This window comes from Kitasatospora sp. NPDC004723 (assembly GCF_040609255.1).
GTDB lineage: Bacteria > Actinomycetota > Actinomycetes > Streptomycetales > Streptomycetaceae > Kitasatospora.
The window spans coordinates 57,672-109,534 of the sequence record NZ_JBEXJT010000027.1 but is presented as its reverse complement, the minus strand read 5'-3'; the positions used below and the strand labels follow the sequence as shown (position 1 = coordinate 109,534).

Here is a 51,863-nt window from a genome sequence, read left to right as displayed (position 1 = left end):
GTTTGTGGGGGTTTTCTTTGTCGGGGGGGGGGTGGTTTCGCGGGGGGTGCGCGGCGCCCCCCGGGGGGGGGGGGGGCCCACGGCGCGGGGACACGCCCTACAGCGCGTCGTGGAAGGTCCGGCCGATGACGTCGAGCTGCTGCTCGCGGGTGAGCCGGACGAAGTTGACCGCGTAGCCGCTGACCCGGATGGTCAGCTGCGGGTACTTCTCCGGGTGCGCCATGGCGTCCAGCAGGGTGTCCCGGTTCAGGACGTTGACGTTCATGTGGAAGCCGCCGACCGCGGTGTAGCCGTCCAGCACGCCGACCAGGTTGTCGATCCGCTCCTCGGCCGTGCGGCCGAGCCCGTTCGGGGCGACGGTGTGGGTCAGCGAGATGCCGTCCTCGGCGTCCGCGTACGGGAGCTTGGCGACCGACAGGGCGCTGGCGACGTAGCCGTGGCGGTCGCGGCCGTTCATCGGGTTGGCGCCGGGGGAGAACGGCTCGCCGGCCCGGCGGCCGTCCGGGGTGTTGCCGGTCTTCCTGCCGTACACCACGTTCGAGGTGATGGTGAGCACGGACTGGGTGTGCTCGGCGCCCCGGTAGGTGGGGTGCTTGCGCACCTTGCGCATGAACTCCTCGACCAGGTGCACCGCGATCGAGTCCGCGCGGTCGTCGTTGTTGCCGTACGCCGGGTACTCGCCCTCGATCCGGTAGTCGGTGACCAGCCCGGTCGCGTCGCGCACCGGGGTGACCTTCGCGTACCTGATCGCGGACAGCGAGTCCGCCGCGACCGCGAGGCCGGCGATGCCGCAGGCCATGGTGCGTCGCACGTCCCGGTCGTGCAGCGCCATCTCCAGGCGCTCGTAGGCGTACTTGTCGTGCATGTAGTGGATGACGTTGAGCGCGTGGACGTACGTCCCGGCCAGCCACTCCATCTGCTCGTCGAAGCGCGCCAGCACCTCGTCGTAGTCGAGCACCTCCGAGGTGATCGCGCCGGTGTCGGGGCCGATCTGCTCGCCCGACTTCTCGTCCCGGCCGCCGTTGATCGCGTAGAGCAGCGTCTTGGCGAGGTTGACCCGGGCGCCGAAGAACTGCATCTGCTTGCCGACCGCCATCGCGGAGACGCAGCAGGCGATGGCGGTGTCGTCCCCGAAGCGCGGGCGCATCAGCTCGTCCGACTCGTACTGCACCGAGGAGGTGTCGATCGATACCCGGGCGCAGAACTCCTTGAAGCCGCAGGGCAGTTGTGGCGACCAGAAGACGGTCAGGTTCGGCTCGGGCGCCGGGCCGAGGTTGTACAGCGTCTGCAGGTAGCGGAAGGACGTCCGGGTGACCAGCGTGCGGCCGTCCTCGCCCATGCCGCCGATCGACTCGGTGACCCAGGTCGGGTCGCCGGAGAACAGTTCGTCGTACTCGGGGGTGCGCAGGAAGCGGACGATCCGCAGCTTGATGACGAAGTCGTCGATCAGCTCCTGCGCCGCCTCCTCGGTCAGCAGCCCGGCGCCGAGGTCGCGCTGCAGGTAGACGTCCAGGAAGGTGGAGGTGCGGCCGAGCGACATCGCCGCGCCGTTCTGCTCCTTCACCGCCGCCAGGTAGGCGAAGTACAGCCACTGCACCGCCTCCCGGGCAGTGGCGGCCGGGCCGGAGATGTCGTACCCGTAGGCCGAGGCCATCTCCTTGAGCTCGTGCAGCGCCCTGATCTGCTCGGCGAGTTCCTCGCGTCCGCGGATCACCTCCTCCACCCGCGCCGGGTCGGTGGGCGCGGCGTCCAGCTCGGCCTTCTCGGCGAGCTTCGCGGCGACCAGCCGGTCCACGCCGTAGAGCGCGACCCGGCGGTAGTCGCCGATGATCCGGCCGCGGCCGTAGGCGTCGGGCAGACCGGTGACGACGCCGGCCTTGCGGGCGGCCCGGATCTGCGGGGTGTAGGCGTCGAACACCCCGGCGTTGTGGGTCTTGCGGTACTCGGTGAAGACCTTCTCCAGCCCGGGGTCGACCGGGTAGCCGTAGGTCTTCAGCGCGCCCGCGACCATCCGCCAGCCGCCGTAGGGCATGATCGCGCGCTTGAGCGGGGCGTCGGTCTGCAGGCCGACGATCAGCTCGCGGTCCCGGTCGATCCAGCCGGGCCGGTGCGCGGTGATGGTGGAGGGGATGTCGTACGCGACGTCGTACACGCCCTTGGCGCGCTCCTCGGGGAAGCGCTCGGTGATCCGCCCCCAGACCGCCAGGGTCCGCTCGGTGGGGCCGGCCAGGAAGGCGGCGTCGCCCTCGTACGGGGTGTAGTTGCGCTGGACGAAGTCGCGCACGTCGACGCGGTCCTGCCAGGGGCCGTCCGCGAAGCCGTCCCAGGCTCCGGCCGGGGCGGGGACGGTCCGCGGCTGCGACTGGGTCCGGGTCTGGGTCTGCTGCGAGGTGGTCATCTCGGGGTGTCCCTTCTCAGGCTCTCGGCTGTCCGGCACTCGGTCTTCAGGCCCGGTCGCCGTAGTAGGCCTGGCGCATCATCCGCTGCAGGTCGGCGAGCAGCGGCATCCGGGGGTTGGCGGGGGCGCACTGGTCCTCGTACGCGTTCATCGCCTGCTGCGGCAGGGCCGCCAGGAAGGCCTCCTCGTCGACGCCCGCGTCCTTGAAGCAGCGCGGGATGCCGACCCGGTCGCGCAGCTCCTCCACCGCCGCCGCCAGCGACTCGACGCCCTGCTCCGGGGTCGCGGCCGGCAGGCCCAGCATCCGGGCGATGTCCTGGTAGCGCTCCGGGGCCTGGTAGCTCTGGTACTTGGGCCAGCCGGTCACCTTCGCCGGGGCCGAGCCGTTCCAGCGGATCACGTGCGGCAGCAGCAGCGCGTTGGTCCGCCCGTGGGCGACGTGGAAGGTGGCGCCCAGGGTGTGCGCCATGGCGTGCACGGCGCCCAGGAAGGCCGAGCCGAAGGCCATGCCGGCGATCGTCCCGGCGTTGTGCATCCGCTCCCGGGCCCGCGGGTCGTCCGCGCCGGCGGTGACCGCCCGCTCCAGGTTCTCGAAGATCAGCCGCACGCCCTGCAGGGCCAGGCCGTCGGTGAAGTCGTTGGCGTAGACCGAGACATAGGTCTCGATGCAGTGGGTGAGGGCGTCGAAGCCGGTGTCGGCGGTGACGTCGGCCGGCAGCCGGGTGGTGAGCGCCGGGTCGACGATCGCCACGGTCGGGGTCAGCGCGTAGTCGGCGAGCGGGTACTTCTGGCCGGTGGCGGTGTCGGTGATCACCGCGAACGGGGTGACCTCGCTGCCGGTGCCCGAGGTGGTCGGGATGCACACCAGCTTGGCCTTCTCGCCCAGGTCGGGGAAGGTGAAGGCGCGCTTGCGGATGTCGAAGAACTTCTCCTTGAGGTCCGCGAACTCCACCTCCGGGTGCTCGTACATCAGCCACATCACCTTGGCCGCGTCCATCGGCGAGCCGCCGCCGAGCGCGATGACGGTGTCCGGCTCGAACTCCCGCATCAGCTCCGCGCCGCGGCGCACCGTGTCGATGCTCGGGTTGGGTTCGACGTAGTCGACGACCCGGACCTCGACCGGCTCCCGGCGCCGGTCCAGCACGGCCCGGATCCGCTCCAGGTGGCCGATCGCCACCATGGTGTGGTCGGTGACCACCACGATCCGGCGCGCGTTCGGCATGCTCGCCAGGTACTTGACGGAGTTGCGCTCGAAGAAGATCTTCGGCGGGACCTTGAACCACTGCATGTTGGTGTTCCGCCGCCCGATCCGCTTGATGTTCACCAGGTTCAGGGCCGAGACGTTGCCCGCCACCGAGTTGTGCCCGTAGCTGCCGCAGCCCAGCGTCAGCGAGGGCGTGAACGCGTTGTAGACGTCGCCGATGCCGCCCTGCGAACTGGGCGCGTTCCAGATGATCCGGCAGGCCTTGACCGCGTGCCCGAACTCCTCGGTGAACGCCGCGTCCTCGGTGTGCACCGCGGCCGAGTGCCCGAGCCCGTCGAACTCCACCATGGCGGCGGCCAGTTCGACCCCCTCCCGGCGGGAGGCGGCGGTCAGCACGGCGAGCACCGGGCAGAGCTTCTCCCGGGTCAGCGGCTCGTCCGGGCCGACCCGCTCGCAGTCGGCCAGGATCACCGAGGTGTCGGCCGGCACCTCGAAGCCGGCCGCCGTCGCGATCTCGGCGGCGGTGCGGCCCACCACCTCGGCGTTCAGCTTGGCGCCCGCGCAGGACACCCCGTCACCGACGCCGAACAGGTACCGCTCCAGCAGCGCCTTCTCCTCGGCGCTCGCGTGGTGCGCCTTCAGCTTGCGGAACTCCGCCAGCGCGGCGTCGCGGATCTCCGCGTCCAGGATCACCGCCTGCTCGGAGGCGCAGATCATGCCGTTGTCGAAGGTCTTCGACAGCACGATGTCGTTCACCGCCCGCCGCAGGTCCGCGCTGCGCTCGACGTACGCCGGCACGTTGCCCGCGCCCACGCCCAGCGCGGGCTTGCCGCAGCTGTACGCGGCCCGCACCATGCCGTTGCCGCCGGTGGCGAGGATCGTCGCGACCCCCGGGTGGCGCATCAGCGCGTCGGTCGCCGCCATCGACGGCTCCTCGATCCACTGCACGCAGTGCGCCGGCGCCCCGGCCGCGACCGCCGCGTCGCGGACGATCCGGGCCGCCTCGGCGGAGCAGCGCTGCGCCGCCGGGTGGAAGGAGAAGACGATCGGGTTGCGGGTCTTCAGCGCGAGCAGCGCCTTGAAGATCGTGGTGGAGGTGGGGTTGGTGACCGGGGTGATGCCCGCGACCACGCCGACCGGTTCGGCGATCTCCACGATGCCGTCGATCTCGTCCCGGCGCACCACCCCGACGGTCTTGGTGCGGGCCATCACATGGGTGACGTTCTCGCAGGCGAAGACGTTCTTGACGGCCTTGTCCTCGAACAGGCCCCGGCCGGTCTCCTCCACCGCCAGGGCGGCGAGTCCGGTGTGCCGGGCCAGGGCGGCCAGCGAGGCCTTCTTGACGATGTGGTCGATCTGCTCCTGGGTGAAGGAGGCGTACTCCTCGAGGGCGGAAAGGGCGGCGGCGACCAGCCCGTCGACGCTGACGGGTGGGGCGGGGAGCTCGCTCGTGGGCGACGGCTTCACGTCGTGCTTCGGGCGGGTCGACATGCTGGACTGCCTTTCAGGTCATCGTCCGACATCGGCGCCGTGGGCGCCTTCGATTCCAGGTTCCCTGCGCGGGGTCCGGCGGACATCCGCCCAACGGGACCCCGTTCGGGGTCCGAAGGTCCCTGCGATGGCGGGTGGTTGGTCCCGCCGGGACAGCGGGACTCAGTCGTGCGGGACCACCGCGACCGGGGCGTGCGCGTGGTGCAGCACCGACTGGGCGACCGGACCGAGGTGAGGGCCGGTCAGCGGGTGCTTGGCCGTCCGCCGGCCGAGCACCACCAGGGAGGCGCCGCGGGAGGCCTCCACCAGCGCCCGGCCCGCGCTCCAGGGGCACACCTCGGCCGCCGTCCGGACCTGCGGGTACTTCTCGCGCCGGACGGCCAGCGCGTCCTCCAGCCGCAGCTGCTCGGCGGCGGCCATCGCCTCCCGGATCTCCGCCTGCTCGACCGGGGCCCGGGTCGTGTAGGTGTCGTGGGAGGTGGTCCGGCTCTCCACCGCCCGCAGGCCGACACCGTGGTCGGCGGCGTACCGGAAGGCGAACTCCAGGACGGCGTCGGCCGGCCGGTCGCTCTCCACGCCCACCACGACGTCCCCGGCCGCGTCGCCGTCCAGCCCGTCGTGCCCGTCCGCCTCGCTGCGGACCAGGACGACCGGGCACAGGGAGCGGCCGGCCGTCCGCAGCCCGACCGAGCCGATCAGCAGCCCGGTGAAGCCGCCGAGGCCGCGCGACCCCAGCACCAGCAGTTCGGCCCGCCCGCTCGCGGCGGCGAGGGTGAACGCCGGATGCCCGGGCTGCACCTCGCAGGTGACGTCCAGTTCGGGCAGCTCGGCGGCGACCCTGTCGCAGATGTCGGCCACCCGCCCGGGCAGCGCGGCCCCGCCGCCCAGGTCGCGTTCCAGGGCGTCGGCCTCGGTCCCCGCCACGTGGATCATCCGCAGCGGGAGCCCGAGCCGGCCGGCCTCCCGGGCGGCCCACCCGGCCGCGGCCGCGCTCGGCGCCGAACCGTCGATGCCCACCGTCACGTTGTGCGTCATGTCCGCGACCTCCCCGGTCCTCGGCGGTCCGCGCCACCGGTGTGCGCGGCCCCGTCCGGCCACCAGCGTCCCGCCCGCCGGGTGCCCGGCCCCAGGGCCCGAGCAGCCCCATCCGGCCGCCGAAGGTCCCGGGGCGGGTGCGCCCTTCGGGCCGTCCCACCCGTGGTCACGGGGGCGGGCGACCGACCCGCACGGGCCACCCGGGACCCTCGGGCTGTCCGCACCGGGACCGGTGGCGGCCACGAGGGGGTCCTCCGGCCCTGCCTCCCCGGCGCCCGCCCCCGGAGGATCGGTTCCGTGAACACGGCGACACGGTCGGTGTGTTCACGTCCCGGCTCCTTCAGGAAAGGACGTTCCGATGACCCAGCTCCAGAGCCCGCCCGCCGTCGAGATCACCGTGGCCACCCGTGGCGCCGTCTCGCTGGCCGCGCCCGACTACGCCCGGGCGAAGGTCGAGGCCGTGCTCCGCCGGATCCACGAGCCGGTCCTCGCGGTACGGGTGAAGCTGATCCAGGAGCCGCACCACTCGGTGGTCCGTCCGTCCGTCGCCCAGGCCGTCGTGGACCTGAACGGCCGGCCGGTCCGGGCCCAGGTCGCGGCCGCCACCATGCAGGAGGCCGTCGACCGGCTCCAGGACCGCCTGGGCACCAAGCTCGCCAAGGTGCGCCAGCGCCACCACACCGGCGCCTGGGTCGGCCGCGGCGGCGAGGAGCACAGCCCGCAGCACGTCGAACGGGCGGCCGAGGACCGGCGGATCGTCCGGCACAAGACCTACGGCCTGGCCCGGCAGAGCGCCTGGGCCGCCGTGCTCGACCTGGAGGCGATGGACTACGCCTTCCACCTGTTCACCGACGCCGGGAGCGGCGCCGACAGCGTGGTCTACCGCGACGCCCGCACCGGCACCCACCGGCTCGCCTCGGCCGGCGCGACCGCCGAGCCCGTCCCCGGACTGACGGTCAGCCCGGCCGCCGTACCGGAGCTGACGGCGGACGGGGCGGTGGAGCGGCTCGACCTGTCCGGCCTGCCGTTCGTCTTCTTCACCGACACGGCGACCGGGCGCGGGAACGTCCTCTACCACCGCTACGACGGCCACTACGGGCTGATCACCCCCGTCCGCGACTGAGCGGCCCCCGTCCCGCATCCGACGGCCCGGTCCCACGGACGCGTGGTACCGGGCCGCGGGCGCGTTGTGGGGCGGGTCGGGCCATAGCCGTTGCTTATGGCTCCCTTGGCCATGATCCTCTACCGCGCTCCGCGGCGGGCGGCCTACGGTGGGGGCTGCCCGGCGGCGACCCCGCCCACGCCGGGCGGCAGCCCCACCGTCGCACCCGAAGGCAGAACCACCCCGTGACCAGCACCGGCCCGGCCGCCCCCACCGGCATACCCACCCGCTCCGAGGCGCAGCGCCGCGTCCTCACCGTCCTGGTCACCAGCCAGATCCTCAGCGGCGCCGGCCTGGCCGCCGGCATCACCGTCGGCGCCCTGCTCGCCCAGGACATGCTCGGCTCCACCGACCTCGCCGGGCTGCCCAGCGCGCTGTTCACCGCCGGATCGGCCCTCGCCGCGGTCGCGGTCGGCCGCGTCTCCCAGGCCAGGGGCCGCCGCCCGGGCCTGGCCGCGGGCTACCTGACCGGCGCCGTCGGCAGCGCCGGTGTCATCGCCGCCGCCGCGCTCGACAGCCCCGTCCTGCTGTTCATCGCCCTGTTCGTCTACGGCGCCGGCACGGCCACCAACCTCCAGGCCCGCTACGCGGGCGCCGACCTGGCCGCGCCCGCCCACCGCGCCCGCGCCGTCTCCACCGTCCTGGTCGCCACCACGCTCGGCGGCGTCGTCGGCCCCAACCTCGCCGCCCCCACCGGAACCCTCGCCGGCCACCTCGGCCTCCCCGCCCTCGCCGGACCGTTCCTCCTCGCCGGCGCCGCCTACGCCCTGGCGGCCCTCGTCCTCGCCGGCTGGCTGCGCCCCGACCCGCTGCTGCTCGCCCGTGCGCTGCAGCGCGAGGAGCGCGCGCAAGCATCCGGGGTGGTCGCCGCTTCCGGGCCGGAGCAGGTGCGCCGTCCGGTGCTGCTGCTGGGCGCGCTGACGATGATCCTCACCCAGCTCGTCATGGTCGCGATCATGACGATGACGCCCGTCCACATGCACGACCACGGCCACGGGACCGGCGCCTCCGGCCTCGTCATCGCCGTCCACGTCGGCTCCATGTACCTGCCCTCCCCGCTGACCGGCCGGCTGGTCGACCGGCACGGCCCGACCGCCGTCGCCGCCGCCTCCGGCCTCACCCTGCTCACCGCCGGCCTCTTCGCCGCCGCGGCCCCCGCCGACTCCGTCGGCCTGCTGGCCCTCGCGCTCGCCCTGCTCGGCCTCGGCTGGAACCTCGGCCTGGTCTCCGGGACCGCGATGATCACCGACGCCGCACCGCTGGCCACCCGCGCCAGGACCCAGGGCACGGTGGACGTCGCCATCGCCGTCGCGGGCGCGACCGGCGGCCTGGCCTCCGGCCTCGTGGTCTCCACCGGCGGCTACGCCGTCCTCTCCCTGGCCGGCGGCCTGCTCGCGCTCGCCGTCCTCCCCGCCATCGCCGCCACCGCGAAGAGCAGGTGAGCCCAAGGGCCGTCGTCGAGGCTGTCGCAGGCCCGTGACAGAGTGACGCCATGCTGCCTCCTGCCGGGGCCGTCGACGCGGTGGTGTCGGCGCCCGATTCCTTCGACGTCCCCGTCTTCGTGCGCCGCAGTGCGCCGTTGGAGCCGGTCAAGCGCCCGAAGCCCGTCGTCGTGGCGCAGGTGAAGGAGCCGTGGCCGTCGCCGGGAGCCGTGCCGCCGGACGGCGCCTACCTGGTGACCACGACCTGGCGGGACCTGCTGGACGCGGCGACCACCGTCGGCCGGGACATCGCGCCGTGGCTGGTGGCGGTGCCCCGCCTGGCGCGCCGGGAGATCATGGCGCGGCGCCACCCGCTGGGGGCCTATCTGGCCCGGCAGAAGACGACGTCTCCGGCGCCCGGCGGCGCCGGTACGGAGATCGTGCCCAGCGTGGTCTACACGCACGGCACCGAGGGCTCCATGCGGTCGGCCTTCGGGTACCACGTGGGCATGACGATGGCGGAGTGGGCCTGCCGGAGCCTGATGGGCCTCGGCCCCACGACGCACGCGGAGAGCGCCGCCCCGCCCGGGGCCGCGCCGCAGTGGAGGACCACCAGGAGCCTGCCCGACCTGTTCGGCACGCACCCGTCGTCCGCGGAGCTGTGGCTGGTCGAGGCGAAGGGCGGCAGGTGGCTCCCCGACCGGAGCCGGCGGAAGGGCGCCCGCCAGCTGGACGTCGGCGCCCTGATGACGGCGCCCCACCGGAAGGTCCTCTGCGGCACCAGCCTGGAGAAGCGCCTCTTCATGATGATCGACGTCGAGGACGAGCCGTCCGTCCCTGACGGCCCGCCCACCGGTGGTGCGGCGGCGGACCTCGACGAGGACCTGGTGCAGGACGACGACGAGGCGCTCCTCGGCCTCGCCCAGGCGAGGATGCTGACCTACCTCGCCCTGGTGTCGATACCCCGGGACGGTCTGCGGGCGGTGGCGGTCGGCAGCCCGCAGCCCGGCCCCGCGCGTCGGCGGAGCGGACTGGTCACGCTGCTGGAGGGCGACGAGGGGACGGCGGCCCTGCGTCGGGAGCTGGGCGGCGGTGCCACGGTGGACGCGATCGGGCGGCGCCAGGGGGTGGACATGCTGGTGGGGCGGCTGCCCGGCACCGATCTGATGCTCGGCATGTCCCGCCGCCTCTTCGGGGCCTGCCGGGAGCTCGCCTGGGAGGACCGGCGGCTGGCCTCCGCCGTCGACGACGTACTGCCGACCGTTCGGCAGGCGGCCGGGTGGGGCACGGAGGCGCAGAGCGAGCGCCGGACCCGCGAACGGGCGGAGGCCCTCCAGGAGGGCCGGGACCGGGAGGGGGGAATCCGTCGCGGCGCGGTCCGCCGCGGGTTCTCCCGGGGCCGCGCGGAGTCCTGGGCGCAGCTCGCGGACGTGTCCCCCCGGGTGGTGGTGCCCGCGGCGGAGGGATTCCTGGAGGCGGCGACGCGCGACACCTATCTCGCCGTGGAGGAGCACGCGCTCGATCTGGACCTGGGCTGACGGCGCCTCGGCCGTCCCGGGCAATTTCGGTCGGGTCCTGCGGCCGGTCGCGCGCGGGCGGGCCGGGGATGTGGCAGGCAGGAGGGCGGCGGCCCCACCCCCGCGCTCGTCGCGGGGGCGGAGCGGCCGGCCGCTTCCCGAGCGACCTCCTGCGACCGAACGGAGCCCTGCCATGCGCCGACGCCGTGGCGTCCTGCTGACCGCCGCCCTCCTGGCCCAGCTCGCCGCCGGGCCGTCCCACGCGGTGAGCTCCGTGCCCGGCGTGGGGGAGCCGGACGAGCAGTGCGGGGTGGTGCGCAGCGGCGACACCCCGCTCGGGGGAGCCGAGGTGACGCTCTACCGGGCGGGGGAGGGGGAAGGTGCCGCGCCGACGGTACTGGCCCGGGCCCGGAGCGGGGAGGACGGGCGGTTCGACCTCGACTACCGCCGCCCGGACGACCCGCGCGCCGTGCTCTACGTGCTCGCCGACCTGCCGCGCGCCCGGGAGCGGGGCGCGGACCACGGGCAGGACGGCCCGGTGGTGCTCGCCGCCGCGCTGAGCGGCGCCGAGGCCCCGCCCGAACTCGTCGTCAACGAGCGCACCACCGTCGCCGTCGCCTACGCGCTGGCCCGCTTCACCGGCCCGGCCGGCATCGCCGGCACCGAGCCCGGGCTGGGGAACGCGGCCGGCGTCGCGCACAACCTGGCCGACACCGGGACCGGCGGGATCGCGGCGACGCTCGCCGACCCGCCCAACGGCGACCGGACCTCCACCCTGGCCGCGTTCAACACCCTCGCCAACCTGCTCGCCGCCTGCGTCACCGGCGGCGCCTGCGACCAGCTGTTCGACCTGGCCCGCCGCCCCGGCCGGGAACGGCCCCGCGACACCCTGCGGGCCGCCGTGGACATCGCCCACGACCCCGGCCACAACGCCGCCGCCCTCTACGACCTGGCCGCCACCACCCCGAGCTACCTCCCCGCGCTGTCCGCCGCCCCGGCGGCCTGGACCGTGGCGCTGCGCTACGCGGGCAACGGCCGGGAACTCGACGGCCCCGGCAACCTCGCCTTCGACCGGGAGGGCAACGCCTGGGTCAGCAACAACTACCGCTACGGCGCCGACCCCGCCGTCCCGGTCTGCGGCGGCCGCACGGTGCTCAAGTTCACCCCCACCGGCCGGGACGCACCCGGTGCGCCCTTCCACGGCGGCGGCCTCTACGGCGCCGGCTTCGGCATCACCGTCGACGCCCGGGGCAGCGCCTGGGTCGGCAACTTCGGCTTCCAGGGATCGGGCTGCCCGATCGATCCGGCCCCGCTGGAGCGCAGCGTCTCCCGGTTCGCCCCGGACGGCACCCCGCTGTCGCCGCCCGACGGCTGGCGGCGGGGCGGCATCGTCCAGCCCCAGGGCATGGCCGCCGACTGGGCCGGCACCGTCTGGGTCGCCAACTGCGGCGGCGACAGCGTGACCAGGATCCCGGACGGCGACGCCACGCGCGCCGAGGAGGTTCCCACCCCCGGGCTGCACAAGCCCTTCGGCGCCGCCACCGACCCCGCCGGACGGCTCTGGGTCACCGGCAACGGCAGCGACAGCGTCCAGGTGCTGGCCCCCGACGGCGCCCTGGAGCTGACCGTCACCGGCGGCGGTCTGCGCCGTCCGCTCGCCGTGGCCACCGACAGCCGGGGCAACGCCTGGGTCAGCAACAGCGGCATCCTGCCGGTCCCGTGCGGGGGCAGCACGGCGGACGAGCTGGCCGCCGCCGTGGGCGGCGACAGCGGCCCGCGCCTGGGTGCCTCGGTCACCCTGATCGGGGCCGACGGCACCCCGGCCCCGGAGCCCTTCAGCAACGGCGGGCTGTTCCTGCCGTGGGGCGTCGCCGTCGACGGGGAGGACACGGTCTGGGTGGCGAACTTCGGCGGCCACCGGGTCGCCCGGCTGTGCGGCACCGACCTCACCGCCTGCCCGCCCGGCTTCCGCACCGGCCAGCCGATCTCCCCGCCCGACACGGGCTACCCGAGCGACGGGCTGGAGCGGAACACCGGCCTGCAGATCGATCCCTCGGGCAACGTCTGGCTGGCCAACAACTGGCGCACCGTCCCCGTGCAGAGCAACCCCGGCGGCCATGAGCTCGTCGTCCTGGTGGGGGCCGCCGCCCCCGTCCCGGCCCCGAGGCTCGGCGGGCCCGGACGGTCGTGACCGGACGACCGTGACCGGGTGGGCACCGGTGGGGTGCCGGTCGGTGCCGGTCGGTGCCGGGGCAGGGCCGAACGGCCCACGCCCCGCGCCGTCCGGGCCCGGGCCGGGGATCCTGCCAGGGGGGAGTGCCGGACGGGAGAGCGGAACGAGGAGACCGTGAGCCGAGGAGCCGACCTGTGAACCGCACCCCCGACCTCGAAGCCGTCCGGCGGGCCGACCCCACCGACGTGGCCCGCCGGATCGTCGAGCGCCGCGACGAGCTGTGCATCGACGACCTGACCCTGGCCCACCAGGCGGCGATGTCGCCCGCCTACCTCCGGTACCTGCTGGCGGCGGGCCCGGCCTTCGACCCGGCCGGGTTCGTCCGGATCGCGGCCGCGCTCAGGATGACCTGGGCGGAGCTGCTGGAGGGCCGGTCGGACGCTCCGCCGGGGCAGTCGCAGCCGGTACCGGGGACGCCGCGGCCGCTGCTGCTGCACCTCTCCGAGCCGGAGTGCTGGTTCCTGGTGGGCACCCACGGGGTCGGCCGGGTGGGCCTTCCCGGCTCCCCGGCGCCGACCGTCTACCCGGTGAACTACGCCGTCGACGGCCGGACGATCGTCTACCACACCACGCCGCACGGTTCCGCGGCGGCGGAGGACGGTTCGCCGCTCTCCTTCCAGGTCGACCACATCGACGACCGGCTGAGCGAGGGCTGGAGCGTGCTGATGCTCGGGTCGGCGCACCACGTCGACGACCCCGAGGAGGAGCAGCGGCTGTCCCGGCTGCCCGGCGCGACGCCCTGGGCGGGCGGCGACCGCCCGCTCTGGGTGCGGATCACCCCGGACGAGGTGACCGGCCGCCGCCTCGGCGCCGGCTGACGCCCGACGCCCGACGCCCGAGCCCTCGTGCCGTCGGGAGCACCCGCTGAAGTGGTTCACCCCGGCGCGCTCCGCGACCATGGAAGGGCGGGGTTGCTTCGGCGTGCCGGCGCGGCCCACCCGCCCCGCTGCCCCGGGCGGCGTCGCCGTGTCCGCCGGACCGAGAAGGGAAGGGAGCGAACCGCCATGACCACCACCGTCTCCGCCTACGCCGCGCCCGCCGCCAAGGCCCCACTGGGGCCCGCGACCGTCGAACGCCGCGACGTGCGCGAGTTCGACGTGCGGATCGCCATCACGTTCGTCGGCATCTGCCACTCCGACGTCCACCAGGCGCGCGAGGGCTGGGGCACGGCGCTGTTCCCGATGGTCCCCGGTCACGAGATCACCGGCATCGTCACCGAGACCGGCCCCGGCGTGACGGCCTACCGCCCCGGGGACCGGGTGGGCGTCGGCTGCATGGTCGAAAGCTGCCGGGTCTGCGAGAACTGCCGGGCCGGCCTGGAGCAGTACTGCGCCGAGGGCCCCGTCTGGACGTACAACGCCGTCGGCCGGGACGGGCAGCGCACCTACGGCGGCTATGCGCAGGAGATCGTCGTCGACGAGCACTTCGTCGTGCGCATCCCGGACGCCCTGCCGCTGGAGACGGCCGCGCCGCTGCTGTGCGCGGGCATCACCACCTACTCGCCGCTGCGGCACTGGAACGCCGGGCCGGGCCGGAGGGTCGCCGTTGTCGGCCTCGGCGGGCTCGGCCACGTGGCGGTGCGGATCGGGCACGCGCTCGGCGCCGAGGTCACCGTGCTGTCCCGGTCCCTGCGCAAGAAGGACGACGGCCTGCGGCTCGGCGCCGTCGACTACCGCGCCACCGCGGACCCGGCGACCTTCGAGGAGCTCGCGGGCCGCTTCGACCTCGTCCTGAACACCGTCTCCGCCCCGCTCGACTTCGCCGCCCACCTCGGGCTGCTGCGCACCGACGGAGCTCTGGTCAGCGTCGGCCTTCCCGAGGAGCCGGTGCTCCTCGACCTCCGCGCGCTGAACGGCGGGCGCCGCAGCCTGAGCACCTCCAGCATCGGCGGCATCGCCGAGACGCAGGAGATGCTGGACTTCTGCGCCGCGCACCGGGTGGCGGCCGAGGTCGAGCTGATCGGCGTGGACCGGATCAACGAGGCCTACGACCGGGTCGTCGCCGGCGACGTCCGCTTCCGCTTCGTGATCGACACCGCCACGCTGTGACCCCGCCGTCCCGCCGGTCCGCGGTCGCGGCGGGTGGCCGGGGGAAGAACAGTTGGCGCCCGCCCGTCGGCCGATCGGCGATCCGGGCTGATGGAGGCACCCAACTGGCCTCTTGTGCAATGCAGTTGGCGACGATCGAGGATTGTCCGGCCCGAGGGCGGTGGACATCATGGGCGCACCGCCGGCCGGTCGGGCCGGACGGGTCCACACCGGGAGGGATCCTCGATGCGCTCTTTCGCTGCCCGCGTGGCGACGTGTGCGGTCGCCGCCGTCTGCGTGGCCGGGGCGGTGGCGCCCGCCGCCGTGGCCGACCCGCCGCCGGGTGTCGTGCCGGCCGCCACCGATCTGGTGGGGGTCGGGGCGGTCCTCACCGAAGGGTTCATGAACCAGACCTCCGCCGAGTACAACGCGGCCGCACCGGCAGGGCAGCCGCGGCTCTACGGCTGGGACGCCAAGGGTTCGAGCCCGATCGTGCCCAAGGACGGTGCGACGTCCATCGTCCGGCCCAACGGCTCCGGCTACGGATTCCGCGCACTGGCCGAGTCCACCAGCGCGACGGTGGACTACGCCCGCTCCGCACGCACCCCGCTGCCCGGCGACCCCACGGGGTACAGCTTCCTGCCGTTCGCCAAGGACGCCGTCACCTGGGCAGCCAAGTCCGGCGGCAACGCGCCCAGCAACCTGACGACCGCCCAGCTCAAGGGCATCTACGAGTGCACCATCACGAACTGGGCCCAGATCGGTGGGGTGAACGCCGTCATCAAGCCCTTCCTGCCGCAGCGGGGCGCTGACGTCAGCATCGCCCTCCTGAAGGTGCTGGGAGGAGGTGTGGCGGTGACGCCGGGTCTCTGTGTCAATTTCAGTGACATCCAGTTCGAGAACCGCGGCACCGACCCGTTGCTCGACGACGTCAACGTGGTGATCCCCTACTCGGTCGGCATCTACATCGACCAGGCGTACAAGGGCCACCGCACACCCGAGGTGTCGCCCGGGCCGCTGAGAGTGCGCAGCGTGGACGGGATTCCACCCGTCGTGCTCTCGCCCGGGAGGCAGGTCATCAACCCGTCGCTGCTCACCTCGCCGTACGGCCGGCAGCTGTGGCACATCGTCCGCACCGCCGAGCTCAACGGTTCCGACGCCCACGCCGAGGCACTGGTCGGCGTTTTCGGTCCGAAGGGCTGGATCTGTCTGCGCCCGGCCTCGATCGAGGCCCGCGGCTTCTCGCCGATCCCGGACTGCGGCGTCGCCGTCGACATCTGACGGCCCCGCCCCGCGCCGGCCCGGAGTCCGCATCCGGGCCGGCCACCGAGCGGTACACTGGGGGTACTCCGCGTGACCTTCGGGAGGCCCTGATGAGCGTGACCAACCGGTACCGGGACTCCTGGGAGGGCTTCTGGCGCGCCGCGCCCGCGGAACAGGGGTCGGTGATCTGGGACGCGGACCCGGCCCTCACCGCCGAACGCCACCTCGCGCTGTTCGATCCGTTCCTGGCCGACCCGGCGCTGCCGGTGGTCGACCTGGGCTGCGGCAACGGCACCCAGACCCGCTTCCTCGCGGGCCGCTTCACCCGCGCCGTCGGCGCCGACCTGTCCGCCGCCGCCGTGGAACTCGCCCGGCGCTCGGACCCGGCGGAGCGGGCGGAGTACGTCCAGCTGGACGCCACCGACCGGGCTGCCGTCCGGGAGCTGCACCAACGCCTCGGTGACGCCAACGTGTACCTGCGCGGCGTGATCCACCAGAGTGAGCCGGCCGACCGCGGTCCGGTCGCCGAGGCCGTCGCCGCACTGCTCGGCGCGCACGGCCGGGCCTTCGTGGTCGAGCTGTCCGAGGCGGCCAAGCACGTCCTGGGCGATCTCGCGCGCGACCCGGCGGGCCCGCCGCCGAAGCTGCGCCCGGTGTTCGCCCACGGCCTGGCGCCCGCAGAGGTCGCCGACGCGGCCTTCGGTGACCTGCTCCGCACGGCCGGGCTGAGCGTCCTGGCCTCCGGTGAACTCCCGCTGTCCACCACGGAGTTCACCTCCACCGGTGAGCGGATCGAGCTGCCGGCGCACTGGGCGGCGCTCGCCCCGGACGGCGCCCGGCCGTCCTGAGCGGTCCGGTGAGCGGTGCCCCGTGAACCGGGCGGGGGCTGTGTCGCGTCTCTCCTGATATGACCGTCCTGTTGCCCGCCCCATCGCTCCGCATCCCCGTGCCGCCCGACCGCGCCGCGATAGCCGGCGCCCTCGCCCGGCGGTCCGGGTGAGGGCCCCCGGCCTCGGCGTCCCCGGCGGGCGCACGGGGTCCGCGGCGGTGGCGCTCGCGGTGGTGGCCGCCGTGACGGCGGGCCTGCTCTGGTGGCAGCCGTGGGCCGACGACGGACCGAAGCCCCTGGCGTTCACCACGGCCGCCGGCGGCTCCGCCCGCTTCGGGACCGGCGAGAAGCTGTACCGCTACAAGGTGCGGGCGGAGGACGGGCTCAGGATCAGCCCGGACCGGTTCGCCGCCGAGGTGGACCAGGTCCTCGGCGACGTGCGGCGCGGCTGGTCGGCGGGCGGCACCTGGTCGTTCCAGCGGGTGGCCGCCGACCCGGTGGACTTCACCGTCTACCTGGCCACCCCGGCGTCCACCGACCGGATCTGCGGCCAGTACGGGCTGGACACCGGCGGCTGGGTGAACTGCGCGGCCAACCGCCAGGTCGTCATCAACCTCAAGCGCTGGAACGAGCTTTCGGAGTTCTACGTCGGACAGTCCGAGGAGTACCACGCCCTCGCGGTCAACCACGAGGTCGGGCACATCCTCGGCCAGGGCCACGTCGACTGCCCCGGCGCGGGGGCGCCCGCACCGGTGATGATGCAGCAGATCAAGGGACTGCACGGCTGCGTGCCGAACGGCCGGCCGTACGCCGAGGACGGCACCCTGCTCACCGGTCCGCAGCTCCCGCCGGCCGCGCCCCAGCCGTGACGGCCGCCGTGCCCCGGCCGTGACCGCCGCGGCGGCCCGCCGGGCCGGCTCCCCGCCCGGCGGACCGTCCGCCGCCTCCTACACCCCGGCCCGGTGGGCGGCCTGGGCCGTGCCCTGCGGCAGCTCGGCGTCCAGGGCGCGCAGGATGTCCTCCACGCTCTGCTTGGCGTCGCCGAAGAGCATCCCGCTGTTCTCCCGGAAGAACAGCGGGTTCTGCACCCCCGCGTAGCCGGAGGCCATCGACCGCTTGAACACGACCACCTGCTCCGCCTCCCAGACCCGCAGCACCGGCATGCCCGCGATCGGACTGGCCGGGTCGTCCATCGCGGCCGGGTTGACGGTGTCGTTGGCGCCGATGACGAGGACCACGCCGGTGGCGGCGAAGTCGTCGTTGATCTCGTCCATCTCCAGCACGATGTCGTAGGGCACCTTCGCCTCGGCCAGCAGCACGTTCATGTGGCCGGGCAGCCGCCCGGCGACCGGGTGGACGCCGAACCGCACCTCCACGCCGCGCTCGCGCAGCCGCCGGGTCAGCTCCGCGACCGGGTGCTGCGCCTGGGCGACCGCCATGCCGTAGCCGGGGGTGATCACGACCGACTTGGCCAGCGCCAGCTCCCTGGCCACCTCCTCGGCGCGGACCTCCCGGTGCTCGCCCTGCTCCTCGCCGCCGCCGGACGGGGCCTCGATGCCGAAGCCGCCCGCGATCACCGACAGGAAGGAACGGTTCATCGCCCGGCACATGATGTACGACAGGTAGGCACCCGAGGAGCCGACCAGTGCGCCGGTGACGATCAGCAGGTTGTTGTCGAGCAGGAAACCGGCGGCCGCGGCGGCCCAGCCGGAGTAGCTGTTCAGCATGGAGACGACCACGGGCATGTCGCCGCCGCCGATCGAGGCGACCAGGTGCCAGCCCAGCGCGAGGGCGAGCACCGTCACCGCGATCATCAGGCCGAGGCCCGGGCTGACCGTGAACCAGACCGTCAGCGCCACGAAGCCGGCCAGCGCGCCCAGGTTCAGCGCGTTCTTGCCGGGCAGCGTCAGCGGGCGCGAGGCGATCCGGGCGGACAGCTTGAGGAAGGCGACGATCGAGCCGGTGAAGGTGACCGCGCCGATGAAGATGCCGATGAACACCTCGGCGTGGTGGATGCCCAGCAGGTCGCCGGAGACGGCGCTCTGGGCCGCGCCGTGCGCCTCCACCTCCAGGTAGCTGTTCCAGCCGACCAGCACCGCCGCGAGGCCGACGAAGCTGTGCAGCACCGCGATCAGCTCCGGCATCTGGGTCATCTCGACCTGCCGGGCCCGCCACAGGCCGATCGCGCCGCCCAGCGCCATCGCGATGACGATCAGGGCGACGGCGCCGGCGGTGATGCTCTGCGCCGCCACCACGATGGTGGCGACCAGGGCGAGGGCCATCCCGGCGATGCCGTAGACGACCCCGGCCCGGGAGGTGCGGTGCTGGGAGAGCCCGGCCAGGCTGAGGATGAACAGCAGGGCGGCGACCAGGTCCGCGGCGTGGGCCGCCGTTGTGGTGGTCATCGGGCTCAGCGCCTTTCGGGGGAGGTCGAGAACATGCTCAGCATGCGGCGGGTGACGGCGAAGCCGCCGAAGATGTTGACGCTGGTCAGCAGGATCGCGATGAAGGACAGCACGGTGACCAGCGTGCGCTCGTGCCCGATCTGCAGCAGGGCGCCGATCACCACGATCCCGGAGATCGCGTTGGTCACCGACATCAGCGGGGTGTGCAGGGCGTGGTGCACCTTGCCGATCACGTAGTAGCCGATCACCACGGCGAGAGCGAACACCGTGAAGTTCTCGGCGAGTTGGGCCGGGGCGAAGCCGACCAGCAGGAACATCGCCAGCATTCCGGCGCCGATCAGGCCGAAGCGGGCGGCCGGGGTGAGCCGGGGCCGCTGCGGCTCGGCCGAGGCCCCGGCCGGGCCGGCGGGAACCGCCGCGGGGGAGGGGGCGGCGGAGACGGCGACGGGCGGCGGCGGCCAGGTGACCTCGCCCGCCCGGGCCACCGTCACGGCCCGCTGCACGACGTCCTCGAAGTCCAGCACCAGCCGCCCGTCCTTGCCGGGGGTCAGCAGCTTCAGCAGGTTCGCCAGGTTGGTGCCGAACAGCTGCGAGGCCTGGGCCGGCAGCCGGGAGGCGAGGTCGGTGTAGCCGACGATGGTGACGCCGTTGCCGGTGACCACCGTCCGGCCGGCCACCGTGCCCTCGACGTTGCCGCCCTGGGCGGCGGCCATGTCGACGATGACGCTGCCCGGCTTCATCGCCGCCACGTCCGCCGCCGTGAGCAGCCGCGGCGCCGGCCGGCCGGGGATCAGCGCGGTGGTGACCACGATGTCCACGTCCCGTGCCTGCGCGTGGTACAGCTCGGCCGCCGCGCGGTCGTAGTCGGCCGAGGTCGCCCTGGCGTAGCCGTCGGTGCTCGCCTCCTGGGCGACGTCCACCGCGAGGTACTCGCCGCCGAGTGACCTGACCTGGTCGGCGACCTCGGGCCGCGGGTCGGTCGCCCGGACGACGGCGCCCAGACTGGAGGCGGCGCCGATCGCCGCGAGCCCGGCCACGCCGGCCCCCGCCACCAGCACCTTGGCCGGGGGGACCTTGCCGGCGGCCGTCACCTGGCCGGTGAAGAACCGTCCGAACACATGGGCCGCCTCGATCACCGCCCGGTACCCGGCGATGTTCGCCATCGAGCTGAGCACGTCCATCGACTGGGCGCGCGAGATCCGCGGCACCGCGTCCAGCGCGAGCGCGGTGACCGGGCGTGCCGCCAGCTCCGCCAGCAGCTCGGGCCGCTGCGCCGGGGCGAGCAGGCCGATCAGGGTCGCGCCGTCGCGCAGCCGGGCGAGCTCGGCGGTCGAGGGGGCGTTGACCTTGAGGACGACGTCGGCCGCCCAGGCGTCGCCGGTCTCCGCGCCGGCCTCGGTGTAGGCCTCGTCGGTGAACCCGGAGGCCGTCCCCGCCCCGGACTCGACCACGACCCGGTAGCCGAGGGCCAGGATGCCCCGGACCGTCGACGGTGTCGCGGCGACCCGGGTCTCCCCGGTGGTCGACTCGGCGACCACGCCGACGCGCTGGGGTGGGTGGTGCGTGGAGCCCTGTGCAGTCATCACTCGTGCCTCTCTGATCGGAGGAACCGCCGACGGCGGGATCCGCCTGTTGCGGGGAGTCTCGCGCCCTTGGAGGCAGGAACCTACCCGTCACGCCCCCGTGAGGCGACGGGGCGTGGCCGTGACGGGCTTCACCGGATCAGGTCCGGCAGGTCGGGCGGGTCGGGGAGGTCGTGGAGTGGAATCGGGGCCGCGGGGGCGGAGCCGGGCAGAGCTCAGAATCCCAGGGCGGCGGCCCCGTCGCGCAGCAGGGCGAAGGCGGTGGCGGTCTCGGCGGCGGCGGTCCGGCCGACCTCCTCGGCGTCCTCCCCGGCGGCGAGCCGGGTCCAGACGGCGCGGGCGAGCACCTGGCGGACGGCCACGTACTGGGCGGCGAGCAGGCGGGCGGCCAGGCCGCCGTCCGGGTCCAGGGCCGCGGCGAGCTCCCGGGTGTCGGTGTCGAGGTAGTCCACCAGGTGGGCGGTGAGGCTGGGGGTCTCGTAGACCAGCCGGAGGAAGGCGAGCGCCCCGGGGTTGGAGGTCATCCCGGTGCTGGGGTCGTGGGCCGCCAGCCCCTCCAGGCGGTGGCGTTCCAGCGCGTCCAGCGGGGTGAGCCCGGCGGGCCGGTCCCGCACCACCCGTCCGGCCTCGCCGAGGTGGTCGGCGAAGCGGTGCAGGACCAGCTCCTCCTTGCTGGCGAAGTACCGGAACAGGGTGGGCTTGGAGACCTCGGCGGCGGTGGCGATCTCGGCCACCGAGACCTGGTCGAAGCCCCGGGCGAGGAAGAGGGCGATGGCGGTGTCGGCGAGGGTCTGGCGGGTGCGCTGCTTCTTCAGGGTCCGCAGACCCGCGTCCGTGTCGTGTGCGTCCATGACGGAAGCATAACTCAGGAATATTCGTTACCGGGTTGCTTTCATTACTGAGTTGCAGTTTCATGAGGTGCATCGACAGCCGGAAGGGGCGAGACACATGACGACCGTGGTGATCGCGGGGGCGGGGCCGACCGGACTGACCCTGGCGTGCGGGCTGGCACGCCAGGGCGTGGCGGTCCGGGTGATCGACCGGGCGCCGGAGTTCCCCACCGGCTCGCGCGGTAAGACGGTCAACCCGCGCAGCCTGGAGATCTTCGCCGACCTCGGCCTGGGCGAGCGGCTGGCGGCCGCGGGCCGCACCCACCTGCCGTTCCGCAAGTACTTCGACGGCGAGTTCGTCAACGAGACCGAGCCGTTCGCCGGCGCCGAGCCCACCGCCACCACCCCGTACGCGGCGAGCCTGTGGGTGCCGCAGACCCGGGTGGAGCGGCTGCTGCGCGAGCGGCTGGCCGAGTACGGCGTGCGGGTCGAGCTCGCCACCGAACTGGTGGACCTGCGGCAGGACGGCGCCGGGGTGGAGGTCTCGCTCGCCGACGGCGGGCGGATCGCCGCCGAGTACCTGGTCGCCTGCGACGGCGGGCGCTCCACGGTGCGCAGGCTGCTCGGCATCCCGTTCGTCGGCGACGGCGACCCGGAGCCGGTGATGGTCTGCGGCGACGTGGAGGTGGCGGGGCTGGACCCGGCCGCCTGGCACCAGTGGTTCGGGCCGCGGGGCGCGTTCATGCTCTGCCCGTTCCCCGGCACCCGCCGCTGGCAGCTGCAGGCGAGCCCGGAGACCGACGCCGACGGCCGGCCGGTCGCCCCGTCGCTGGAGAGCTTCCAGCGGCTGGCCGCCCTGCACACCGGGCGCACCGACCTCCGGCTGGCCAACGCCACCTGGCTCTCCACCTGGCGGGTCAACGTCCGGATGGCCGAGCGCTACCGCGAGGGGCGGGTCTTCCTGGCCGGCGACTGCGCGCACGTCCACCCGACGGCGGGCGGGCTCGGCATGAACACCGGGATCCAGGACGCCTGGAACCTCGCCTGGAAGCTCGGGTACGTGCTGCGCGGCCTCGCCGGGCCGGCCCTGCTGGACACCTACCAGGAGGAGCGGCTGCCGATCGCCGCCTGGACGCTCGACGTCACCAGCGCCGGGATGGCGGCCGTCATGGCGGGGGCGGAAACGCCCGGCGTGGGGGTCGAGGCGGGCCGGGTGGGCGACCTCACCGGTCTCGCGCTCGGCTACCGGTGGAGCAGCCTGGCCGCCGACCGCCTCCCCGGCGCCGTCCGGGCCGGGGACCGGGCGCCCGACAGTCCCTGTGCCGGGCCCGGGGGCGGACCGGCCCGCCTCTTCGCGCACTTCGCCGGCGACCACTTCACCCTGCTCGGCCTCGGGCCGGGCGCCCGGCCCGGCCTGGCCGGACTGCCCGCCCAGGTGCGCCCGGTGGCGCTGGACGACCCCGACGGCGCGGTCCGCCGGGCGTACGGGGTCGCCGGCGACGCCCTGGTGCTGGTCCGGCCGGACAACCACATCGCCCTCACCGCCCTGTCGGGCGCCCACGACGCGGTGCTCGGCTACCTGGCGGGGCTCGGCGCCCGGTAGGCGGGCACCGTGCGCCCGAACTGGACTTCCGCGTCCGGCCGGGCCGGGGCACCGGGTTCCTCGGGCCCAAGCGGGCGGCCGTGGCGGCCTGCGACTCCGGTCCGGTCAGGCCGCGGGGGCGGGAGACGGGGCGCTGACGGGACTCAGGGGCGGGGGCGGACGGTCATGCCCGGCCGCCGCCGGTGGACCGTCAGATAGACGACGCCCTCCGGTCCCGCCGACACACCGCGCGCGGCGCCGCGCGGCAGCAGCCGCAGCACGCCCGGCTCCAGCGTGTGCGCGACGCCGCCGCAGCGCAGCGTGCCGCCCCCGGCGATCCCCAGCACCAGCACGTCCAGGTCCGGTTCGACGTGCTCGGCGACGGTCGCCTCCGGTCGCAGCCGCACCACGTTGGCGTCCAGTTGGCGCTCCGCCCCGGTCAGCCGCCACAGCGCCCCGGCCTCGTCGGAGGCGGCCTCGCGCAGCAGTTCGTCCAGGACCACGCCCTCGCCGAGGGTCTCCTTGTCCGTCATGCCGGACATCCTCCCACCGGCTCGGCCCGCCCGCCCCGTGCGGACGGTCCGGGCGGGCCGTTCGCACGGGCTACGGGCCGTCCGCCCTACCGCCCGGCCGCGTCCGGGCCGGTCAGGGCGACGGGAAGGCCGGCCTCGATGCGCTGCAGCAGGCGGCCCCCGTGGACGCCGGGGGCGTCGAAGTTGCGCAGCTCGTCGGGGTCGTCCTCGCCCTCGGTGCGCAGGACCTCGGGCACCAGCACGCTCTCCGGGGCGACCGGCGCCTGCGGGTCGGGCGCGAGGTACGGGGGCGCGAGCACCGGGCCGTGCAGGGTGCCGCCGATGAGGTCGGGGCTGAACTCGGAGGACAGCACGGTGACCTGGGCCCGCAGGTCACCGTTGATCATCACCAGCTTGTCGGTCATGTGGCCGACGAAGGCGCCGACCCGGACGTCCCCCCGGACCAGGAGCTTGGCGTCGCCCTCCAGGTAGACGGCGGCGGCCGTGAGGTCGCCGAGGACGATCAGGGCGGGGCAGCCGTCGTCGGTGTTGATGACCGCGCCGCCGACGGTGAGAGCGCCGTCGACGATGTAGCCGGTGCCGTCCGGCTCGGCGGCGTCGAGGTCGAAGTTCCCCTCCACGGCCAGATCCCCGGCATGGACGTCGTACTCCTCCTCGTACAGGTTCTCGTAGGAGTCCTCGGGCAGCCCGCGCTGCTCGAAGAGTGCGACGGAATCGTCCCAACTGTGCAGTGTGGTCGTGATGTTCATGGACGGAACTGTCCCATGCGCCACTGTCAGCCGCCCCCGCGGGCCGCTGACGGACCGGCCCCGGACACCGCCTGCGGGCGTCCGGGGCGGTCGCGCCGGCGGCGGGTCAGTGCACGATCGTGCCGCAGACGGGGGAGGGAAGGCTCTGGAACCCGTGGCCGCTGATGGCGGCCTGGCCCTGCTGGCAGATCCACCCGCTGGGTCCGAAGACGGCGTGCAGGGCGGTGCCGTGGGCGTTCTGCGCGGTCCACTCGGTCGGGCGGACGACGGCGGACAGCATCCGGCCGAACGGCGTCGCCGTGAAAGCGGGGTTGATGACGTGGGCGGTGGTGACCGGGACGACCCCGTTGATCGCCCGCGGGGTCAGGACGCCGGGCTGGTCGCCGGGGGTGCTGTGGCCGCCGTACGCCTGGCCGACGTAGCGGCCGACGGAGTACGGCACGAGGGCGTCGGGGTTCTGCAGGATCGGGTCGGTGCCCTGGTTCTCGCGGGCCACCACGCTGACGCAGGAGTGGTCGAAGGACAGGTCCTGGACCGCCTGGGCGTAACCGATCTTCTCCAGGAAGAAGCTGGTGGCGTCGAGTCCGGTGCCGTGCACGCCGTAGTAGTCCACCGTGACGTCGCCGCTGACGACCGGCCGGATGAGGGTGTTGGGGAGCGACGGGCTGATCTGGCTCCACCTGGTGGTCTTGCAGGAGTAGATCGCGGTCAGCTGGGCGGGGGTCAGCGTGGTCGGCGCGTTCCCGCCGGCCGGGGCGGCCCAGCTGACGGCGTCCTTGGCCACGGCGACGAAGGTCAGCGGGAGGCCGGTGGGCCCGTCGACCGGGTCGGTGGGCTTCGGCGGGCGGGTGGCGCGGACGAAGTCGACCGTCTCCTTGGTGTTGTAGGTCAGGGCCTTGAGGCCGGTGTCCGTGCTCCACGGCCGGTAGATGGTCGTCGCCCCGTACTTGGTGACGATCACGTTGCTCGTCCCGCTGGAGTCCCAGCTGTGGAGGCGGGAGGAGGTGGTGTCACCGGCGGCGGCGAGGGAGGCGTCGTACTCGCCGGAGAGCTGGGTGAACAGGCCCTCCGTCGCCTGCGCGCCGAGGCCGACGAGGTCCTGGGCGTTGGGGGTGACGGTCGGGTCGGCGGGAGCGGGGGCGGTGGCGGCGAGGACCAGCGCGCTGGCGAGGGCGAGGGCCGAGGCGGCCCGGGCGGCGAAGCGGAGCATGAACTGACCTACTCTCCGGAGGGGGTCCGTCGAATTCCCGGCGGTATCCTCGGGGTCCGGCCCGATGGCCGGAAGCCCCCTCCACCGGGAACCCGGCGGGGTCCGCCGTAGCGCCGCAGGCCACCCCCGCCAGGCCGCCCGCCCGGCCCCGGCCGTTCTTCCGCAGGACGTCCGACGGCCGCCCGCCGGCCACCGCCCGAGGGGCCCCTGGGGGTGGCCGGTGGAAGAACAGCCGACGCCCGCACGAGAGCCGGGGCCGGGCCGAACCGGGACGGACGGTCAGGAGGCGGCGAACTCGACCAGGTCCTTGGTGAACGCGGCCTCGTAGGCGCCGACCAGGCCGTGCGGCGCGCCCGGGTAGACCTTCAGGACGCCCCGGGGGAGCAGCTCGACGGCCTTCTTCGCGGAGGCGGCGATCGGGACGATCTGGTCGTCGTCACCGTGCGCGACCAGCACCGGGACGTCGATCTTCTTGAGGTCCTCGGTGAAGTCGGTCTCCGAGAACGCCGCGATGCAGTCCAGGGCGCCCTTCAGGCCTGCCTGCATGCCCTGCAGCCAGAACTCGCGGCGCTTGCCCTCGGAGGGCTCCGAGCCCGGGCGGTTGAAGCCGTAGAAGGCCTCGCTCAGGTCGTAATAGAACTGCGAGCGGTCGGCGGCGACACCCGCGCGGATGCCGTCGAAGACCGACATCGGGGTGCCCTCGGGGTTGGCGTCGGTGCGCAGCATCAGCGGCGGGACGGCGCCCAGCAGGACGGCCTTGCGCACCCGGGCGCTGCCGTGCCGGCCGAGGTAGCGGGCGACCTCGCCGCCACCGGTGGAGTGGCCGACCAGCACCGCGTCGGTCAGGTCGAGCTGGTCCATCAACTCGGCCAGGTCGTCGGCGTACTGGTCCATGTGGTTGCCGTCCCACGTCTGGGTGGAGCGGCCGTGGCCGCGCCGGTCGTGGGCGACGACCCGGAAGCCGGCCGAGGCGAGGGCCACGGCCTGGCCCTCCCAGGCGTCGGCGTTCAGCGGCCAGCCGTGCGACAGGACGACGGGCCGTCCGCTGCCCCAGTCCTTGTAGAACTTCTGGGAACCGTCGGAGAGGGTGATGAAGGGCATGACGGCCTTTCGGTCGTGCTCGTCGAGCGGGGTCGAGCAGGGGAGATGATCGGCCGGTGCGGGAACCCGGTGTTCCACTCGGCCGGTTCCCAGCATGACCGGCCGGTTTGTCCGGCGGCAGCCTTCCGGGCCTCCTGTGCACCGTCAGTCAAGCGCCGTACGGTCCGGGACGGTTCCGGCGCCCCGGCGGCCCGTCCGGCCCGGTGATCGGGGCGCGCACCGCCTCGGCGACGACGGCCGGCCGCCCCTGCACGGCGCCCCGGCCGACGCCGGGCGGGGTGAGCGGCCGGGCGTCGCGGAAGGCCGCCCCGGCCGGTCCGGCGGCCCGGCAGCACCCCGCTCACCGGGCCGCCCGCGCGGGCCCGGACCGGCCGACGGCCCGCCGATCCCGCAGGGTCTCCCGGACGGCGTCGACCGGGCCCGTCGCGCTGTACTCCGCGCCGGTCTCCGGGCAGGAGGCGCGCAGCGCGGGCGTGCGGGCGGCGGACGTCCGTCCGGCGGGCGAGAGGTTCGTCCCGGGGCGGGTGCGAAGCCCCGGACGGCTTCCTAGGCTGGGGGCATGGGCGACTTCGAGACGTTCGCGGCCCTGCTGGTCCAGCCGGTGTACATGGTCACCGCGCCCGGGCCGCCGCCGGCGGGCTGCCTGGTCGCCTTCGCGGGTCAGTGCTCGATCGACCCGGTGCGGTTCGTGGTGTGGATCCCCAAGGCCGACCGCGCCCACGACGCGGCCCTCGCGGCCGACGCGCTGGGCGTCCACCTGCTGCCGTACGGGCACGGGCCGGCCGCGCTGTTCGGCGGGCGCGACGGCGAGGACACCGACCGGTTCGCGGGCGTCGAGTGGTACCACGGCCCGTACGGCGTGCCGGTGCTGGCCCAGGCGCCCGCGTGGTTCGTCGGGCGGGTGCTGGAGTGCGTCGACTGGGGCGACCACACCGGCCTGCTGCTGGCCCCGGTGGCCGTCGAGGCCCCGTCCGCCGGAGCCGCCGCGGTCCTGTCCCACCGCGACGTCGACGAGGCCGGGGCCGGCCGGCCCGCGGAGGCCCGGGGGAGTGCCGGTGGCCCGGGCCTAGGCCGCGGGCCATGGGCATGATCGGGCGTTACCTCCGGCTCGGCGCCGGGGGTGCTGGCCTGGATCGAGTGACGGCAGGTGCCCCAGGGGAGCGGTGGACGGCGGGCGGCGGGCCGAGTGGCATGTCGGTACATTGAGGACATGACGGACAGGCGTGGGCGGTTCCGGGCTCCGCGTGTCCAGGCAGAGAAGGCCGAGCCGCCTTCGGAAAGGGTCCCCATGCAGCGTGCCCTCAGCCCCGCCGTCCTCGCCGAGCTGCGCCGGCCGAGGCCGTATCCGGCGGTGTCCGTCCTGATGCCCACGCACCGCCGGGAGCCGGACAACGCACAGGACCCGGTCCGGCTGCGCAACCTGCTGGCCGAGGCCAAGGAGCGGGTCCAGGCCGACCCCGAGGTCTCCCGCGCGGACCGGATCGACGTGCTGGAGCAGCTCGACCGGGCCCTCGCCGAGGTGGACCTGGTGCACGCCGAGGACGGCCTGGCGATCCTCGCCGCCCCCGGGGAGCATCAGGTCTGGTCGCTCGGGCGCACCGCGCCCGCCCGGGTGGTGCTGTCGGACACCTTCCTGACCCGCAACCTGGTCGCCTCCCAGGCCGCCGAGCGCCCCTACTGGGTGCTCGCGGTCGCCGCCGACCGGGTGGTGCTGTGGGGCGGCGACGAGGAGCGGGTCACCGAGGACCGGGGCCACGGCTTCCCGCTGGTGCGGGTCTTCGACAACCCCGACCCCGAGCGGCAGGAGCGCATCGGCGACACACCCAGCACCTTCCGCGACGAGGAGACCAAGACCTTCCTGCGGCAGGCCGACACCGAGGTCGGCAAGCTGCTCGCGGCGGACCGCCGCCCGCTCTACGTGACCGGCGAGGCCGCCGCGCTCGCCCTGCTGGACGCCGTCGGCCCGATCGCCAAGGAGGCCACCGAGCAGATCCCGCACGGCGGCCTCGCCCAGGCGGACGCCGAGACGGTCCGCAAGGTGGTCGAGCCCGCCGTGCGCGCGCACGCCGCGCGCGAGACCACCGAGGCGCTCGCCCAGCTCGACGCCGCCCGCGGCCGTCAGACCTTCGCCGCCGGCCTGGACGAGGTCTGGCGGGCCGCCGGTGACGGCCGGCTCGGCCGGCTGGTGGTCGAGGAGAACTTCCGCACCACCGTCCGCGACGACGGCGAGCACCTGGTGCCGGCCGCGGCCGAGGAGTCCGGCGCCCGCGAGGACATCGTCGACGAGGTCGTCGAGCGCACCCTCGACACCGGCGGCCAGGTCAGCTTCGTGCCCGACGGCACGCTGTCCGACGCCGGCCGGATCGCCGCCGTGCTGCGCTACTGACGGCCGTCGGGCCCCGACGGCCCGATGTGACAGATCCTGGTCGTGGTAGCCGTGCCCGGTCCGGCGGCAGGACCGGGGCATGCCCCGACCGCACCACGTCGTGATCGTCGCCTTCCCCGGCATCGAGCTGCTGGACGCCACCGGACCGGCCGAGGTGTTCTCCGTCGCCTCCCGGGTGGGCGGAGCCGACCGGCCCGGCTGCGTCGTACGGATCGCGACGGTCGACGGCGGCCCGGTGACCACCTCCAGCGGCGTGCGTCCGCAGGCGGACCGGGGAGGGGGCCGGGCCTACCGGACGGCAATCCCGACCAGGCAGGTGTCGTCGTCCGTGTCGGCGTTGCTGTAGCGCAGCAGGTGATCCAGGTGCTCCTCCAGGCCGTCGGCGCCACCGGCCGCCCCGCCGTGGCCCGCCCCGCCGTGGCCCGCTCCGCCGCCGGACGAGGCGGCGCGGGCCTGCTCGGCGAGGGCCGTCAGACCCGCCAGCGACGCCTGGAGGGACTCGTCGCGCCGCTCGATCAGCCCGTCGGTGTACATCACGAGCCTGTCGCCCGGCTCCAGGACCAGCTCACCCTCCTGGTACACGGCCCGGTCGACCGCGCCGAGCAGGATGCCGCCCAGCTGCGGGAGCATGGTCGCCCGCTCCCCGCGCAGCAGCACCGGCGGCGGGTGGCCCGCTCGTGCCCAGCGCAGCCGGCGCGACCCGGGCCGGTAGAGGCCGCAGACGGCGGTCGCGGTGACGTTGTCGGTCAGGTGGTGGGTGACGCTGTTCAGCCAGCCCAGCAGCTGGGCCGGCCCGGCCCCGGTGGCGGCCAGGCCGCGCAGCGCGTTGCGCAGCGCGACCATCCCGGTGGCCGCCTCGATGCCGTGGCCGGCGACGTCGCCCACGCAGAGCAGGACGTCCCCCGAGGGCAGCGGCAGGGCGTCGTACCAGTCGCCGCCGACCAGGTGGCCCTTCTCGGCCGGCCGGTAGCGCACGCCGACCCGCAGGTCGGGCAGGTCCAGCGGGCCGCGCGCGGGCGGCATGATCGCGTGCTGCAGCTGGAGGGCCAGGCGGCTGCGCTCGGCGGCCTGCTGCTCGCTCTGGGCGAGCTGGTCGCGGGTGGCGGCGAGCGCGACCTCCGTCCAGTGCTGGGCGGAGATGTCCTGGTAGGCGCCGCGCACCGTGCGCAGCCCGCTGCCGGCCTCGCGCACCGGCTCCGCGACCACCCGGATGTGACGGGTGACGCCGTCGGCGCGCTGCAGCCGGAAGGCGGTGGACGCCGGGCGGTGGTGGTGCAGCAGGGTGCGCAGGAACCGCCCGATGGCCTGCCGGTCGTCCGGGTGGGCGTGCTCGGGCAACTGGTCGAGGGCGATCGGCGGCGCGGTGGAGGGCAGGCCGTGCAGCTCGAACAGGGTGTCGTTCCAGGCGATCCGGCGGGTGTGCAGGTCCTCCTCGAAGCCGCCGATCCGGCCCAGCCGCTGCGCGTGCTGCAGCAGCCGGGCCACCCGGGGGGTGCCGTCGTCCAGGCGCCAGACCACCGCCAGGTGGCTGCCGTGCCGGCTGATGCTCACCTGCGCCCGGGTGACCAGCGGCACCCCGTCGACCAGCGCGGCGAGCCGCAGGTCCGGGGTGCGGAACGGCTCCCCGGTGGCGAACACGTGCTCGACCTTCTCGGCCAGGCCGCCCGGTTCGGCCGCCAGCGGGTACGCCTCCAGCAGCCGGGCGCCGGTGATCGCGGCGGTGGGCCGGCCGGCGAAGTCGACGAAGGCCGGGTTGACGTGCCGGATCACGAACGGAGGCGGTACGTCCTCGCCGTCGGGCGCGACCCGCAGCACCAGGCACGGGTCGAGCAGGCCGTCGGTCAGCCGCCGCAGCTCCTCGAACTGCGCGTCGGCGGCGTCCGGCGGGTGCGGTCCCCGTCCGCCGCCGGACTCCAGGGTGGCGGCGGCCACCTCGGCGAGCGCCTCGAACTGCCGCTGCAGCGGCTGGGACCGCTCCGGCAGCCGCTCGTGCCAGCAGAGCTCCAGGACGCCGATCAGCCGCCCGCCCTTGCCCGCCGGGACGGCCAGCCGGCCGCCGCGGATCTCGTGCTGGCCGATCGAGGGCAGCGAGGCCTCGGCGAGGGTCGGATAGCCGACGGCCGCCCGCTCGTCCAGGGCGCGGCGGGCCGGGGTCGGCACGCCCGGCGGCACGTGGCGCCAGCGGCGGGCCTCCTCCTCGTGGAAGCCGGCGCTGCCGGCCAGCGACAGCGAGAGGTCCGGGTGGGCCGCCCAGACCGCGACGGCCGCCACGCCGAGCGGGCGCAGCGCGTGGTCCAGCATGGCCCGGGCCGCCGCCGCGGCGTCGCCGCCCGCCAGGGCGTCCGCCTCGGTGCTGCGCAGCCGGACCGCCACCGGCTCGTCCGGCTCGTCCGGGGGGACGGCCGCCTCCTCGACGAAGGCGCGCGCGAGTGCCGATATCTGGTCCGCGGCGGCTTGGTTGACCAGGTCGGCGGCGAGCGCCAGGGCCGACACCCCGGCCTGCTCGGCGAGGCTCTCCAGCTGCCCGGCCGCCTCGGTGGGCCCGCAGCGCAGGCGCTCGACCAGTACGCCGACGCCCATCTCGACCACGGCGCGGCCCGCCGAATGGGCCTGTGCCCGGTCCAGCTCCAGCCGCAGCCGCTCCACGGTGCCGGCGAGCCGGCCGACCGCGGTGGCCTCACCGCCGGCCGCCGCGGCTCCCGGCCCGCCGATCGGGGCCGGGCCGGGCCGGGGGCCGACCCGTGGCGCGCCCTCGAACGGTGCGGGAGGGCCCGTGGTCGGGGGGTCCTGCGGCTGCTGCACGGTGATGACTCCTGGGGCTCGGGGCTCGGGGCCGGTGGCCGCGGCGGGCGGGCGTTACCGGGCCAGGTGGTGCTTGATGCGGGCGACCACCTCGGCCGCCTCGACCGGTTTGGTGATGTAGTCGCTGGCGCCCGAGGCCAGGCTCTTCTCCCGGTCGCCGATCATCGCCTTCGCGGTCACGGCGATGATCGGCAGCCCCTCGTGCTCGGGCATCGCGCGGATCGCCGCGGTGGCCGTGTACCCGTCCATCTCCGGCATCATCACGTCCATCAGGATGACGTCGATCCCGGGGTGCGCGGCCAGTGCCTCCAGCGCCGCCCGGCCGTTCTCCGCCTGGAGCACCCGCAGGCCGTGCAGCTCCAGGATGCTGGTGAGCGCGTAGAGGTTGCGGTCGTCGTCGTCGACCACCAGCGCGGTCCGGCCGGCCAGGGCCGGGTCCGCCTCCGGGCTCCAGCCGGGGTCGCGCTCGGTGCCGCGCACCAGCGGCAGCACGCCCCCGGGACGGTCGGCACTCATGTGCAGCGCGACGCGTTCGCGCAGCTCGTCCAGGCTGGACAGGAACTCCAGCGGCCGGCCGGCCTCCCGGTGCACGGCGTGCTCGTCCTCCGCGCCGACGCCCCGGTTGTGGTGCGCCAGCACCGGGACGGCGTGCAGCGCCGGGTCGCGCTCCATCTCCGCCAGGAGGGTCGCCGCGGTGCGGTCGGGCAGGTCGATTTCCAGGACGACGCAGTGGCACGCGGAGGTGGCCAGCGCGGTCGCGGCCTCCTGGGCGCCGACCGCGGTGACGATCTCCACCTGGCGCTGCGCGCCGGCGTAGCGGGCGAGGTCCGCCACGGCGTTCTCCGCCACCAGGGAGAGCAGGCCGTTCGGGCGGCCCTCCACCACGAGCAGACGGCGCGGACCGGCGGCGGCCGGCCGGCCCCCGGGGTCCTGGTCCCCGTCCCCGCGCGGCTCCGGCGCGCCGGACGGCGCCCGGCGCGGCGCGCCGTCGGTGCGGAGGACCGCCCCGGGCCGGGCGGCCGGGAGGTAGAGGGTGAAGGTGCTGCCCCGGCCGAGGGTGCTCTCGACGGTGATCGCGCCGCCCAGCAGGTAGGCGATCTCGCGGCTGATCGACAGGCCGAGACCGGTGCCGCCGTACTTGCGGCTGGTGGTGCCGTCGGCCTGCTGGAAGGCGCCGAAGACGGTCTCCAGGTGCTGGGGCGCGATGCCGATGCCGGTGTCGCCGACCCGGAAGGCGAGCACCGGGCCGCCGTCGCGCCGCACGCCGTCCGGGAGTTCGGCCGCGGCCGCCGGCTCGATCCGCAGCTCGATCCGGCCCTGCTCGGTGAACTTGACCGCGTTGGAGAGCAGGTTGCGCAGCACCTGGCGCAACCGGTAGTCGTCGGTTGCGAGTTCGGCGGGCACGCCGTCGACCGTCTGGACGGCGAAGGCGAGGTTCTTCTGGCCGGTCATCGGGCGGAAGGTGGCCTCGACGTAGTCGAGCAGCGCGCGCAGCGGAACGGCCTCGACGTTGACGTCCATCTTGCCCGCCTCGACCTTGGACAGGTCGAGGATGTCGTTGATCAGCTGGAGCAGGTCGGAGCCGGCCGAGTGGATGATGCCGGCGTACTCGACCTGCTTGGCGGTCAGGTTCCGGGTGGGGTTCTGGGCGAGCAGCTGGGCCAGGATGAGCAGGCTGTTGAGCGGGGTGCGCAGCTCGTGGCTCATGTTGGCGAGGAACTCGGACTTGTACGTCGAGGCGAGCGAGACCTGGTGGGCGCGGTCCTCCAGCTCCTGGCGGGCCTGCTCGATCTGCAGGTTCTTGGCCTCGATGTCGCGGTTCTGTGCGGCGAGCAGCTCGGCCTTCTCCTCCAACTCCGCGTTGGAGGCCTGGAGTTCCTCCTGGCGCGCCTGCAACTCCTGGGACCGGGTCCGGAGTTCGGCGGTGAGCCGCTGGGACTCGCCGAGCAGTTCGTCGGTCCGGGCGTTGGCGATGATGGTGTTGACGTTGACGCCGATGGTCTCCATCAGCTGCTCCAGGAAGTCCCGGTGCACCTGGGTGAACGGCTGGACGGAGGCCAGTTCGATGACGCCGAGGACCTGCTCCTCGACCACGATCGGCAGCACCACCAGGGACAGCGAGCCGGTGCGTCCGAGGCCGGAGGAGGCGGCCAGGTAGTCGGGCGGCAGCGAGTCGACGGTGATGGTGCGCCGGCCGCGCGCGGCCTGGCCGACGAACGACTCGCCCAGCCGGAAGCGGGTCGGGCGCTCGCCGTCGGGGAACGCGTAGGAGCCGACGAGCTGCAGCACCGTCCCCTCCGGGCCCTCCTCGGCGAGGTAGAAGGCACCGCACTGCGCGGTGACCAGCGGGGCGAGCTCGTCCATCACCGATTCGGCGACGACCACGAGGTCGCGCCGGCCCTGCATCAGTGCCGAGAACCGGGCGAGGTTGGTCTTCAGCCAGTCCTGCTCCTCGTTGGCGCGGGTGGTCTCGCGCAGCGACTGCACCATGAAGTTGACGTTGTCCTTGAGGTCGGCGACCTCGCCGGACGCGTCCACGGTGATCGAGCGGGTCAGGTCGCCGGCCGCGACGGCGCTGGTGACCTCGGCGATCGAGCGCACCTGCCGGGTGAGGTTGCCGGCGAGGCGGTTGACGTTCTCGGTCAGCCGCTTCCAGGTGCCGGAGACGCCGTCCACCTGGGCCTGGCCGCCGAGCCGCCCCTCGGAGCCGACCTCGCGGGCGACCCGGGTCACCTCGTCGGCGAAGGAACTGAGCTGGTCGACCATCGTGTTGATGGTCTCCTTCAGTTCGAGGATCTCGCCGCGCGCGTTGACGGTGATCTTCTGCGAGAGGTCGCCGCCGGCCACCGCGGTGGCGACCTGGGCGATCGCCCGTACCTGGCCGGTGAGGTTGCCGGCCATGAAGTTCACCGAGTCGGTCAGGTCGCGCCAGGTGCCGGAGACGCCCTTCACGTCGGCCTGGCCGCCGAGGATGCCCTCGGTGCCGACCTCGCGGGCGACCCGGGTCACCTCGCCGGCGAAGGAACTGAGCTGGTCGACCATCGTGTTGACGGTGTTCTTCAGTTCCAGGATCTCGCCGCGGGCGTCGACGGTGATCTTCTGCGAGAGGTCGCCCTTGGCGACCGCGGTGGCGACCTGGGCGATGTCGCGGACCTGGGTGGTGAGGTTGCCCGCCATCGCGTTCACCGAGTCGGTGAGGTCCGCCCAGGAGCCGGACACACCCGGGACCTGGGCCTGGCCGCCGAGCCGGCCCTCGGTTCCGACCTCGCGGGCGACCCGGGTCACTTCGGAGGTGAACCGGGACAGCTGGTCGACCATGCCGTTGAACACGGTGGCGATCTCGCCCAGCAGCCCGTCCGCGTCGTCCGGCAGCTCGGTGCCGAAGTCGCCGTCCCGGACCGCCGTCAGCCCGGCCAGGAGCAGCCGCAGTTCGGGCTCGCCCACCCGCGCGGTGTCGGGTCCCTGCCCGGGGTCGCGCCGCGGGTCGTACGCCGGGTCCTGCTGCGGGCCTTGAGAGGTCGTGGGGCCGGCCATCGAACGCTCGCCTCCGATCCTGGCGCCGCGAGCACGGGTCGGCCGACCGGTCCCCGGGCGTGGTGTGTACCGCCCCGGAGGCTACCCCAGCCCTTACGGCGGTTGAAAACAATTGGGTGCCTGAGGCAACCTTCCAAGGGTGCCGCCGCCCCGGCGCCGACCCGGGCCGTCTGCGCGAAACCTTCACGGACGGCCACTGCATCCTTTTCCGCATCCGGGGTAGCGGGCGCAGGACCGTGCCGACAAGACGGAAGGACTCCCATGGTGGCCCCCACCGGTGAACTGCTCGTTTCCGCCGCCGCGTCGACCGCGACCGGGCTGCGGGAGCTGCTGCCGCCCGAACTGGCGGCCGTGGAGGACCCGCGCGAGGTCGCTCCGGCGGACGCCCGCGCGCTCACCCGGGTCCTCCTGCGCCGGCTGGCGACCCTGGAGGAGGGGACCCGGGAGTACTCCTACGTCCGCTCCACGCTGGTGGAGATGAACCTCTCCCTGGTACGGTTCGCGGTCCGCCGCTTCGACTCGCACCGCGAACCGAAGGAGGACCTCCTCCAGGTCGGCGCGATGGGCCTGATCAAGGCCATCGACCGCTTCGACCCCGAGCTCGGTGTGGAGTTCACCACCTTCGCGCTGCCGACCGTGCTCGGCGAGATACGCCGCCACTTCCGCGACACCACCTGGGCCGTCCACGTGCCGCGCCGCCTGCAGGAGCTGCGGATCACCCTGGCCAGGGCCCAGGAAAGCCTCGCACAGCGCCTCGACCGGGCCCCGACCGTGGCCGAACTGGCCGCGCACGTCGGGATCGGCCCGGAGGAGGTGGTCGAGGGCCTGACCGCCGCCAACGGCCACACCGCGGGCTCCCTCGACGGCGGAAGCGGCGAGGACGGCGACGGCCCCGGCCCGCTGGGCGACCACCTCGGCGAGGACGACCGCGAACTCGCCCTGGTCGAGGACCTGGTCGCGCTCAAGCCGCTGGTCGGCGCGCTGCCGGAACGCGAGCGGCTGATCCTGTCCATGCGCTTCTGCGAGGACCTGACCCAGTCCCAGATCGGCGCCCGGCTCGGCCTGTCCCAGATGCACGTCTCCCGCCTCCTCAGTCGCACGCTGCGACATCTGCGCGAGGGACTGGAGGCCGCCTGACGGTGCCGCGCGGCGCGGCACCCGGGGCCGCGGGTGCCCCGGACCACCACCCCTCGCTTGGCCGGCGGGCGCGATCTCCGTATGGTCGGAAGGCACGCACATGGAGGGGACGACGATGACGCCATCCGACAACGACCGGGGAGACACCGTGCTCGCGGCCTCCCAGCCCCGACCGGAGCTGGTGGTGCGGACCCGCTCCGGGCCCGACGGGGCGGCGGTCTGCGTGCTGGCCGGCGACCTCGACGTCGAGACGCTGGCACCGGCCGCCGAAACGCTCGCGGACCTGGTCGCGCAACGGCCCAGGGTCCTGGTGCTCGATCTGCGCGGGGTCGGCTTCTGCGACTCCTCGGGCCTGAACGTCCTGCTCCGCACCCGGCTCGGCGCCGAGCGGGCGGGACTGGAGCTGCGGCTCGCCGCCGTCCCGGCCACCGTCATGCGGGTGCTCGACCTGACCGGGGCGCGGACGGTGCTCGCCATCCACGACACGGTGGACGCGGCCCTGGCCGGCTGAGCCCGGTGAGTCGCGGTCTGAGCCCGGTGAGCCGCGGTGCGCGCAGACCGGTCCGGCGGCAGGCATAATTCCGGAACCGCCGGGAAACCGACCATGCGGACCACCGCCGTCGAACCGAAAGGGTGCCCTCCTATGACGCTGAGCCGGGGAACCCTGGACGGAGAATCCCCGCAGGCCGGACCCGCGGCACCCCCGGGCGGCCAGCGCCGGCGGCTGACCCTGGCCGGACTCTCCAAACCGGTCACCCACGCCAGGACCTTCACCGCCCAGGCCCTCACCGACTGGTACCCGGTCCACGCCGCGCCCGGCGCCGGCGACGGGACCGCCGAGGACGTCGTGCTGCTGATCGCGGAGCTGGTCGCCAACGCGATGCTGCACGGGGACGGCCCGCTGGAGATGGTTCTGGAGGTCACCGGGGCCCGGCTGCGGGTCGAGGTCAGCGACCGCAGCCCGGTCATGCCCACCCTGCGCCGGCCCCACAACCCGGCGCTGCCCGGCGGTCACGGCCTGTTCATCGTGGAGCGCACGGCCGACCGCTGGGGCGCCGAGCCGCACAGCCAGGGCAAGACGATCTGGGCCGAGGTCGACACCGCGCGCTTCCTGCGCGGCGACTGACCGGCCGCAGCCGCCGCCGCGGCGGTGGGCGGGCGGTGGGCGCCGACCGCCGGGTTCCCCGCCGCTCAGATCCCTTCGACGGCGCGGGCGTCGCCGGTCAGCGCGTAGCGGCGGCAGGCCAGCAGCTCGTCACAGGTGCTGCCGATCTCCTCGCCGAGCAGGTGCAGGACCGCCTCGGCATCGTGGTCCGACACGTAGCCCGGCGCCACGCGCAGCGCGAGCAGGCCCAGCTCGCGGAAGCCGCCCCGCAGCCGTTTCTGCACCTCCAGCCCCTCGCCGACGGCCGTGCGCCAGGCCTCGACGTCCATGCCGTCGGGCCCGGGGACGCTGTGCAGATCGGCGGGCGGCACGTCCGGGCGCTCGCACAGCTCCGCGACGGCGTCGGCCACGGCGGCGGCGACCCGGGCGGGCTCCTGGGGCTGGTCGCCGGCCTCCGCGCGGACCTGGCCCAGCCGGTCGGCGAGCAGGTCGGACAGCTCGGCCAGCCGGCCGCGCAGGTCCACGACCGCCCGGACGTCCAGCACCGCCCAGCTGTCCCAGACGTGGGCGAGCGAGGGCCCGGCCTCGCGGGCCACGGTGTCCTCGATCATCCCGGCGGTGTCCGCCAGGTCCAGCAGCCGGTAGGCCGTGGGCCGGGGGAGTCCGAGCTCGGCCATGGCGTAGGCGTCCCAGGAGGGGTGGCCCAGCGCCGTCCACGCCCGGCTCCGGTGCGCGGCGCGCACCCGCCGGGTCAGTACCAGCGCGGCGGTGCGGGGCTCCGTCACCGCCGCGCGGAGCTCGTCGGTCAGCTGCCGCGCGTCGGCCCGGTCGGCCACGGCGTCCACCTCGCGGTTGCGCGTGTCATCCATACGCCTTGCTTGCCCGCTGCGCGGCGGGCGAACCGTTCGATACTGGGGCGAACCATCAGTGATCGCGACCTTTCGTACGGGTACCGACGACCCTTTGTCCTCCGGGTGGCACGCCCGTCGATTCCGTGCATGAGCCGGGTCGGCCGGGGCAGACGGTGCCCACAGGGTCGGGCAGCACGAGTCGAGGGAGGGCGAGGCCGATGTCGGAAGTGGTCGTGGCACAGCTGAGGATGTGTCTGATCACCGGTGAGGGGCAGGGGCGGTACCTGGACGTCGAGTGCCGCTACGACAGCGGCGACCCGTACGCCGTGCGGCTGGACTTCGGCGCCGACGAGGGCGCGGTCTGGGTGCTGTCCCGCGACCTGCTGGCGGCGGGGCTGCGCGGGCCGGCGGGCGAGGGCGACATCCACATCGAGCCCGGCGGCACCGGCGAGCACGTCTTCGTCGCGCTCGGCGGCCCGGACGGCGTGGCGCTCCTGAACACCCCGGTGCGCCCGCTCGCCCGCTTCCTGCGGGCCACCGGGCGGGCGGTCCCGGTCGGGGCCGAGTCGGGGCGCATCGACTGGGACCGCTGCATCGGCGCCCTGCTCTCCGGCGGACCGGCGGGTCCGCGGTCCGGCAGGCATGAAGGGCCGGATCGAGGTTAGACGGGCGGGCGAAACCGACCACCGTCCCGCGTCAGGAAAGGGCCGCCGTGACCGACATCCCCCGCCTCCCCGGAGCCGCCGAGCAGCACCGGAACTGGCAGCTGGAGGGAGCCTGCCGCACCGTCGACAGCGGCATCTTCTTCCATCCGGTCAACGAGCGCGGCGCCGCCGCGAAGGAGCGCGAGCAGAACGCGAAGTCGGTCTGCGCCCGCTGCCCGGTGCGGGTGCCGTGCCGCCGGTACGCGCTCGCCACCCGGGAGCCCTACGGGGTGTGGGGCGGACTCACCGAGGAGGAGCGGCGTGTGCTGTTCACCGACGCCTCGGCGCCGGACCGGCGGATCGCGTAGCGGGTCCGCGGACCGTTCCCGGTCCGCGGACCCGCCGGTGCGTGCCGCTACCGCCCTTCGTCGATCAGCCCGAACTCCTCCATCAGGGCGCCCACCTCGGTCGCCTCCAGCCGGTGCAGCAGCCGCTTGCGCAGGAACTCCGGGCCGGGCAGGTTCAGTTCGGCGCCGTCCCGCAGCCTGCTGGTCGCGGCGAGCAGCTTGCGCACGTCATAGGTGGAGTTGAAGACCTCGGGCACCCCGCGCTCGACGTCCATCAGCCGGTAGGCCGCCTCCATGCCGGTGCGCACCGAGTACTCGGTGGTGAAGATGCAGTCCCGCCCGGTCTCCGCGAACTGGCCGATGAACGCGAAGTTCACCGCCCCCTCCGGCACCACCTGCGGCCGGTCGCCGGCCTTGCGCGGCAGGAAGAACGAGGTGACGTACGGCATCATCACCGGCACGCAGCGGGCGGCCTCGGCGGCCAGCTCGGGGATCTCCGCCTCCGGGACGCCCAGGTGGTACAGCCACTCCTGGGTGATCTCCTCGCCGGTGCACTCCGCCATCGGCTTGCGGACGTAGTCGCCCGGCCGGTCGACGAAGAGCGAGTACAGCCAGACCACGATCTGGTCGGCCGGCTGCTGCTTGAAGTGCGGCTGCCGGTTGACCGTCCAGCTCAGCAGCCAGGAGGAGTCACGGGCGGTGACGATGCCGCCGGTGACCACGCCGCCGCTGAACGGGTCGCGCTTGGCGACCTGCTGGATGTACCGGGGGATGCGCGGGTCCAGGGTGGTGACGGTGGCCGACTCCCACTTGCTCTGCGCGATGTTGCCGCAGAACACCTCGGGGCGGCCGAACTCCGGGTCCTTGGCGGCGATCCGCCGCCACAGGTCCCAGGCCGGTGCCGGGCCGTCGTCCAGCCGGGCCGGGGTGTGCTGGTCGCCGTTGTCCGAGTTCTCGGTGAGCGAGCCGATGGTGGTGAACACCAGGTCGTCCGCGCCGAGTTCGACGCCGCCGGGCTTCCCGGCCTCGGTCCAGTGGATCCGGGTGGCCCGCTTGCGGCCGGGCGTGAGGTCGAAGTCGATGTCGGTGACCTCGGTGTCGAAGCGGAAGGTCACGCCCTGGTCCATCAGCCAGCGGGTCAGCGGCAGCACCATCGACTCGTACTGGTTGTACTTGGTGAACTTCAGCGCCGAGAGGTCCGGCAGGCCGCCGACGTGGTGGACGAAGCGGTGCAGGTAGAGCTTCATCTCCAGGGCGCCGTGCCACTCCTCGAAGGCGAACATGGTCCGCCAGTACAGCCAGAAGTTGCTGTCCAGGAAGTCACGGCCGAAGACCTCGTCGATCCGCTTGCCCTCCAGCTCCTCGCGGGTGGCCAGGAAGATCCGCACCAGGTCCTTCTGCGCCCGGTCGTTCAGCGCGAACAGGCCGTCGGTGCGGGCGTCCCGGCCGCGCTGCTCGGTGACCCGCTGAAGCGAGAAGTTCGGGTCGTCCTTGTTCAGCCAGTAGAACTCGTCGAGCACCGAGGCGCCCTCGACCTCCAGCGAGGGCACCGAGCGGAAGAGGTCCCACAGACACTCCATGTGGTCCTCCAGCTCGCGGCCGCCGCGCACCACGAAGCCCTTCTCCGGCTCCTTGATGCCGTCCAGCGCACCGCCGGGCAACCGCAGCCGCTCCAGGATGGTGATCCGCTCGCCGGGCACCTGCGCATCGCGTACCAGGAACGCCGCCCCCGCGAGCGACGCCAGGCCCGAACCGACGAACCAGGCGCTCGCCCGGTCGGCCCGCTCGGGCTTGCGCGGCTTGGCGAACGCCTCGTAGTTCCCGCTGCTCCAGTACACGTGCACTCCTTCGATCGGTGGATCAGCCGTCGGCGCGCCGGCAGACCTCGCCCACGCTGGCCAACGGCGCTTCCGGCGGCAACGCGGCTGGTCCGAACGGGTGACACCCCGTCGGCCCGGCACGCCCTGCGCCGTGATCACCACACTGCCCCGCCCGGCACGGCCGCGGATCGGTCCACCGGGACCTGATCCCGGTCCGGAGGTCCCGGACCGCTCGTGCCATTGGTCCCGTTTCGCGCCCTTCGCACCGCTTCCGACCCCGCTGGGCGCGCCCTCGAACCGTCCCCGGCCCCCGAACAGCCCACCCCGGGGTGTCCCGGCGGCCCGGGCGGCCGATCCTCGTGCCATGGCCTCGATCGTCGTCCTCTACGAGCTGGAACCCGCCCGGGTCCTCGGCCCCGACGGGGTCGAGCCCGCCGTCGCGGCCGTGCACGCCGCCGGCTCCGACCCGGACGTGCCCGAGGACCCGCTGCCCCGCACCCTGTGCGGCCGGGACACCGGGGACATGGAGCACGCCCACTTCCGGCCCGGCCTGGGCGAACCCTGGTACCCGCCGACCCTCGCCGAGCAGCGCTGCCGCGAGTGCGAGCGGGCCCTGCGCACCCGGTAACGGACGGCGGCCCCCCGGCGGGCGGGGGGACGCCCACCGAATTCCGCCGGGGGGTTGCCCCCAGGAAGGCCGGAGGCCGTCCCCAGTGCGCCGCCGTCGCCGCCGAAGCCAGGATCGACTCACCGAAACGCCGAGGTCGACGGCGTTCAGGCCGAGTCGAGGAGTGGACCGGAACGATGACGGACAGCAAGCGGATCGGGCGGCGCGGACTGCTGGCGACGGCGGCGGTGGCGGCGGTGGCGGCAGTGGCCGTGCCGGCCCCGGTGGCGGCGGTCGCCGCCCCGGTGGGACCGGCGGCCACGGCGGAGGTGAACGCCGAGCACGCCCGCCGGGCCGAGGTCGTGCGCGCTCTGGAGAGCGTCGCCCAGCCGCTGCGCACCACGGAAGCCGGCGGCCGCACCGCCGACCTGAACGCGCTGGGCGCGATGATCGGCGACGCCAAGGTGGTCGGCCTCGGCGAGGCCACCCACGGCTCGCACGAGTTCTTCGCGATGAAGCAGCGGGTCTTCCGCTACCTGGTCGAGGAGAAGGGCTTCACCAGCTTCGCCCTGGAGACCAGCTGGACCAGCGGTCTGCAGATCGACGAGTACGTCCAGGGCGGCCCGGGAGACGCCTGGCAGCTCGTCAAGGAGGTCCTGGGCGGCAGCCCGTGGGAGCGCGAGGAGTTCGCCGACCTGATCGCCTGGATGCGGGCCCACAACCGGAGCCACCCGAAGGACCCGGTCCACTTCGTGGGTGACGACCTCGGCCTCCCGAGGCTCGGCGACCCGGCCTTCGACCGGGTCACCTCCTACGTGCGGCAGGCCAGGCCCGCCGCTCTGCCGCAGCTCGACGGGCTCTACGCCGGCCTGCGGCCCCTGGACGACCTCTTCGCCTACATCGGAAGGCCGGTCGCCGAGCGCCGGGAGAACGCCGCCACGGCCCAGCAGGCGCTCGACCTGGTCACCGCGAGCGGCACCCCCGGCGACGACGCGTACGAGTGGGCCGTGCAGCACGCCCGCAACATCGCCCAGACCTTCGCCTTCGCCACCTTCGACCTTGGCGACCCGGCCTCCGTCGCGGCCTCGGAGCAGCTGCGCGACCGGGCGATGGCCGAGAACACCGCCTGGTGGCAGCGCCGCACCGGCGGCAAGGTGCTGATGTCGGCGCACAACGGCCACGCCGGCTACCTGTCCACCGACACCTTCCTGTACCCCGAGCCGCAGGGCTCCCAGCTGCGCGACACCTACGGCCGCGACTACGTGGCCATCGGCTTCACCTTCGACAGCGGCTCCTTCCTCACCACCGACGCGGTCCTGACCGGCGGCTGGAAGTCCGTCACCGTCCCGGCGGCCACCCCGGACATGAACGAGTACACCCTCGACCGGGTCCGCTACCGGGACTACTACGTCGACCTGCGCACCGCTCCCCGGGCGGCCCGGGACTGGCTGGACGTCAGCCGGCCCACCTACGACGCCGGCACGATCTTCGTCGAGGACCCGCTGCCGCGGCTCGCGATCGGCCGGGCCTACGACGTGCTCATCCATCTGAACCAGGTCACCGAGGCGCGCAGGTTCTGATCGGGTCCGCTCCGACCGGGGCCGTGCCGGGCCCCGGTCGGGATGCGGCGCGCGCCGGCGCGGTCCGGAGGGGCGTCAGCCGGTCTTCTCCACCCGGGCGCTCCAGCGCTGCTCGACGTTGCCGAGCCGCCAGTAGCCGAGGGCGCAGGCCCAGACGACGACGAACAGGCCGACGATGACGTAGCCGACGTTGTCGAGACTGATGTCGGCGATCCAGGTGGTGACGGGGTCGGTGAGGTCGAGCTTCTCGTGCAGCACGCCGACGAGCTCGATGGTGCCGATCAGGAAGGCGACGGCGATCGACAGGCCGGTGATCGTGAGGTTGTAGTAGACCTTGCGGACCGGGTTGGAGAACGCCCAGTGGTAGGCGAAGTTCATGAAGGTGCCGTCGAGGGTGTCGAACAGGCTCATGCCGCAGGCGAAGAGCAGCGGCAGGCAGAGGATCGCGTACCAGGGCAGCCCCGAGGCGGCGCCGGAGCCGGCCATCACCATCAGGGTGACCTCGGTGGCGGTGTCGAAGCCGAGGCCGAAGAGCACACCGAGCGGGTACATCTGGCCGGGGCGGGTGATGGACTTGGTGAGGCGGCCGAGGAAGCGGTTCATGAAGCCGCGCTCGTCGAGGTGCTTCTCCAGCTGGCGCTCGTCGAACTGCCCGGCCCGCATGGCCTTGTAGACCTTGTGGATCCCGCCCAGGGCGAACAGGTTGAGGGCGGCGATCAGGTACAGGAAGGTGCCGGAGACACCGGTGCCGATGACGCCCAGGACGCCGCGGACGGTGGACTGGTCGTCGACCAGGGTGCCGGCGAACTGGGCACCGCCGGCGACCAGGGCGGCCATCGCCAGGACGATGCTGGAGTGCCCGAGCGCGAACCAGAAGCCGACCGAGATCGGGCGCTGGCCGTCGGCCATCAGCTTGCGGGTGGTGTTGTCGATGGCGGCGATGTGGTCGGCGTCGAAGGCGTGCCGCATGCCGAGGGTGTAGGCGGTGATGCCCAGGCCGACGCCGAACACCTGGGTGCCGACCTCGTACTTCTCCGGGGCGACCAGCAGGAACAGCGTGCCGAAGGCGACGACGTGCATGGCGGCGATGACGGCCAGCAGGCCGCCGGTGCGGACGGTGTCCCCGCGCTGCCAGCGCGGGGCCCTGGGCAGGGTCGATGACGACGTGTCGTCGGTGAGGGTCATGACGGGCGGCCTCTCCAGCTCCTCGATGGGGGCACCCCCGGGCGGGGCCGGGGGGTACTGCGCGCGCCGTGGCCGGTCTCCTGGCTTCGGGTGTACCGCCGCACCCGCGTCCGGGCAGGGCGGAGCGCACCCCTGACTCGTCTTCCCGTGTGCCGTACGGCACCGGTGACTGCCCGCGTCGGTCGCGGGCACGTCGGGGGTACTTCCCTTCACAGTGGCGAGGGCCGCGCCGGATTGGGCCCTGACGGGCCGCCACCGGTCTTCCCGAGCACCACGGCGGGGAACACCGTAGGGGCTGGGCCCTCCTGCCGACAAGGCTGTGCAGTTGCGTGCCCGTCGCAACAGGGCGGGTCCGCACGGTCGAGGGGGTGGTTCTGACCTGGAGCGATCCTTCCTCCGGCCGGTCCCCGTCGATGACCGATGAGCCGTCGCCCGGCCGGGCGACGGCTCATCCCGGTCGGCGGCGCGGGGCGCGCCGCCGGGTGGGGGCTGCTCAGCGCAGGCCGGCGAAGAGGTCGTTCTCGGGGAGCTCCGCGCCGGTGGTGTCGTGGACCCGGACGAAGGTCTCCACGCCCATCAGCTGGGTGAACTTCTCCTTGCCCATCTTCAGGAAGAAGATGTTCTCGCCCTGGCTGGCGTGCGCGGCCAGCGCGTCGAACTTCTGGCCGCCGAACGCGGTGGTGTCCACCCAGGTGGTGATCTCCTCGTCGGGGAGGCCGATCTCGGGCATCTCCGACTCCCCGGAGCCCGACTCCTCGGAACCCGGCTCCTCGGAACCCGGCTCCTCCCAGTCCGCGCCGAGCTCGCGCATGACCTCCCCGAACCGCGCCATCATCGAGCGGGGGGCCGTCGTCCAGTACACCTTCGGCGTCGTGCCGGCCAGCTCCAGCGCCCGCGACGTGATGCGGTTGGCCTGGATGTGGTCGGGGTGGCCGTAGAAGCCGTTCTCGTCGTAGGTCAGGACGACGTCGGGCCGGTAGCGCCGCATCAGTTCGGCGAGGCGGGCGGCCGCCTCGTCCACCGGCGTGGTCCAGAACGAGCCGGGCGCGTCGTTGGCGGTCCAGCCCATCATCCCGGAGTCCGCGTAGTCGAGCATTTCGAGGTGGTCGACCTTGAGGACCTCGCAGCTGGCCTCCAGCTCCTGACGGCGCATCGCGGCGACGGCCGCCGGGTCGTGTCCGGCCTCGCCGGGCTTGACTCCTCCCGGGCCGTCTCCGCAGGCGCCGTCGGTACAGGTGACGAGCACCGTCCGGATGCCCTCGGCCGCGTAGCGGGCGAGCACACCGCCCGTGCCGGTGGCCTCGTCGTCGGGGTGGGCGTGCACGGCCATCAGGGTCAGGGGCCGGTCGGTCATGGGGGCTCATCCTTAGGTCTGCCGAGTGTTCGGCCTCGGTCTGCGGCACGGGGCCGACAGAGCGCGGTCCGCCGTGTTTCTGATCGACTGTTGGGAACGAGGGAGCCGCGGTCCCCTATTCCGGGGAGCCGGGCCCGCTCGGATCGGCCGCCGCGTTCCGGGCGATGGCCTCGGCCAACTGGTCGAACGTGCGGTTCAGTACCGACCGGCGTGCCTCCTTGAACCCCGGGGAGGGCTCCAGGCCGTCGATGCTCCGCTCCCAGACGGCCATGAACGTCGTCTTCCACTGCATGATCACGCGGGCCTCCGGCAGGTCGCCGGCGCCGTGGCCGGCCCGGGCGAGGGAGAGCAGCAGCTCCAGGTTGCACGGCACGGCGACGCCCCAGTACTCGTCGGGTTCGAGCTCGACGGGGTCGCCCGCCATCGCCTGGGCGACCTCGTCGACGAGCCGGTCGATGACGAGCGACAGGTGGTCCAGGGCCGTGTCGCTCTCGAAGTTCCCGCTGCCCCACGTGCCCACAAGGTCTCCTTCGAAGGGTCCCGCTGTCCGTCCCGGTGTCTGTCCCGCTCATCGAAGCAGACCGCACTGACATCGCCGGGGCGGCGGCCGTCCCGCCGAACCCGTCGACCGGTGGGCACCCCGGTCACCCGGCCCGGCCGTCGGCCTCCCCGTGGTCCGGCTCCGGGCCCTCCGGCTCCCCGCCGCTCCGCTCCGGGCCCTCCGGCTCCCCGTGGTCCGGCGCCGGGCCCTCCGGCTCCCCGCCGCTCCGCTCCGGGCCCTCCGGCTCCGTAGCGCCCGTGTCGTGGAACGAGACGTCCACCCGCTGTTCGGGCCGGCGCTCCTCCTGCCGGGCGACGAAGGCGAGCACGTCCAGGTCGGCGGCGGTCAGCGGCGGCTGGAGCAGACTGCGCGGCCAGAGCCGGCGGGCGAGCACCACGTCGGTCTCCGCCGCGTACACGGTGACCTGGGCGGTCAGGTAGAGCCAGAAGAGCAGGCCGATCACGGTGGCGAAGAAACCGTAGACCTGCCCGGCGTGCCGCAGCTCGTGCGCGACCAGCAGCGAGCCGAACGCCTGCAGCGCGGTGAACAGCGGCCCGGCCGGCAGACAGCCCGGCCACAGCGACCGGGTCGGCACGTCGCGCGGGGTGAGCACCCGGAAGCAGGCCAGGCACAGCGCCGTGTTCAGCAGCGCCGAGACGACGAGCGCCCCGATCCGCGCGGGCAGCCCGCCCAGCGCGGTGCCGACCAGCGTGGCGCCGGCCGTGGTCAGCACCAGCCCGGTGCCCAGGACGGCGAACAGCAGCAGTCCGCGCGCCAGCCGGGGGAAGTAGCCGGGCCGCCGCACACCGGGCACGTTCCAGATCTCGGCCATCGCGTGCTGGAGCACCTGGGTGACGCCGAGCGCGCCGTAGAGCAGGCCGAGCACGCCGATGACCAGCGCCAGTCCGCTGCCCTGGAGCGAGTGGGTGCTCTGGCGCAGCTGGTCGCCGATGATCGGGAAGTCGGCGAGCGCGGAGTTGACGACCGCCTGCTGCGCCCCGGGGTGACCGTGCAGGACGAAGCCGAGCACGGTGCTGAGCAGGAGCAGCAGCGGGATCAGGGCGACGAAGCCGTAGTAGGTGAGCAGCGCGCAGAGCAGACCGCCGCGGTCGTCCCCGTACTTCTTGATCACCCCGAAGACGAAGGCGGGCGGGCGGTGGCGCTGCTGGAAGCGGTCCACCGCGCGCAGGGCGCGTTCGATCGGATTCACGCCCGCGCGTCTGCCCCAGCCGCGCGACGGGACACCTGGACGCGCGCCCTCCCAACCGCCGAGACCGCCTCGCCGCCTCATTGCTCCGGGCAGACGGTGGAGCCCACCAGGTGCTCGGTCAGGCCCTCCCGCCCGCCCTCGGCGTACCACGGCGCCGGCGGTCGGCGCCGCTGTCGACCGCCTGTCCCACGCCCTCCGTCACCCAAGGGTCTGCACCTGCTCGCCCTCGCCCTCGGTGTCGATATGGGGCAGGATCCGGTCGAGGAAGCGCGGCGTCCACCAGGCGGCGGCGCCCAGCAGGGTCATCACGGCGGGCACCAGCAGCAGGCGCACGATCGTGGCGTCGACCAGCACGCTGACGGCCAGACCGAGGCCCATCATCTTGATCACGATGTTGTCGCTGACGATGAACGCGGCGAACACGCTGACCATGATCAGCGCGGCGCAGGTGATCACCCGGGCGGTGATCTCCAGGGCGTGCGCGACGGCGTCGTGCGGGCGGCCGGTGCGCACCCACGCCTCGTGCACGCGGGAGAGCAGGAAGATCTCGTAGTCCATGCTCAGTCCGAAGACGATGGCGAACATCATCATCGGCACGTAGCTCTCGATCGGCACCTTCCCGGCCACCCCGAGCGCCGGCCCGCCCCAGCCCCACTGGAAGACCGCCACCACCACCCCGTACGAGGCCGCGATCGACAGCAGGTTGAGCACGGCGGCCTTGACGGCGACCAGCAGGCCGCGGAAGACGGCCAGGATGATCAGGAAGGCGAGCCCGACGACCACCGCGATGATCAGCACCAGCCGGCTGGACACGATGTCCAGGAAGTCCACCTGGGCCGCGGTGTTGCCGGTCACGTAGGTCTTCGCGCCGGTGCCGGCCACGGCGTCCGGCAGCACGGTGTCCGACAGCCGGTTCACCAGGTCGGTGGTGGCGCGGTCCTGCGGCGCGGTGGCCGGGATGACGGTGTTGAACAGCACCACGCCGTCGGGGCTGGTCTGCAGCGGGCCGACGCTCGCCGCGCCGGGCAGGCCGGTGAGGGCCTGCTGCACCGAGGCCTGGACGGCGGGGCGGTTGCCGGCCGGCACCGCGCCCTGGTCGACGACCAGGGTGAGCGGCCCGTTGGAGCCGGGGCCGAAGGCCTGGGACATCAGGTCGTAGGCGCGCCGGTCGGTGAAGTCGGTGGAGTCGGCGCCGTCGTCGATGTGGCCGAGCTGGATGGAGAACAGCGGGATCGACAGCACCCCGAGCGCGACCACGCCGGCGACCAGGTAGCGCCAGGGGTGCGCCTCCACCCGCCGGGCGTAGCGGTGCCAGGCGCCGGTGGTCTCCTCGCCGCGGGCACCGCCGCTCTCGGCGATCGGCCGGCGCATCGAGATCCGGTCCATGTGGCGGCCGATGAGCCCCATCAGCGCGGGCAGCAGGGTGAGCGCGCCGAGCACAGCCGTGACCACGGTGACCCCGGCGGCGGCCCCGAGCTTGGCGATGAAGGAGATGCCGGACACCGACAGCCCGGACAGTGCGATGATCACCGTGCAGCCGGAGACCAGCACCGCGCGCCCGCTGGTGGCCACCGCCTGCCCGGCGGAGGTGACCGGGTCCACGCCGTCCATCAGGTTCTGCCGGTGCCGGGTGAGCAGGAACAGCGCGTAGTCGATGCCGACGCCGATGCCGATCATGGTCGCCAGGGTGGGCGCCACCGTCGCGAAGGTGGACAGCGCGGCGATCAGCCCCAGCACGCCGAGGCCGACCACCGCCGCGAACAGCGCCGTCAGCAGCGGCAGCCCGGCCGCGAGCAGGCTGCCGAAGCCGACCAGCAGCACCACGATCGCCACCGCGAAGCCGATCGCCTCGCTGGAGCGGTCGTCCGGCGCCGGCCGGGCCAGCTCGCCGAGCGGCCCGCCGTACTCCACCTGCACCCCGGCGGCCCGCAGCGGGGCGACGGCGGCGTCCACGCCGATCAGGTAGTCGTCGCCGAGCAGGGTGGGGTTGGTGTCGAACCGGACGGTGATGTAGCCGGTCAGCCCGTCGGCCGACAGCGGTCCGCCGGGCGGCGCGGGCTGCCCGGGCGGCGGCAGCGGGCTCTGCGCACCGAGCACGTGCGGCAGCGCCTGGAGCGCGGAGACGGCCTGGCCGATCTGCGTCTGGAAGCCGGTCAGCGGCGCGGCGTCGTGCAGCACCACCTGGGAGCTGGTGCCTGCGGCGGCCGGCTCGTGCGCCTGGAGGACCTCCTTGCCCTGCGCCGCCTGGGTGCCGGGCAGTGAGAAGTCGTCGGAGTAGGTGCCGCCGACCGTCCGGTTGGCGGCCTGGACGGCGGCCAGCGCCACGATCCACAGCACGATGACCAGCAGCGAGTGACGCGCGCACCACTCGCCCAGGCGGCGCAGGCCCGCACGCTTGGCCGCGGGCGCGGCGGCCGGTGCGGAGCGGCGGTCGGACGGCGGCATGGACGGCTCCCGGGGTCTCCGGCGCGGCTGCGCGCCGATCCGGCGCAGCGTTCCCCGGCGGGCCGCGCCGCGCACCGGTACCGGCGGGTAGTCGCCCCGGCGGCGGTGTGCGGCCGGACGCCCGGGCAGGGGCCGACCGCCGTCCGGCCGGCCCCTGCCCGGGCACCGGCGGCCGTCAGCGCACCGGAGCCGCCGTCTCCCGCAGTTCGCCGTCGGCCAGCCGCAGCCAGCGGGTGATGCCGATCCCGCTCAGGAAGCGCTCGTCGTGGCTCACCACCACGAACGCGCCCCGGTAGGCGTTCAGGGCGTTCTCCAACTGCCCGGTGCTGACCAGGTCGAGGTTGTTGGTCGGCTCGTCCAGCAGCAGCAGGTGCGGGGCCGGATCGGCGCAGAGCAGACAGGCCAGCGTGGCGCGCAGCCGCTCGCCGCCCGACAGCACCCCGACCGGCAGATGGGCCCGGGCCCCGCGGAACAGGAAGCGGGCGAGCAGGTTCATCCGCTCCGCCTCCGGCCGCTCCGGGGCGTACGCGGCGAAGTTCTCCGCGACGGTGCGGTCCGGGTCGAGCAGGTCCAGGCGCTGCGAGAGGTAGGCGACGCGCCCGTCGGCCTGCCGCAGCTCGCCGCCCCCGGGGGCGAGGTCGCCGGTGAGCAGGCGCAGCAGCGTGCTCTTGCCCGCGCCGTTGGGGCCGGTCAGCGCGATCCGCTCCGGGCCGCGGACGGTCAGGTCGACGCCGGCGCCGGTGAAGACCTCCCGCTCGCCGAGCCGCACGCGCAGCCCCTCGCCGAGGAACAGGGTGCGCCCGGCGGGCACCTGGGTGTCCGGCAGGTCCAGCACGATCCGCTGCTCCTCGCGCAGCGCCCGCCCGGCCTCGTCCAGGCGCGCCTTCGCCTCGCCGACCCGGCCGGCGTGCACCTGGCCGGCCCGTCCGGCGGCCTCCTGCGCGCCGCGCTTCATGTTCCCGGCGAAGATCTTCGGCAGGCCCGCGTTCTTGAGGTTGCGGGCGGCGTTGCTCTGCCGGCGGTCGGCCCGCTCGCGGGCCAGCTGCATCTCCCGCTTCTCCCGCTTCAGCTCCTGCTCGGCGTTGCGGACGTTCTTCTCGGCGACCTCCTGCTCGGCCCGTACGGCCTCCTCGTAGGCGGTGAAGTTGCCGCCGAACAGGCGCAGTTCGCCCCGGTCGAGTTCGGCGATCCGCTCCATCCGGTCGAGCAGTGCCCGGTCGTGGCTGACCAGCAGCAGGCAGCCGTGGTAGTCCTCCAGGGTGTCGTAGAGCCGGTGCCGGGCGTCCAGGTCGAGGTTGTTGGTGGGCTCGTCGAGCAGCAGTACGTCGGGCCGCTTCAGCAACTGGCCCGCCAGGCCCAGCGAGACGATCTGGCCGCCGCTGAGGGTGCGCAGCGTGCGGTCCAGGGTGAGCGAGCCCAGGCCCAGGCGGTCCAGCTGGGCGCGGGTGCGCTCCTCGATGTCCCAGTCGTCGCCGATGGTGGTGAAGTGCCGTTCGTCGACGTCCCCGGACTCCACCGCGTCGATGGCCCGGATGATCTCCGCGACGCCCAGCACCTCCGCGACGGTCAGCCCGGCGGTCAGCGGGAGGGTCTGCGGCAGGTACCCGAGGGTGCCGTCCACGGTGATCGACCCGGCGGTGGGCCGCAGCTCGCCGGCGATCAGCCGCAGCAGCGTGCTCTTGCCGCTGCCGTTGGGCGCGACCAGGCCGGTGCGGCCCGCGCCGACGGCGAAGGAGAGGTCC

40 protein-coding genes and 1 riboswitch (1 of these 41 only partly in view) are annotated in these 51,863 nt (G+C 74.2%); of the genes, 20 read left to right on the top strand and 20 right to left on the bottom strand.

Annotated features, from left to right (window positions below):
- Positions 1 to 97: 97 nt before the first annotated feature.
- From pflB to ABZW10_RS24295, 3 genes are all read right to left on the bottom strand, one after another.
- Entirely contained in the window at positions 98 to 2,398 is a 2,301-nt protein-coding gene (gene pflB, locus ABZW10_RS24305; RefSeq protein ID WP_355369386.1) for a formate C-acetyltransferase, read from the bottom strand.
- A gap of 46 nt (positions 2,399 to 2,444) precedes the next feature.
- Positions 2,445 to 5,093: a bifunctional acetaldehyde-CoA/alcohol dehydrogenase gene (gene adhE, locus ABZW10_RS24300; protein ID WP_355369384.1), complete on the bottom strand. Its 2,649-nt coding sequence runs from the start codon at positions 5,091 to 5,093 to the stop codon at positions 2,445 to 2,447.
- 162 nt (positions 5,094 to 5,255) lie between these two features.
- Positions 5,256 to 6,128 (bottom strand): universal stress protein, encoded by an 873-nt coding sequence (locus ABZW10_RS24295; protein WP_355369382.1) that lies wholly within the window; start codon positions 6,126 to 6,128, stop codon positions 5,256 to 5,258.
- Between the two features lie 358 nt (positions 6,129 to 6,486).
- On the opposite strand from ABZW10_RS24295, the gene ABZW10_RS24290 reads away from it, so the two are divergent.
- The 9 genes from ABZW10_RS24290 to ABZW10_RS24250 all read left to right on the top strand — a co-directional run bounded on the left by ABZW10_RS24290 (position 6,487) and on the right by ABZW10_RS24250 (position 17,449).
- Entirely contained in the window at positions 6,487 to 7,251 is a 765-nt protein-coding gene (locus tag ABZW10_RS24290; RefSeq protein ID WP_355369380.1) for an HPF/RaiA family ribosome-associated protein, read from the top strand.
- Between the two features lie 224 nt (positions 7,252 to 7,475).
- Positions 7,476 to 8,732, top strand: a complete 1,257-nt coding sequence (locus ABZW10_RS24285; RefSeq protein ID WP_355369378.1) for an MFS transporter — start codon at positions 7,476 to 7,478, stop codon at positions 8,730 to 8,732.
- A gap of 50 nt (positions 8,733 to 8,782) precedes the next feature.
- The gene (locus ABZW10_RS24280) at positions 8,783 to 10,249 is read left to right on the top strand and encodes a hypothetical protein (RefSeq protein WP_355369376.1); all 1,467 of its coding nucleotides are present in this window, start codon (positions 8,783 to 8,785) and stop codon (positions 10,247 to 10,249) included.
- 172 nt (positions 10,250 to 10,421) lie between these two features.
- Positions 10,422 to 12,419, top strand: coding sequence for a hypothetical protein (locus ABZW10_RS24275; RefSeq protein WP_355369374.1), 1,998 nt, complete (start codon positions 10,422 to 10,424; stop codon positions 12,417 to 12,419).
- 176 nt (positions 12,420 to 12,595) lie between these two features.
- Complete coding sequence (locus tag ABZW10_RS24270) at positions 12,596 to 13,279, top strand: pyridoxamine 5'-phosphate oxidase family protein (RefSeq protein WP_355369372.1); 684 nt, start codon at positions 12,596 to 12,598, stop codon at positions 13,277 to 13,279.
- Positions 13,280 to 13,465: 186 nt separating this feature from the next.
- Complete coding sequence (locus tag ABZW10_RS24265; RefSeq protein WP_355369370.1) at positions 13,466 to 14,509, top strand: NAD(P)-dependent alcohol dehydrogenase; 1,044 nt, start codon at positions 13,466 to 13,468, stop codon at positions 14,507 to 14,509.
- A gap of 225 nt (positions 14,510 to 14,734) precedes the next feature.
- A complete protein-coding gene (locus ABZW10_RS24260) occupies positions 14,735 to 15,769 on the top strand; it encodes a substrate-binding domain-containing protein (protein ID WP_355369368.1) in 1,035 nt (344 codons plus the stop codon).
- A 92-nt stretch (positions 15,770 to 15,861) separates the two neighbouring features.
- Positions 15,862 to 16,599: a class I SAM-dependent methyltransferase gene (locus ABZW10_RS24255; RefSeq protein ID WP_355369366.1), complete on the top strand. Its 738-nt coding sequence runs from the start codon at positions 15,862 to 15,864 to the stop codon at positions 16,597 to 16,599.
- A 148-nt stretch (positions 16,600 to 16,747) separates the two neighbouring features.
- On the top strand, positions 16,748 to 17,449 hold the full coding sequence (locus ABZW10_RS24250) for a DUF3152 domain-containing protein (protein ID WP_355369364.1): 702 nt from the start codon (positions 16,748 to 16,750) through the stop codon (positions 17,447 to 17,449).
- 78 nt (positions 17,450 to 17,527) lie between these two features.
- On the opposite strand, the gene pntB is transcribed toward ABZW10_RS24250, so the two are convergent.
- The 3 genes from pntB to ABZW10_RS24235 form a co-directional block, all read right to left on the bottom strand.
- A complete protein-coding gene (pntB, locus tag ABZW10_RS24245) occupies positions 17,528 to 18,985 on the bottom strand; it encodes a Re/Si-specific NAD(P)(+) transhydrogenase subunit beta (protein ID WP_355369362.1) in 1,458 nt (485 codons plus the stop codon).
- A 5-nt stretch (positions 18,986 to 18,990) separates the two neighbouring features.
- On the bottom strand, positions 18,991 to 20,568 hold the full coding sequence (locus ABZW10_RS24240) for a Re/Si-specific NAD(P)(+) transhydrogenase subunit alpha (protein WP_355369360.1): 1,578 nt from the start codon (positions 20,566 to 20,568) through the stop codon (positions 18,991 to 18,993).
- 215 nt (positions 20,569 to 20,783) lie between these two features.
- Positions 20,784 to 21,419 carry a TetR family transcriptional regulator gene (locus ABZW10_RS24235; RefSeq protein WP_355369358.1) on the bottom strand — a complete coding sequence of 212 codons (636 nt, stop codon included), beginning with the start codon at positions 21,417 to 21,419 and terminating at the stop codon, positions 20,784 to 20,786.
- A 97-nt stretch (positions 21,420 to 21,516) separates the two neighbouring features.
- Here ABZW10_RS24235 and ABZW10_RS24230 point away from each other — a divergent pair, with 97 nt between their 5' ends.
- Positions 21,517 to 23,001 (top strand): FAD-dependent monooxygenase, encoded by a 1,485-nt coding sequence (locus tag ABZW10_RS24230; protein WP_355369356.1) that lies wholly within the window; start codon positions 21,517 to 21,519, stop codon positions 22,999 to 23,001.
- Positions 23,002 to 23,144: 143 nt separating this feature from the next.
- On the opposite strand, the gene ABZW10_RS24225 is transcribed toward ABZW10_RS24230, so the two are convergent.
- From ABZW10_RS24225 to ABZW10_RS24210, 4 genes are all read right to left on the bottom strand, one after another.
- Complete coding sequence (locus ABZW10_RS24225; RefSeq protein WP_355369354.1) at positions 23,145 to 23,513, bottom strand: hypothetical protein; 369 nt, start codon at positions 23,511 to 23,513, stop codon at positions 23,145 to 23,147.
- An 86-nt stretch (positions 23,514 to 23,599) separates the two neighbouring features.
- Positions 23,600 to 24,262 (bottom strand): hypothetical protein, encoded by a 663-nt coding sequence (locus tag ABZW10_RS24220; RefSeq protein ID WP_355369352.1) that lies wholly within the window; start codon positions 24,260 to 24,262, stop codon positions 23,600 to 23,602.
- Positions 24,263 to 24,368: 106 nt separating this feature from the next.
- Positions 24,369 to 25,472, bottom strand: a complete 1,104-nt coding sequence (locus tag ABZW10_RS24215) for a substrate-binding domain-containing protein (protein ID WP_355369350.1) — start codon at positions 25,470 to 25,472, stop codon at positions 24,369 to 24,371.
- A gap of 279 nt (positions 25,473 to 25,751) precedes the next feature.
- Positions 25,752 to 26,573 carry an alpha/beta hydrolase gene (locus ABZW10_RS24210; protein ID WP_355369348.1) on the bottom strand — a complete coding sequence of 274 codons (822 nt, stop codon included), beginning with the start codon at positions 26,571 to 26,573 and terminating at the stop codon, positions 25,752 to 25,754.
- Positions 26,574 to 27,132: 559 nt separating this feature from the next.
- Between ABZW10_RS24210 and ABZW10_RS24205 the strand changes: the two genes are divergently transcribed.
- From ABZW10_RS24205 to ABZW10_RS24195, 3 genes are all read left to right on the top strand, one after another.
- The gene (locus ABZW10_RS24205; protein ID WP_355369346.1) at positions 27,133 to 27,663 is read left to right on the top strand and encodes a flavin reductase; all 531 of its coding nucleotides are present in this window, start codon (positions 27,133 to 27,135) and stop codon (positions 27,661 to 27,663) included.
- Between the two features lie 198 nt (positions 27,664 to 27,861).
- A complete protein-coding gene (locus ABZW10_RS24200) occupies positions 27,862 to 28,959 on the top strand; it encodes a chemotaxis protein (RefSeq protein ID WP_355369344.1) in 1,098 nt (365 codons plus the stop codon).
- Between the two features lie 79 nt (positions 28,960 to 29,038).
- Entirely contained in the window at positions 29,039 to 29,305 is a 267-nt protein-coding gene (locus ABZW10_RS24195) for a hypothetical protein (protein ID WP_355369342.1), read from the top strand.
- Here ABZW10_RS24195 and ABZW10_RS24190 read toward each other — a convergent pair.
- Together ABZW10_RS24190 and ABZW10_RS24185 are read right to left on the bottom strand one after the other, a co-directional pair.
- Positions 29,248 to 31,761 (bottom strand): SpoIIE family protein phosphatase, encoded by a 2,514-nt coding sequence (locus ABZW10_RS24190; RefSeq protein WP_355369340.1) that lies wholly within the window; start codon positions 31,759 to 31,761, stop codon positions 29,248 to 29,250. The two genes, ABZW10_RS24195 and ABZW10_RS24190, sit on opposite strands and share 58 nt — an antisense overlap.
- A gap of 54 nt (positions 31,762 to 31,815) precedes the next feature.
- Complete coding sequence (locus ABZW10_RS24185; RefSeq protein WP_355369338.1) at positions 31,816 to 35,295, bottom strand: HAMP domain-containing protein; 3,480 nt, start codon at positions 35,293 to 35,295, stop codon at positions 31,816 to 31,818.
- Positions 35,296 to 35,556: 261 nt separating this feature from the next.
- On the opposite strand from ABZW10_RS24185, the gene ABZW10_RS24180 reads away from it, so the two are divergent.
- The 3 genes from ABZW10_RS24180 to ABZW10_RS24170 all read left to right on the top strand — a co-directional run bounded on the left by ABZW10_RS24180 (position 35,557) and on the right by ABZW10_RS24170 (position 37,558).
- Positions 35,557 to 36,432, top strand: a complete 876-nt coding sequence (locus ABZW10_RS24180) for a SigB/SigF/SigG family RNA polymerase sigma factor (protein WP_355369336.1) — start codon at positions 35,557 to 35,559, stop codon at positions 36,430 to 36,432.
- Positions 36,433 to 36,547: 115 nt separating this feature from the next.
- Complete coding sequence (locus ABZW10_RS24175) at positions 36,548 to 36,943, top strand: STAS domain-containing protein (RefSeq protein WP_355369334.1); 396 nt, start codon at positions 36,548 to 36,550, stop codon at positions 36,941 to 36,943.
- Positions 36,944 to 37,075: 132 nt separating this feature from the next.
- Positions 37,076 to 37,558 carry an ATP-binding protein gene (locus tag ABZW10_RS24170; RefSeq protein WP_355369332.1) on the top strand — a complete coding sequence of 161 codons (483 nt, stop codon included), beginning with the start codon at positions 37,076 to 37,078 and terminating at the stop codon, positions 37,556 to 37,558.
- Between the two features lie 65 nt (positions 37,559 to 37,623).
- On the opposite strand, the gene ABZW10_RS24165 is transcribed toward ABZW10_RS24170, so the two are convergent.
- Positions 37,624 to 38,406, bottom strand: a complete 783-nt coding sequence (locus tag ABZW10_RS24165) for a hypothetical protein (RefSeq protein ID WP_355369330.1) — start codon at positions 38,404 to 38,406, stop codon at positions 37,624 to 37,626.
- A gap of 200 nt (positions 38,407 to 38,606) precedes the next feature.
- Between ABZW10_RS24165 and ABZW10_RS24160 the strand changes: the two genes are divergently transcribed.
- A complete protein-coding gene (locus ABZW10_RS24160; protein ID WP_355369328.1) occupies positions 38,607 to 39,053 on the top strand; it encodes an SsgA family sporulation/cell division regulator in 447 nt (148 codons plus the stop codon).
- A 47-nt stretch (positions 39,054 to 39,100) separates the two neighbouring features.
- A complete protein-coding gene (locus ABZW10_RS24155; protein WP_355369326.1) occupies positions 39,101 to 39,400 on the top strand; it encodes a WhiB family transcriptional regulator in 300 nt (99 codons plus the stop codon).
- A gap of 47 nt (positions 39,401 to 39,447) precedes the next feature.
- On the opposite strand, the gene ABZW10_RS24150 is transcribed toward ABZW10_RS24155, so the two are convergent.
- The gene (locus tag ABZW10_RS24150; protein ID WP_355369325.1) at positions 39,448 to 41,217 is read right to left on the bottom strand and encodes an oleate hydratase; all 1,770 of its coding nucleotides are present in this window, start codon (positions 41,215 to 41,217) and stop codon (positions 39,448 to 39,450) included.
- 346 nt (positions 41,218 to 41,563) lie between these two features.
- Between ABZW10_RS24150 and ABZW10_RS24145 the strand changes: the two genes are divergently transcribed.
- Together ABZW10_RS24145 and ABZW10_RS24140 are read left to right on the top strand one after the other, a co-directional pair.
- On the top strand, positions 41,564 to 41,827 hold the full coding sequence (locus ABZW10_RS24145; protein WP_355369324.1) for a hypothetical protein: 264 nt from the start codon (positions 41,564 to 41,566) through the stop codon (positions 41,825 to 41,827).
- A gap of 176 nt (positions 41,828 to 42,003) precedes the next feature.
- On the top strand, positions 42,004 to 43,386 hold the full coding sequence (locus ABZW10_RS24140) for an erythromycin esterase family protein (protein ID WP_355369323.1): 1,383 nt from the start codon (positions 42,004 to 42,006) through the stop codon (positions 43,384 to 43,386).
- A 75-nt stretch (positions 43,387 to 43,461) separates the two neighbouring features.
- Here ABZW10_RS24140 and ABZW10_RS24135 read toward each other — a convergent pair whose 3' ends face one another.
- The 6 genes from ABZW10_RS24135 to abc-f form a co-directional block, all read right to left on the bottom strand.
- A complete protein-coding gene (locus ABZW10_RS24135; protein ID WP_355369321.1) occupies positions 43,462 to 44,571 on the bottom strand; it encodes a HoxN/HupN/NixA family nickel/cobalt transporter in 1,110 nt (369 codons plus the stop codon).
- A 52-nt stretch (positions 44,572 to 44,623) separates the two neighbouring features.
- Positions 44,624 to 44,862, bottom strand: a riboswitch (cobalamin riboswitch).
- Between the two features lie 202 nt (positions 44,863 to 45,064).
- Complete coding sequence (locus tag ABZW10_RS24130) at positions 45,065 to 45,925, bottom strand: PIG-L family deacetylase (protein ID WP_355369319.1); 861 nt, start codon at positions 45,923 to 45,925, stop codon at positions 45,065 to 45,067.
- Positions 45,926 to 46,040: 115 nt separating this feature from the next.
- Entirely contained in the window at positions 46,041 to 46,445 is a 405-nt protein-coding gene (locus ABZW10_RS24125) for a DUF4259 domain-containing protein (protein WP_355369317.1), read from the bottom strand.
- Between the two features lie 124 nt (positions 46,446 to 46,569).
- Positions 46,570 to 47,676, bottom strand: a complete 1,107-nt coding sequence (locus tag ABZW10_RS24120; protein WP_355369315.1) for a YhjD/YihY/BrkB family envelope integrity protein — start codon at positions 47,674 to 47,676, stop codon at positions 46,570 to 46,572.
- A gap of 198 nt (positions 47,677 to 47,874) precedes the next feature.
- Positions 47,875 to 50,121, bottom strand: a complete 2,247-nt coding sequence (locus tag ABZW10_RS24115) for an MMPL family transporter (protein ID WP_355369313.1) — start codon at positions 50,119 to 50,121, stop codon at positions 47,875 to 47,877.
- 175 nt (positions 50,122 to 50,296) lie between these two features.
- Positions 50,297 to 51,863, bottom strand: the 3' portion of a protein-coding gene (gene abc-f / locus ABZW10_RS24110) for a ribosomal protection-like ABC-F family protein (protein ID WP_355369311.1). It continues 68 nt past the right edge of the window; only the last 1,567 of its 1,635 coding nucleotides appear in the window; the start codon falls outside the window, past its right edge; it ends in the stop codon at positions 50,297 to 50,299.

Excerpts from the sequence above, each read along its gene's own strand:
- pflB (WP_355369386.1), bottom strand. The coding sequence starts at position 2,398 with ATGACCACCTCGCAGCAGACCCAGACCCGGACCCAGTCGCAGCCGCGG.
- adhE (WP_355369384.1), bottom strand. The coding sequence starts at position 5,093 with ATGTCGACCCGCCCGAAGCACGACGTGAAGCCGTCGCCCACGAGCGAG.
- ABZW10_RS24295 (WP_355369382.1), bottom strand. The coding sequence starts at position 6,128 with ATGACGCACAACGTGACGGTGGGCATCGACGGTTCGGCGCCGAGCGCG.
- ABZW10_RS24290 (WP_355369380.1), top strand. The coding sequence starts at position 6,487 with ATGACCCAGCTCCAGAGCCCGCCCGCCGTCGAGATCACCGTGGCCACC.
- ABZW10_RS24280 (WP_355369376.1), top strand. The coding sequence starts at position 8,783 with ATGCTGCCTCCTGCCGGGGCCGTCGACGCGGTGGTGTCGGCGCCCGAT.
- ABZW10_RS24275 (WP_355369374.1), top strand. The coding sequence starts at position 10,422 with ATGCGCCGACGCCGTGGCGTCCTGCTGACCGCCGCCCTCCTGGCCCAG.
- ABZW10_RS24265 (WP_355369370.1), top strand. The coding sequence starts at position 13,466 with ATGACCACCACCGTCTCCGCCTACGCCGCGCCCGCCGCCAAGGCCCCA.
- ABZW10_RS24260 (WP_355369368.1), top strand. The coding sequence starts at position 14,735 with ATGCGCTCTTTCGCTGCCCGCGTGGCGACGTGTGCGGTCGCCGCCGTC.
- ABZW10_RS24255 (WP_355369366.1), top strand. The coding sequence starts at position 15,862 with ATGAGCGTGACCAACCGGTACCGGGACTCCTGGGAGGGCTTCTGGCGC.
- pntB (WP_355369362.1), bottom strand. The coding sequence starts at position 18,985 with ATGACCACCACAACGGCGGCCCACGCCGCGGACCTGGTCGCCGCCCTG.
- ABZW10_RS24240 (WP_355369360.1), bottom strand. The coding sequence starts at position 20,568 with ATGACTGCACAGGGCTCCACGCACCACCCACCCCAGCGCGTCGGCGTG.
- ABZW10_RS24235 (WP_355369358.1), bottom strand. The coding sequence starts at position 21,419 with ATGGACGCACACGACACGGACGCGGGTCTGCGGACCCTGAAGAAGCAG.
- ABZW10_RS24230 (WP_355369356.1), top strand. The coding sequence starts at position 21,517 with ATGACGACCGTGGTGATCGCGGGGGCGGGGCCGACCGGACTGACCCTG.
- ABZW10_RS24225 (WP_355369354.1), bottom strand. The coding sequence starts at position 23,513 with ATGACGGACAAGGAGACCCTCGGCGAGGGCGTGGTCCTGGACGAACTG.
- ABZW10_RS24220 (WP_355369352.1), bottom strand. The coding sequence starts at position 24,262 with ATGAACATCACGACCACACTGCACAGTTGGGACGATTCCGTCGCACTC.
- ABZW10_RS24215 (WP_355369350.1), bottom strand. The coding sequence starts at position 25,472 with ATGCTCCGCTTCGCCGCCCGGGCCGCCTCGGCCCTCGCCCTCGCCAGC.
- ABZW10_RS24210 (WP_355369348.1), bottom strand. The coding sequence starts at position 26,573 with ATGCCCTTCATCACCCTCTCCGACGGTTCCCAGAAGTTCTACAAGGAC.
- ABZW10_RS24205 (WP_355369346.1), top strand. The coding sequence starts at position 27,133 with ATGGGCGACTTCGAGACGTTCGCGGCCCTGCTGGTCCAGCCGGTGTAC.
- ABZW10_RS24200 (WP_355369344.1), top strand. The coding sequence starts at position 27,862 with ATGCAGCGTGCCCTCAGCCCCGCCGTCCTCGCCGAGCTGCGCCGGCCG.
- ABZW10_RS24195 (WP_355369342.1), top strand. The coding sequence starts at position 29,039 with ATGCCCCGACCGCACCACGTCGTGATCGTCGCCTTCCCCGGCATCGAG.
- ABZW10_RS24185 (WP_355369338.1), bottom strand. The coding sequence starts at position 35,295 with ATGGCCGGCCCCACGACCTCTCAAGGCCCGCAGCAGGACCCGGCGTAC.
- ABZW10_RS24180 (WP_355369336.1), top strand. The coding sequence starts at position 35,557 with ATGGTGGCCCCCACCGGTGAACTGCTCGTTTCCGCCGCCGCGTCGACC.
- ABZW10_RS24175 (WP_355369334.1), top strand. The coding sequence starts at position 36,548 with ATGACGCCATCCGACAACGACCGGGGAGACACCGTGCTCGCGGCCTCC.
- ABZW10_RS24170 (WP_355369332.1), top strand. The coding sequence starts at position 37,076 with ATGACGCTGAGCCGGGGAACCCTGGACGGAGAATCCCCGCAGGCCGGA.
- ABZW10_RS24165 (WP_355369330.1), bottom strand. The coding sequence starts at position 38,406 with ATGGATGACACGCGCAACCGCGAGGTGGACGCCGTGGCCGACCGGGCC.
- ABZW10_RS24160 (WP_355369328.1), top strand. The coding sequence starts at position 38,607 with ATGTCGGAAGTGGTCGTGGCACAGCTGAGGATGTGTCTGATCACCGGT.
- ABZW10_RS24145 (WP_355369324.1), top strand. The coding sequence starts at position 41,564 with ATGGCCTCGATCGTCGTCCTCTACGAGCTGGAACCCGCCCGGGTCCTC.
- ABZW10_RS24140 (WP_355369323.1), top strand. The coding sequence starts at position 42,004 with ATGACGGACAGCAAGCGGATCGGGCGGCGCGGACTGCTGGCGACGGCG.
- ABZW10_RS24135 (WP_355369321.1), bottom strand. The coding sequence starts at position 44,571 with ATGACCCTCACCGACGACACGTCGTCATCGACCCTGCCCAGGGCCCCG.
- ABZW10_RS24130 (WP_355369319.1), bottom strand. The coding sequence starts at position 45,925 with ATGACCGACCGGCCCCTGACCCTGATGGCCGTGCACGCCCACCCCGAC.
- ABZW10_RS24115 (WP_355369313.1), bottom strand. The coding sequence starts at position 50,121 with ATGCCGCCGTCCGACCGCCGCTCCGCACCGGCCGCCGCGCCCGCGGCC.